The following is a 56931-nucleotide window of genomic DNA, read 5'->3' as shown; positions in this document are numbered from 1 at the left end:
AACCGGGCCGCTCGCCTTCTCGCTGGCGCTGATCGGCAGTGGCGCCGCTGCGGACCTGTACACGGTCCAGTACGTGCCGTTGTTCCATACGGATGCGACCAATGCCGACGACCGCATCGATCTGACGAACAAGGTGTTCGCGTCGGTCAGTGGAACCTCGGTGGTCAATTTCAGCCAGCTTGGCGACGCACCGTCCGGACATAACAACTGGTATATTCTCGACGCCGACGCAGCCAGCCCCCAGAAGATCCTCGTCACAGCTCACGACAATGGCGTGCAGGCGGAAGTCAACGTCAGCACCCAAGGCCTGGGTGTCGCATCGCAAGACGTGCGCTTCGGCCGCGAGCTCCAGATTGACCTGATCACCGGCGGCACCCAGAGCGCCGGCAAGGATTTCACCAACACGCCAACCGCGCCCGACTACGGCACCCACCTCGAGAACGTCTCCACCGCCGGCTTCTCGATCTCGCAGTCGACGCCGACCAGCACCGTCGCCGACATCGAGATCCACGCCTATAATAATGACGACAATGTTGAAGGCGCTGACTTCCCCACTGACGACAACGATGCCGAGATCAACATCACCGGCGTGACGTTCAAGCTGAACGGCGTGACAAAAACAGCCGCTGAGCTCGGCATCACGGTCAATCTGGCCGGCACCGGACTGATCCTCGAGGATGTCGGCGAGGGCGTGACGATCGACTTCACGACCGCAGGCGGAGTTGGCGGAACATTCGATCGCTTCACCATCAGGAATATCGACACCGAGAAAGACTTTTTCGATGTCAAAGAGGTGCATTATGGTGGTGAGGTGAGCAACGCCTACAACGAAGAGGTTGGCTCCTTCATCAACTTCGACGACGACGGGCCGACGATCACGGCAACCGGCACCCCGCCGGTACTGACGGTCGACGAGACCAACCTGACCACCGATGCCAGCGGAGACTTCGCGACCTTCTTCACCTCGAATGCAGGGGCCGACGGCGGCGCCATCACCTATGCGCTCGGCATCAGCCAGATCACCAATGTCAGCGGCCTCACCGACACCGCAACCGGCCAGTCCGTGCTGCTCTTCGTCGAAGGCGGCAGTGTCGTTGGCCGCGCCGGAGCCGGAGGCCCGGTCGTCTTCACCGTCAGCGTCACCGCTGCCGGCCTCGTCAGCCTCGACCAGGCGCGGGCCGTGGTCCATGCCGATGCCAGCGACCCCAACGACAGCATCACTCTGGCGGCCGCCGACCTCATCAGCCTGACCGCGACCATCACCGACGGCGACGGCGATCACGCCGCAGCCACCCACAATATCGGCCAGAGCCTCAACTTCGAGGATGACAAGCCGATAATCGGGGTAAAAGGCGGCCCGTTTCCACTGACGGTCGACGATACCGATCTGACGACCAACGTCAGCGCCGACTTCGGCGCCTACTTCGTCGCCTTCCCGGGGGCCGATGGCATTGGCAACGGAATCACCTATGCGCTCGGCATCAACCCGAACAACAATGTCAGCGGTCTTACCGATACCGAAACCGGCCAATCCGTCCTGCTCTTCCTGGAAGGCGGCAGCGTGGTCGGCCGCGCCGGAGCTGGCGGTCCGGTCGTCTTCACCGTCAGCGTCAGCGCTGCCGGCGTCATCACCCTCGACCAGGCAAGGGCGATCGTCCATGCCGATGCCAACAACCCGGACGACATCACCACCCTGGCGGCCTCCGACATCACCTTGACCGCAACTATCACCGATGGCGACGGCGATCAGGCAACCTCCACCCGCTATATCGGCCAGAGCCTCTACTTCCAGGATGACGGGCCGACGATCACGGTGCCGTTTGACGGTAACCCGGCTCTCGCAGGCATCCAGAACGAGACGCTGGGCAACGTGCTCAACGCCTTGGCCAGCGGCGCCTTCGGCTACAATATTGGGGCGGATGTCCACCCGGCGGCTTTCTACACCGGTGGCGGTTCTGACTTTGTCGACGAGGATGGCGGGACGACCGGTGTCCAGATCGGACTGACCGGCACGATCACCGGCGGCGGCGGCGGCAATCTCGTCACCTCGAATGTGACGCTGGCGTCGGAGAGCCTCACCTCGGCGACGTTCAACTTCACCTTCACCTATGACAAGGATCCGGCAGCCGGCGTCCAGGCGGGCACGGCGGGCGGCACCCTCGTCTTCGACAAGGCCGGCGACACTTATACGGTCAACCTGACCGACCCGCTCGAAGGCTTCAGCTTCGACGTGCTCCACACCAGCGAGCTCTTATCCAAGGAGCCCACCGGCAATACCGGCCACCCGCAGATCGTGCTGGAACGGTTGCAGGCGGATGACGCGAACACACCTGACGATGAAGACTTCTACGTGCAATTCACGGGCAACGCGATCAACAGAGGCAACCCGTTCAGCTTGACGAACAATGGGCAGGGGTCATCCGCCGACTCCACCTTCACCATCGGTGGTCACGAGATGGTCAGCAACAACAATCCAACGTGGGTGTCTGCGACACAGAGCACCAACGGTGTCGCCGGCGATACGATCCAGAAAGACGAACTGCTGACGCTGCGGTTCTTCAACAGCAATGTCGGCATTGCCAACGAGGCCACGACCCCGACGGCGACCGCCGGCACGATGGCCATCAAGTTCGACGGCATCGGCAACAGCGAGGACCTGATGCTGATCCTCAATCTGATCGACAAGAACGGCGCCGACAATATCGCCGGCACCGCGGACGACAACGCGACGATCACCCGGGCCATGTACGTGTCGAATGCCGACATCTACAAGGCAGGTCAGGTGCCGGCCCCATACAACGGCGAGTTCACGCTCGACAACAATGACGGCCTCGTGATCGTCGAGCAGAACGACTACAACGCCGCCGGCGAAGACTACGTACTGCAGGGGGCGCAGATCATGCAGTCCGGCAACGGAATCACCGGCAACAATACGGCGATCGACCTGGTGAAGGCGACCGGCGCCAATGGCGGCAGCAATGCGACCGGCGGTCTGGTAAACTTCGACGCCACCGATAATGACGTGCTGAAGATCACCGACATCGGTTTCACCTCGACCGTGACCGAGACGCCGAACGCCAACCTCGACTTCGCCTTCCAGGTGGAGGACGCCGATGGCGATCAGACAGCGATGCAGCACATCCTTGTTGACGTCGCCTGACACGTGACCAAACGGGGGCAGCCGAGGCTGCCCCCGGACTTCTTTGCACGCTGTGAAACCTCGTACACCCGAGACATAATGATGAAACCAAAGCAACAGCCCCCTGCCCTGCAGGTGGTGATGAAGGAGGCCAGACGCGCCATTCGGCCGATGATCTGGTTCAGCGGTGGCATCAACGTGCTGATGCTGACCGGGGCGTTTTACATGCTCCAAGTCTACCACCGCGTATTGTCCAGCCACAGCTTGGAGACGTTGGTGATGCTGTCGCTGATGGCGGCAGCGGCACTCGCGACGATGGCGGCTCTGGAGGTGGTGCGCGGGCGTCTTCTGGCAACCGTCGGATCGTGGATGAACGCGCGGTTGGCACCCGTTCTCCTGACCGCATCGGTCGAATATGCCGCCTCAGCGCCCGGCCAAGCCAACGCCCGTCCGTTGCGAGACCTTGATCAAGTCCGGAACTTCTTCACCAGCCCGAGCATCTTCCCGATCCTCGACGCGCCCTGGGCGCCGCTATTTTTCGGCGCCATATTTTTCATGCACCCTTGGCTGGGTTGGTTGGCGCTGTGCGGCGGGATCGTCCTGTTTGCGCTGGCGTTGCTCAATGAATACCTCACACGCAAGCCGTTGGCCGAGGCCGCAAGCGCACAGTCGCGGGCATACGTCCAGGCTGAGGCGGCGATCCGCAACGCCGAGGTCGTCCAGGCTATGGGCATGTTGAAGCCGTTGCTGGTGGGCTGGAAGGCGCAGCAAGACGAGGCAAATGAGGGACAAGTTCTTGCCGCCAACCGGGGCGGCGTGATCGCTGCCATCGCGCGTTGTCACCGGCTGGCCCTGCAAATGGCCATACTGGGCCTTGGGGCTTATCTCGTCCTTCGCAACGAAGCTTCCCCCGGGATCATGATCTCCGCCTCGATCCTGATGGGCCGCGCATTGTCCCCGGTCGAGCAAGCGATCGGCACATGGAAGGCGACAGTCGGAGCACGCGCCGCCTACCGGCGCCTCGCCGCAGTCGCCGGGCAGCATCCGGAGACCACACCGGTTCTGCCACTCCCACGACCGAAAGGCAGGTTTGAGGCCGAGAACCTTGTGCTTGCCCGACAGGGCGGCGAGCCTATCCTGAAAGGGATCAACTTCCACCTAGAGCCGGGTGAAGCAATGGCGCTGATTGGCCCGAGCGCGGCCGGCAAGACCAGCCTGGCGCGAATACTGGCCGGTGCCTGGCGTCCATCTGGAGGGCGCGCGTTGCTTGATGGCATGGACGTTGCCCAATGGGCGGCGGAAGATCGTGGCCATTATGTCGGTTACCTGCCGCAAGACATCGAGCTCTTCGCCGGTACCGTCTCCGAAAACATCTGCCGCTTCGCAAAGCTCAGCCCAGTGGTCTTCGACAAGGTGGTCAAGGCCGCACAGCTGGCGGGAGTTCACGAACTGATCAAAGGACTGCCGAAAGGTTACCTCACAGAGATCGGCGAATCCGGCGCGGTCCTATCAGGCGGACAGCGCCAACGCATCGGGTTGGCGCGAGCACTCTACGGCGACCCGGCCCTCATTATCCTGGACGAGCCCAATTCCAACCTCGACCGCGAGGGTGAGGAGGCATTGATCGCCGCGCTCAGCACGGTCAAGGCGACAGGCACGACTGTCATCCTGATCGCGCACCGACCGAACATCATGGAGACGGTTGACAAGATATTGATCCTCAACCGGGGCCAACAGGACCTCTTCGGTCCACGCGACTATGTCTTCAATGAGCTCGCCGCGCGCGCCCGCAAGGTTAGCCAGATGCCGACCATAGTGGCGAAATAAGCCAGGAAAAGAAAACAGACATGCAGGATATGAAGGTCGTTCCGCTACCCGTTTCGCCGCCCGCCGCACCGGTCCCCCTGCGTCTCACCGGCGTGACGTTCACCGGCTTCGCGATCATGTTCCTGTTCTTCGGCATGGCGGGGGGCTGGGCGACGCTTGCACCATTGGATAGCGCCGCCGTGGCACCGGGCGTGATCAAGGTTGCCGGCGACCGCAAGCTCATCCAGCACCTCGAGGGCGGCATCATCGCAGAGCTGCACGCCGCCAACGGTGATATCGTCAAGGCGGGCAAGGTCCTCATCCAGCTCGACAACACACCGGCAAAGGCGAGGCTTGACCTGATCCAGAACCGGATAGCAACGCGTGAGTCGCTTGCCGCTCGTCTCAGGGCTGAGCGTGACGGCAAGGCCGAGATCGAGTTTGATCCGGCATTGCTCGCAAACCGCGACAAAGCCGCAAAGGACGCGGTGGCCTCACAGCGTGACGTGTTCGCCGCGAAGCACGACAACCTGAAGGACGAGCGGGAAATTCTCAGCCAGCGCCGTCACCAGACCGAGGAAGAGATAACGGGACTGGAGGGGCTTATCGTCACCGAGGACAAGCAGATCGAAGCACTCGAGGGCGAAACCAAAGACCTTGAAAGCCTGATCAAGCGTGGGCTGGTCACGCGCGAGCGGAACCTGATGCTCAGGCGACAACAGCGGGAGATCGAGGGGGAGCGCGCCACCAACGTTGCGGCCATCGCTCGCGCCAAAAGCGCCATGGCCGAGATCGACATGCAGATCTTGAACCTCGGCACGGTGCGGCTCAACGAGGCTGTCGAAGAGTTGAGCAAGGTCGAGGCGGAGTTGTTCGACCTCAGACAGGAGGAGCGTTCCGCCAAGGACGTGCTTGCCCGTACCAATGTCGTCGCCCCCGTTGACGGCATCGTCATGGACCTGAAGGTCCACACGGCGGGTGGTGTCGTAAAACCCGGCGAGACACTGATGACCGTCGTGCCGCTCGGACAGCAACTCGTGGTCGAGGCCATGGTCAGGCCGGAGGACGTCGAGACGATCGCCCCTGGGCAGCTCGCGCGCGTCAGTTTCCCGGCCTTCGCCCGCTACAGCCTCCCGCCGCTCGACGGCGTCGTGGAGGTCGTATCGGCTGACCGGATGACGGAGGAGCGCAGCGGTGCACCTTATTTCGCCGCGACCGTGGTGATCGACAAGAGCGAACTCGCCAAGCTGGAGGGCCGCAAGCTGATGCCCGGCATGTCGAGCGAAACGATGATCCGGATGGGTGCTCGCACCGTGCTTTCATATCTGGCTGAGCCAATCACGCAGAACTTCCGCCGAGCACTGCGGGAAAAATAGCCGTAGGCAGCAAATGAGCTTCTCTATATCTGACCGGGCTTGCTGACATACAAATATCAACGCCCCACGACCGCTTCCCGGTCGACCGATCACGCCGCCTTGGCGGCGTGATATTCCTTGATCGCGACCATCTTGATCGCCGGATGGCGCTCGGACTCGTAACGCAGCGAAAAGCCGTCCTGGGCGAGGAAGACCGGATCGCCGTCGAGATCGCGGGCGATATCGCCGCGTTTGACGGTGAGGAATTTCTCGAGATCGGCCGGCTGCTCGGCCGAGATCCAGCGGCAGACCGAGAAACGCGACATTTCGAAGGAGACCGGCAGGCCGTATTCGGCCATCAGCCGCTCCTTCAGGACGTCGAGCTGCAGGGCGCCGACAACGCCGACGATGGCCGGCGAGCCGTCTTCCGGCGAAAACAGCTGGACGACGCCTTCTTCGGCCATCTGCTGCAGGGCTTCCTTGAGCTTCTTCGCCTTCATCGCGTCTTCCAGACGCACGCGGCGCAGGATTTCCGGCGAGAAGTTCGGCACGCCCTGGAAGACCAACGATTCACCTTCGGTCAGCGTATCGCCGATCCGGAGTGTCCCGTGGTTCGGAATGCCGACGACGTCGCCGGCATAGGCGGTGTCGGCGAGCTGGCGCTGCGAGGCGAAGAAGAATTGCGGCGCCGTCAGGCCGAGCTGTTTGCCGGTGCGGGCAAGCCTTGCCTTCATGCCGCGCTCGAGCTTGCCGGAGCAGATGCGGGCAAAGGCGATGCGGTCGCGGTGATTGGGGTCCATGTTCGCCTGGATCTTGAAGACGAAGGCGGTCATCTTGTCGTCGGTCGCATGCACGGTCCTGGTATCGGCGACCTGGTCACGCGGCGGCGGCGCAAAATCGCCGAGCGCGTTGATGAGATCGCGAACGCCGTAATTGCGCAGCGCCGAGCCGAAAAAGACAGGCGTCATATGGCCTTCCAGGAAGGCCTGACGGTCGAACGGACGGCAGGCCTCGATCGCCAACTCGGTCTCCTCGACGAAGACCTGGCGCTCGTTTTCCGGCAGCCTACCGGCCACGCTTTGCGGGCCATTGACCGGCGTTCCCTCGATTTCGGTATCCGAACCGCGCACCGTGTTGGCGGCGATATTGTACGAGCCGCAAAAGGTCTTCGAGCGGCCGATCGGCCAGGTGATCGGCGCCGTATCCAGCGCCAGCTTCTCTTCCACCTCGTCGAGGATCTCGAAGGGATCGCGGCTTTCGCGGTCCATCTTGTTGATGAAGGTGATGATCGGGATATCGCGCATGCGGCAGACTTCGAAGAGCTTCAGCGTGCGCGGCTCGATGCCTTTGGCGGCATCGATGACCATGACGGCGGCGTCGACGGCCGTCAGCGTGCGATAGGTGTCGTCGGCGAAATCCTCGTGACCCGGCGTGTCGAGGATGTTGAAGACATTATCGTTATATTCGAAGGTCATCACCGAGGTGACGACGGAGATGCCGCGTTCGCGCTCGATCTTCATCCAGTCGGAACGCGTCTGCATGCGATCCTTCTTCGCCTTGACTTCGCCGGCAAGCTGAATGGCGCCGCCGAACAGCAGCAGCTTTTCGGTGAGCGTCGTCTTACCCGCGTCCGGGTGGGCGATAATAGCGAATGTGCGGCGGCGGGAGACCGCCTCGGCGAGACTTTCGGCCATACTTGTGAATCCTGTGGAATTGCCGCGTATCTAGCGACTAAAGCCCGGCTTTGCAATTGACCTCGGGGCTGCGGGCGCAAAGTAATGGGCCATGACCATTCATCACGATACGCGCCCGACGCTGAACCTGATCCGCTTAGCCAATGGCGAAGGCCTCGACCTGCCCGCCTATGAAAGCAAGGGAGCGGCCGGTTTGGACCTGCGTGCTGCCGTCGACGAGACAGCACCGCTGACGCTTCTGCCCGGCAAGCGGGCGCTGGTGCCGACCGGCTTCATCTTCGAGATCCCCGAAGGTTTCGAGGGTCAGGTGCGGCCACGCTCCGGCCTGGCCTTTAAAAACGGCATCACCTGCCTGAATTCACCGGGCACCGTCGACAGCGACTATCGCGGCGAAGTGAAGGTGCTGCTGGTCAATCTCGGCGAGGAGCCCTTCGTCATCTCACGCGGCATGCGCATCGCCCAGATGGTGATCGCGCCGGTCACCCAGGCGCGGGTGGCCGAGATCACCGCGGCGAGCGAAACGGTGCGCGGCGCAGGCGGCTTCGGCTCCACCGGCGTCTGATGGCACAGCGCCTGGACAGCGCCGGCCTGACCTTCCGGCAGGATTATTTTGGTGACCCCGCCGGCTGGGCGGCCCTGGTCTGCCTGCTCAGCGATATTTTCGGCATCGATATCGGGCCGCTGCAGCAGCTTGGCGGACCGGACCCCACCAGCATGCCGTTCGGCTGGTTTGATGCCGAAGGCGAACTTGCGGCCAATATTTCAGCCTTTGCGTTGCCCTTCGTCCTCAATGGCAGGATCGCCCATGCCGCCGGGCTGCAATCCGGCGCGGTGCGGCCGCCATGGCGCGGCCGCGGCCTCTATCGCGACGTCACGGTGAAAGCGCTCGACTGGTGCGAGAAGCAGGGTTTTGAGGCCGTCATCCTCTACACAGACAAGCCGTCGCTCTACGAAGCCTACGGTTTCCGCGCGATACCGCTGCACCGATACGAGGGAGCGGCACCCGCCCCTTCGTCTTCCGCCGCACCGGCCCGGCTGCTTTTGCCGACAAACGCGGATGATCTTGCCCTGCTGCAATCGCTGCTGAAAGGACGAAGCCCTGTTTCGACGTCGCTGGCGGTCACAGTGAACACGGCGATGTTTCTGATCAACACCCAGCTCGATCCCGATGTCCGCATCAGCTTCCTCGAAGACAAACAGGCGGTGATCGCCTGGAAGATCGATGAGGCGGGCCGCTTCAGCCTTCTCGACGTCGTGGCGGCTGATATGCCGTCGCTTGCAGCGATCCTTAGCGGGCTTAAGATCGCGCCCGCCTCCGTCGAGGTGCTCTTCCGTCCCGACAAGCTCGGCTGGGAGGGTGTTCCGCAACCGTTGGAAAGCGGCACGAGGCTGATGCTGCGCGGGCTCGGCGATGTCACACCGGGTTTTCCGGCGATGCTGTCGCCGATGGCGGAATTCTAGATCCTTCTATTTCCGGCGCGAAAGCGGTGGCAGGCGGCGTTTGACGGGCGAGGCTTTGATCATCGCGGTGTTGGTCTCCGCCCTTTCGGCAACGCGGTCGAGAATGCCGTCGAGGTCCGCCATGGAGCGGATGACCAGGCGGGCGATGAAGCAATCCTCACCCGTCACCTTGTCGCATTCGATGATTTCGGGAATTTCCTGGATGATCCGCTCGACGATGTGCAGCTGTCCCGGCAGAGGACGCACGCGCACGATCGCCTGCAGGGGATAACCGACGGCGGCGGGATCGAGATCGATGGTGAAGGCCTTGATGACGCCGCGCTCCTCCAGCCGGCGCAGGCGCTCGGCGGCACTCGGCGAGGACAGGCCGACCTGCTGCGCCAGCTCTTTCAGCGAGATCCGCGCATTGCCGGCCAGCGCTTCCAGAATGGCCTGATCGATTTCATCGAGCGACTGCACATCATTAGCCACGGCGATCTCTTTTCCTTTTATGATTAGGTGATACCGACAGTTTTCCTTTTTATCCTTATATAAAATCGTCCGTCGCTGCAATATTGTTATGCCAACGAAACGGAGGCAATCATGGGCAGCGACATCAAAAGAGGCACGGCGGAAATGACGGCAGCGATGCTGATCTCGGGGACGATCGGCTGGTTCGTCGTTATGTCGGGCCAGCCGGTCAGCGGCGTGGTCTTCTGGCGCTGCCTGTTCGGCGCGCTCACCTTGCTTGTCATCTGCGGCGCTCTCGGGCTGCTGCGGCCGGGCATCATCACGCTGCGCGCCTTCGGCATCGCCATTTTCGGCGGCATCGCCATCGTCTTGAATTGGCTGCTGCTCTTTGCCTCCTACTCACATGCGACGATCTCGATCGCGACGACGGTCTATAACACCCAGCCTTTCATGCTGCTGGTGCTCGGCGCGCTCTTTCTCGGCGAGAAGATCACCGCGACCAAGCTGTTCTGGCTGGCGCTCGCCTTCGCGGGCATGGTGGCGATCGTCCAGGCAAAACCCGGTGCGGGCGGCGATGCGTTCGACGGCTACGGCCTCGGCATTCTGATGGCGCTCGGTGCTGCCTTCTTCTACGCGCTCGCAGCCCTTGCCGCGAAATGGCTGAAGGGCACGCCGCCGCATCTGATCGCGCTCATCCAGGTCGCAACCGGCATGCTGATGCTGGCGCCGATGACGGACTTTTCCCATCCGCCGGGGGATGTCAGGGGCTGGGCGATCCTGGTGACCGTCGGGGTCGTCCATACCGGGCTGATGTATGTGCTGCTCTACGGCGCGATCCAGCGGCTGCCGACGCATCTCACAGGCGCCCTGTCCTTCATCTATCCGATCGCGGCGATCCTCGTCGACCGGCTCGCCTTCGGCCATGCGCTGCAGCCGATGCAGATTTTAGGCGCGGCGATCATCCTGCTTGCCGCCGCCGGCATGAATCTCGGCTGGACGCCGCGATGGCTGCGGCCGCGCGCGCTCGAGAGCTGAGAACCGGACACATGTCCCGGGCATGGCAAGCATGCCTGGGCATGGCAAGCACGCCTGGGCATGGCAAGCACGCCCGGGAGATGCCGATATTACTTCTGGCCGCGCGTGGTTTCGTACAGGAACCAGGTGCGGCGCTCGGCCTCATCGATCCAGTTCTCGATCAGGCTGGCGCTCGCGACGTCATTATGCTCGTCGCAGAGGTCATGCACCTCGCGCAGCAGCGAAACGAGCTGAGCGTTATCCTCGCGCAGTTCCGACAACATGTCCTCGGGCGTGACGAAATCCGCATCATTGTCCGATATGCGCTGCTGGCGGGCGATCTGGCCGATGGAGCGCAGCGTCGTGCCGCCGATCTTACGGGCACGCTCGGCAATGTCGTCGGTCATGGCGAAGATCTGCTCTGCCTGTTCATCGAGCAGCAGATGATAGTCGCGAAAATGCGGCCCGGACATGTGCCAATGGAAATTCTTGGTCTTCAGATAGAGCGCGAAGACATCGGCAAGCAGCGCGGTCAGAGCTGCCGAAATATCGGTGATGGCATTGGTCGGCAGATCCGAAGGCGTCTTCAGAGGCGCAAGTCTGGTCTTCTCGGCCTGTGTGGGGGACATCCGTTTTTTCCTTGTAATAACCAAGCGGTATTGGGGACCTGATGGGGCGGCGATGACATTTTGATGAAGACGAGGTGACGATGGGTGCCCGTCTGAGATCTTCCCCGCAAGAGATACGGGAGGATCGCGGTTCTTCAAGGTCATGGCAGGCGGCGGCCAGACATTCTTTCCGGTAGGGCCAAGCATTCCTGCCGCCGATGCATCCATCAATGCCGGCGGATTGATGGTTGTAGGCACCGGATATAAAACAGCGGGGCAAAAGAAGGGAGCGCGCCATGAGCCTTGCCGCCTTGCTGACCTATGCCGGAGCGCTGTTCATCGCCGCGGCCATTCCGGGACCCGGGATTACTGCGATCGTCGCACGGGCGCTCGGCTCGAATTTTCGCGAAACCTTCTTCATGGGCCTCGGCCTGGTGCTCGGCGACACGACCTATCTGACAGCGGTCATTCTCGGCCTTGCCTTCGTGGCGCAGTCCTTCACCGAGGTGTTCATAACAATCAAGATCGCCGGCGTCCTCTATCTCGGCTACATCGCCTGGAAACTCTGGACGGCGGGATTGTTGCCGCAGGATATCGCGGCGCGGAAATCCGCCAATATCGGCCTATCCTTCCTCTCCGGCCTGCTGGTGACGCTCGGCAATCCGAAGACGATGCTCTTTTATGTCGCCCTGGTGCCGACGCTGATCGATATCGGCAATATCGGCCTGCGAGACTATGCGCTCCTGCTGACCACCACCTTCGTGGTGCTGATCGTCGTGCTCGTGCCCTATATGCTGCTTGCCTCGCGAGCCCGCACGATGCTGAAGCAGCCGCGGGCCTTGCAGGCGCTGAACCGGGTTGCATCAGGCATCCTCGCGGGCACGGCCGCCTTCATCGCCACGCGGGCCGCCTGGAATAAACATTCGGCAAGGACCGGTTTTCAAAGGTTATTTTCTCCGAGGACCGCCTCCCCGGGATGAACACGGGCTGGCCTAGACCGGCCTTTGACCCTATTCTCCTCCTCGATTTCAGAGACAGGATTTCAAAGGGAGGCACCCATGTCGCACAAGCCCGGCCGCGGCCGCATCTATTCCTCGATCACCGAGACCATCGGCGACACGCCGCTCGTGCGCTTCGACAAGCTGGCGCGGGAAAAAGGCGTCGTGGCGAACCTGATCGGCAAGCTCGAATTCTTCAACCCGATCGCCTCGGTCAAGGACCGCATCGGCGTCGCGATGATCGAAAGCCTCGAAGCCCAGGGCAAGATCACCCCCGGCAAGACGGTGCTGATCGAGCCGACCTCCGGCAATACCGGCATCGCGCTCGCCTTTGCCGCCGCCGCCAAGGGTTATCGACTGATCCTCACCATGCCGGAAACGATGTCGGTCGAGCGCCGCAAGATGCTGGCGCTGCTCGGCGCCGAGCTGGTGCTGACGGAGGGACCGAAGGGCATGAAGGGCGCCATCGCCAAGGCAGAGGAACTGGCGTCATCATTTGACGATGCCGTCATTCCGCAGCAGTTCGAAAACCCGGCCAATCCCGAAATCCACCGCAAGACGACGGCCGAGGAAATCTGGAACGACACCGACGGCACGGTCGACATCGTCGTCTCCGGCATCGGCACCGGCGGCACGATTACCGGCGTCGGCCAGGTACTGAAGAGCCGCAAGCCCGAGATCAAGATCATCGCCGTCGAACCGGCCGATTCGCCGATCCTCTCCGGCGGCAATCCCGGCCCGCACAAGATCCAGGGCATCGGCGCCGGCTTCGCGCCGAAGATCCTCGATACCGGCATCTACGACGAGGTCGTCACCGTGACCAATGACGAGGCCTTTGAACAGGCGCGCCTGGTCGCCAGGCTCGAAGGCGTGCCGGTCGGCATCTCCTCGGGTGCGGCACTGACCGCCGCGATCAAGGTCGGTGTCCGCCCCGAGAATGCCGGCAAGAACATCGTCATCATCATCCCGTCCTTTGCGGAGCGTTATCTTTCGACGGCGCTGTTTGAGGGGCTTGGGAGCTGAGACTGGGCTTTGACCGGGGGTTTCCGGTCACTCATATTCCTGGGTCATTGGGCGCTTCGGCACCCGCCTCAGACTGCTGATTTCGGTCGGGCCAAACCCGAAAAGGTGCCAGATGAAAGATCCTGTTCGTATCGGTGCTCTCGTAGCAGCGCCAATTCTGTTGGCGCTGTTCGTCTATTTCCTATTTATCGATTCGCCTGCTCGCTACACTGCTGTCGGTTTTATGATCGCCTTCGCCGTACTAGCCACTCGCTTGCGCGACTTGAAGAACCTGAATTTCGGCACGACCGGCATTAAAGCGGAACTGGAACAGAAACTGGCAGAAGCGCAGGCGACCGTCACACAGTTGCAACGGATAGCCGAGCTATTTGGGAAAATCAGTGTCGAGCAGATTTCGATGAGCAACCGAATGCTCGGTCTATCCTCGGAGAAAAAGCGCGAGTTCATATCCAACATCGACAAGGAACTGAGGGCCATTGGCATTCCTGACGAACGCGTGAAGGATGCAATTTCCTCGCAACGAGCCTTCGACACTTACGATTACTATTGGTGGGTTTCTAAGGCGGTTCCGGCAAATCCATCGCAGAGCGAACTTGAGGCGTTCACGAATTTCCGTCAGGAATTTCCACACGTGGATATCGGCTCGACCCCTTCGCCGTCAGAAGTCTCGGCATATCTGGCGCGTTGCGGCATTACGCAAGGTGAAGGCATCGAGCGGCTGAAAGACTGGAAACATTACGAGGAAACTGGCCAACATCGTCGCGTGAAACTGTGGGATGCACGACACGATCTGTGAGTGCTGAAATTCTCAGAATTTTATCAATTTGTTGCGCGCCACTTGAATTAGGTCGTGGTGACGATTTAACTATTTGAGCCATATTGCGATTGCGGCGAGCTTGACGAAACCCATGCAGTTGACGAGCAGCTTGTCGTATCGGGTTGCGACGCGTCGAAACTGTTTGAGCTTGCCGAAGAAGCGCTCAATGCGATTGCGCTCCTTGTAGAGGTCGGCGTCGTAGCAGCGCTGGACTTTTCGGTTACGCTTTGGCGGGATGACGAGCTGCGTTCGGCTTTGCGCAATCCTGTCGCACAGATGATCGGCATCATAGCCTTTGTCAGCAAGAGCCGCACCGGCCTCGAAACCGTCGATGAGGTCGTGGGCAAAGGCGATGTCGTTGCGATGTCCGGGAGAGCCGATCAATCGGATGGGAAGGCCGAGTGCTTCTGTCGCGGCATGGATTTTGGTGCTCAATCCACCGCGAGACCGACCCAGGCCCTGGGCATCCGCCCCCCTTTTTCCTTGCGCGCGCCGGCGGCATGCTGATGTGCCCGCACGATGGTACTGTCGATCATCAGCCATTCGAGGTCGGCTTCGCGTGCCAGAACCGACAACATCTCGTCGAGAACACCCATCTCGATCCAGCGGTAATAGCGCCGCTTCACCGAGCGATAGTCGCCAAGCCGCTCGGGCAGATCTCGCCAGCGACCGCCCGAACGCGCCATCCACAAAAGCGCCTCCAGAAATGTGCGATTATCCGTGCGTGGACCGCGCTTGCCTTTGGTCCCACCCGGCACAAAGCCCCTGATACGTTCCCATTGATCATCTCGAAGTGCGTCGCAATCCATCACCGACCTCCAAAAGTCAGTGTTGAATCTGATTTGCACCAGCCTGGGAATCCCTAACCGTTAAATCGTCACTACGCCCTAGGACAACTCGCATCGGGGCGAAGGGCTCCATCCAATCAGGGCTCACTCCCGTCCGCGCAAACGGCCGCCAAGGACATCGGCCCGCGCAAGGGTCTCGGCCGCGTGACGATGCAAGTCTTCGTCCGGGACCATCACACGATGATCGCAGCAACCGTCCAACGTGACGTTGATGGGATACCGAAGGGGTCGCATGCGATAAGTTTGCCACGGTCACGGTTGGGTTGGAGGTTTCTGCCTTCCGGTCGACCCGGTATGCTGGATGGGCATGGCTATGAGGGATCATTCTCCCAAAGTGAAGTTGAGACCGGCTGTAACCATGCGCGTCAGCCTAGCAGCGCGGTGATCATCCGTTGTGACCCGGAAGGATCCTCGAGCACGGGGGTTAGATCACTCACCTGGTCCAGGGCGCCGACGACTGGAAGTTCTTTGACCAAGGGGTCCCGTATCCCTTTGAGGGTTGCCTCGACCAAGTCGCCGGCATTGATCGTCGTGAAGGGGCGTTCGAAGTATGGACCAATGACCGGCTCGACCTTGCCGCCGATGCCGTCCGCCAGTTGGCGACGTGCCAGCACAAGATAGGCCGAAGCGAGTGCCTCTCCGCGCTCCTGCCATCCTTCGGCCAGCAAGACCCGCTGCAACAGCGGTGACAGGGTTTCAGCCAGCGTCAGTTTTCCGAACGCACTGCCAAACCACTTCGCGTACGGCGCATAGCGGCGGTCGAGCAGAAAAGCCATACGCATAATGTCACGCACGAGCCGGCTCGCAACCACGCGGGACCCCAGATCATCGCCGACCTGTCCTGCTCGGCCAACAAAGGCCTGCTCCTCGGCAATACGCCGCCACTGACAGGCGATTTTGTAAAGCCACACGTCGTCAGGGAAATAGGCCAGTGCCGTCCGGGCGCGTGTCAACCGTTTGTCGTCATCGTGGAAAACGGCGCCTGCCGTGAAGGCGAGCAGCCGCTGTTCGGCGAAGCCCAGCCACAGCAAGGGAGCAAGGTTGTCGGCGGACCGAACGGCCAGAAGCCGTTCCAGCGTGGCCTCAAGGGTGTGGAATTCGAGGCCATGCTCAATCGCGCCTGCCGCCTCCAGGCCATTTGCAGGAGGATGTGGGCGGCTCCGCCAGCCGATAGGTTCACCAAGGTAGCTGGTGGGCGCCGCCTGCGTGAACTCAACGACCAACCGTCGGGCATGGTCGTTGAATCCATCGGTGCACAAGAAGACGTGGACCCGAGGACCCCAGTTGTGATCCCTGGAAACCTCGTCGTCTAAACCAAGCAGCTCCGATCCAAATCCGATCAACGCCGCTGAACGTGGGAGTTCCGGTGCAACACTGGTCAACCAGGGCCTGACAATATCCGCGTAGAAGCGACGCGACAACTCAATCCCCTGCATGACCTCTCCTCCGTTCAGGCCGCACATGATCCTTTGCGGACACTGCGAAGTGCAGCATCAAGACCCGCAGGCTCAAGGGTTTTCGTCAATTCGTTTTCGCAGGATATCGGGCGTTTCGGCAACCCGTCAGCCTGTTGACAACCTTGGTTGAGCTGGGGGTTTTGTGATTCATTGGGACATGTTGAATAAACCTGCTCCCGAACAGACAACAATCGAGATGGTGATGCTTGCTTCATGGCGATCTCCTTGCGGTCAAGGCAATCGCAACAAGGGCTGTAAGCGACAATTATGTGATATCAGCGATTATACGCTGGCTTTCGTTCCGATAAACCAAACGATGCAGGAGGTCGCGATGCGCTCAGCGCCCCCCGCGATCGATCGAGTGCTGACAGCGCATATCGTTGTGAACGCTCGAAAAATCTGGCGATTCTGCCAGTGAGTTCACGGCGTGAACCCGTAGAACCGTAGAAGCGCAGACTCCACAAGTTTTGTTCCAGCAGCGAGCCCGACACCCCATGCGCCCGAGGCTGCTTTCCCGGCCATCTTCCCGATCCAAGCAGTTACTTTCGGGCCAAATTTTCCCGGCGCAACAATTTGCTTTTCTTCCCCTATTGCTCTTTCTATCTCGTCAAGATCACCAGGTTCTATTTTGGCTTCAGATAACGCGTTGCGGAGCTCAGCGACGGAGCCTGCCCCGTTCACAATTGAAATCGTGGACTTCTCGGCAACACCCACCAAGTTGGCTTGGCCGTTTATAGTCGTATTGAAAATCTGAGATAGGTTTTCTTTCATTCCCCGGTCCGTCGTTGTCATACCAGCCACGTCCCCAGCAGTTGGATAGGTTTTGGCCAGTTTCAGAGTGAAATCGAGTACGCGCGTTTTGACTATATCGGGGATGGCGAGTGCAGCCATAGCCGAGATCTCACCCCAAAACTGCAGGCATTGATAGTCTTCAAACACCTTGTCGTGAAGAAACATAGCCATATTGTCGTAATTAACACGCAAGGCACCACTTTCACTCATGCCGCGCCTATCATCGAGCGTGCTTATTGCTCCTCGAAACTGATAGATCTCAATATTCGGTCGCTTTGAAACTTTTCCCACAATATGCTGTGGGATCGGCGCATTTGTAATTTGCCGCCCAAACGAGGCAACGAAGTTGCCCTTGAAGTTCATCGACAATCGGCGGTAATCAGGCACCTCTTCACTCTCAGGATAGCCGTTTAGTTCGTGCCTGACCCAATCCTCTAGCAGAAGACTTTCGATGCGCGATGCCAACAAAAGGCATTTGCGGAGCAGCGATGAAGTAGTGCTCGCTTGATCGACGGCATCATTCTGAATTTCGTGCAGAAGTCCCATTGATTCCTCACAATGCCCAAATGGCAGAAAAAACTTAGCAGACAGAGGAACATATCGCCTGCTTACTGCAACCGCATTGTCCCCTTCTTCCTATGCCGCTGCCGTCAGTCTCTCACCAGCGATCCTGTATGAGATCGCTTCGGCGAGATGGATGCGGCCGACCGTCGGCTTGCCGTCGAGATCGGCAAGGGTGCGGGCGACCTTCAGCACGCGGTGGTAACCGCGGGCGGAGAATTTCATCTTTTCGGCGGCGTCGCGCAGCAACTGCAGGCCGCTGGCATCGGGCTCGGCCAGTTTCTCGATCATCGCGGTGGAGCAGCGGGCATTGGTGCCGATGCCCTTTGCGCCGGTGCTTTCGAAGCGCTCCTGCTGGATCTCCCGGGCGCGGGCGACGCGGCGGGCGACGTCGGCGCTGGTTTCGGCCGCCATCGGCCGGATGAGATCGGCGGCAGAGACGGCAGGGACGTCGATGCGGATATCAATGCGGTCCATCAGCGGGCCGGAGATGCGGGCCTGGTAATCGCTCATGCAGCGCGGGCCGCGGGCGCAGGTATGACCGGGCTCACCCGCCATGCCGCAGCGGCAAGGGTTCATCGCCGCGATCAGCTGGAATTTCGCCGGATAGGAGACGCGGTGATTGGCGCGCGCAATGACGCATTCGCCGCCTTCGAGCGGCTGGCGCAGCGCATCGAGCGCCTGCGGCGTGAATTCGGGAAACTCGTCGAGAAAGAGCACGCCGTGATGGGCAAGCGAGGCTTCGCCGGGACGGGCGCGCAGGCCGCCGCCGACGAGGGCCGCCATGGTGGCGGAATGATGCGGGGTGCGGAAGGGCCGGCGATCCGAAAGCTTGCCGCCGGAGAGTTGGCCGGCGATGGAATGGACCATCGACACCTCCAGCAGCTCGGCGGGCGAAAGCGGCGGCAGGATCGATGGCAGCCTGGCCGCCAGCATCGACTTGCCGGAGCCGGGAGGACCGACCATCAGCAGATTATGGCCGCCGGCGGCCGCCACTTCGAGCGCGCGCTTGGCGCTTTCCTGGCCCTTGATCTCGGCAAGGTCCGGCAGGTTTGCGGCATTGGCGCGGATCGACGCTTCCGGCCTGGACAGGACCTGAGTGCCGCGGAAATGATTGGCAAGGGCGATCAGGCTGCGGGGGGCGAGAATATCGACGTCGGCGCCTGCCCAGGCGGCTTCGGCACCGCTTTCGGCCGGGCAGATCAGCCCCTTGCCGAGCGCATTGGCGCCGATCGCGGCCGGCAGCGCGCCTGATATGGCGGCGATCGTTCCATCGAGGTTGAGTTCGCCGACAACGACAAAATCCGACAGTGCATCGGCGGGAATGGCGCCGAGGGCGGCCATCAGGGCAAGCGCGATCGGCAGATCGAAATGCGAGCCTTCCTTCGGCAGATCGGCCGGCGCCAGATTGACCGTCACGCGCTTGGCCGGCAGCGCCAGGCCGGAGGCGTGGAGGGCCGCCTGCACGCGCTCGCGGCTTTCGGCAACAGCCTTGTCAGGCAGGCCGACGATCTGCATGCCGACCTTTCCGGGCGCGACCATGACCTGGACCTCGACCGGCACACCTTCGATGCCCTGAAATGCAACCGTACTGACACGCGCGACCATCAACCCATCCCCTTGCCGCAAATTTTATAGCCCGCCCTGCGGCCTTTATTCGATACTTGTCGTGGTCCCCAGAACCGCTACGCACTTTTGGGCGACATGCATCAAGGCCAACGGTTGCAATTTGGCATGGACGCAGGAATAAAACAAGAACAATCAAAGAACGTAGTCAGGCACCCGCTGTGACCTTGGTTGTGTTCGGTCGCGGGACCAGAACGGTCAGCGGCGGCTGGCTCAGCCGCGCTTGCGCTCGATCGCATCCCAAAGCAGGCTCGCGATATCGGCGCCGCCGAATTTCTTGACCTCGCGGATGCCGGTGGGCGAGGTGACGTTGATCTCGGTCATGTAATCGCCGATCACATCGATGCCGACGAGCAGGAAGCCGCGTTCCCTCAGCGCCGGACCGATGCGGGCGCAGATTTCCTGTTCGCGCGGCGTCAGTTCGGTCGCCTCGGCGCGGCCACCGACATGCATGTTGGAGCGGCTGTCGTGTTCGGCCGGAACGCGGTTGATGGCGCCGGCGAATTCGCCGTCGACCAGGATGATGCGTTTGTCGCCCTTGCGCACGTCGGGCAGATATTGCTGAGCAATGAAGGGCTCGCGGAAAAGCTGGCCGAACATTTCCAGCAGCGAGGAGAGATTGCGGTCGTCGCGGGTCGAATGGAAGACGCCGGCGCCGCCATTGCCGTAAAGCGGCTTCAGGATGATATCGCCCATTTCATCGCGGAAGCGGCGGATCTCGGCGGCATCCTTGGTGATCAGCGTCTTCGGCATCAGGTCGGAGAATTCGGTGACGAAGATCTTCTCCGGCGAATTGCGCACCCAGGCCGGATCGTTGACGACGAGCGTCTTCGGGTGGATGCGCTCGAGCAGATGCGTCGAGGTGATATAGGCCATGTCGAAGGGCGGGTCCTGGCGCAGCAGCACGACATCCATGGTGGAGAGATCGACGCGCTCGGGCGCGCCAAGCTCGAAGTGATCGCCCTTGACGTCGCGCAGCACCATCGGCTCGACGCTGGCATAGAGCTTGCCGTCGCGAAAGCTCAGGCGCTCGGGGGTATAGTGGAAGAGCTTGTAGCCGCGCACTTGGGCTTCCAGGCTCATCGCGAAGGTGGAATCGCCTGCGATATTGATGCCGGCGACATGGTCCATCTGGACCGCTACATTGGTGATCTTGGCCATTTCCATCCCTCGCTGAATGCCGGACAGATGTAGGTCGGCCAGATATCAAACGCAACGGTCAATCAAGGGCTTCCGGTCGCAGTTTTCAGGCAGCGATGCCCTGGTTGCCGTTGTTGCGCAGCATGTTGCGGAGACGGTAAGCGATCGCCAAGGGCTTCGGGAAGGGCTTGCGCAGGAAGGCGACCTTGCGGACGTAATTGTCGACCCGCCAGCTTGCCCAGGTTCCTCCAGCGAAAAAGGCGACGTCGCCGGCGCAGAGCGTTCGTTCGGTGCCGTCCTCGGCCGTGATATGGACCTCGCCTTCGAGGATCATCACCGTCTCGTCCCAGCCGAAATACCAGCGGAATTCGCCCGCCGTGCAATCCCAGATCGCCGTCAGCGAGGCCTCGTCATGGCCGCGCGAATGTTCGGCGGTGCGGGCCTGCGGATTGCCGCTGACGATCCAGTCCGGATTGATCGGCGTGGATTTCAGCGGCAGCAGATCGCTCGAGTGCGCGACGAAGGACTTTCCGGCCGGCTTCGCCACCGCATAAGGCACCGAGCGCGCGGCCATGGCGACCGCACTTGCAAACATCAGCTTCCAGGCCATTAAACAACCCCCAATTGTTATCCCTACCGAGTCGATAGCAGAGAGTCGTAAGGACCTGGTTCAAGTGGGGAATAAAAGTTTAACGATCCGGAAATCCGATGGGGCGAAAGGAGGTCAGAAAGCATCAATAAAATGCCGCGGCAGCCGGCCGGGCATGATCGCGACGATATCATAGCGCTGGGAAAGGCGGGCCTGATCCCTCTGGCGGGCGAGCCAGAGATCGCTTGCCGCTCGTATGCGCTTCTGCGCGATGACAGAGACGGCATCGACCGCCGCGGCCTCGCCATGGCGGGCCTTGACCTCGACGAAGACGGCGAGATCGCCCTTGCGGGCGATGATATCGATCTCGCCGAGCCGGGTGCGGTGGCGCAGCGCCAGGATGCGGTAGCCCTTCAGCATCAGGAAGGCAGCCGCGGCATATTCCGACATGCGGCCCCGGCGCAGCGCCTTCCTTCTGATCGCGGTGAGATCACTATCGCCCATCGGCGTTCTTGATCTCCAGCAGCCGCTGATAGAGCACCTTGCGCGGCAGGCCGGTGAGGCGGGCGGCCTCGGTCGCGGCGCCGGCCGTCGGCATCGACTTCGACAGGTCGGCCAGCATGGCTTCGACATCGGCCTCATCGGTCTCGACCGGCTCCGGCGGGCCGATCACCAGGACGATCTCGCCCTTGACGTTTTCCACCTGCTGATAATGGGCGGCAAGGTCGGCAAGCGAGCCGCGACGGAACTCCTCATAGGTCTTGGTCAGCTCGCGGCAGACGGAGGCGGGCCGAGCGCCGCCCAGCACATCCGCGGCGGCCAGAAGCGTTGCGCCGATGCGATGCGGCGATTCAAAGAAGATCAGCGTTGCGGGTGCTGCGGCAAGTTCACCCAGACGGTCGCGACGGGCCTTGTCCTTGGCCGGCAGGAAACCGGCGAAAAGGAAGGCATCGTTCGGCAGGCCGGAGCCGACAAGGGCTGCGAGCGGCGCGGAGGCGCCGGGAATGGGAATGACGCGGTAACCTGCCGCTATCGCCTGCTGCGCCAGCCGATAGCCGGGATCGGAGACCAGCGGTGTGCCGGCATCGGAAACCAGCGCCACCGAGCGGCCGGCTTCGAGCGCCTGCAGCAGCCTTGGGCCGGCCTCATCGGCATTGTGCTCGTGATAGGCGAAGGGACGGTTCTGGATGCCATAGCGGTCGAGCAGCACGCGGGTGACGCGTGTATCCTCGCAGGCAAGCACGTCGGCGCCGGCCAGCGTTTCGAGCGCCCGCAGGGTGATATCGCCGAGATTGCCGATCGGGGTGGCGACGAGATAGAGCGCCGGCTCCAGCGGCCGCGCCGGCACCGTTGCATTGTGCAGGCGGAAGCTTCGCCGGCTGGCGGCGTCCGCTGTCGTTTCCTCATTCATGCCATTTGCTTTCGTCCCGCCGGCTCGTCGCCGGCATCGAAGCCTTTATGGGCGAGCCGCATCGCTTCGGCAAGGGTTCGGATTTCTGTGAGCATTGCTCTGGAAAACCGCAAATGCAGGGGTGCCGGCGTCCATGCCTCTTGCAAAGCAATGCTGAAGTCTGCCATTTTGCCCGTCCACTCCCCCGGCCTCAAGCCGGGACAGCATTCTTCGGGTGCTCGACGCGCCCGGACAGTCACGGTCGAAAGCGGTAGCATCCCATGCGTATTACTATTGAGCGGTCAAACCTGTTGAAATCGCTGAACCACGTCCACCGCGTGGTCGAACGTCGCAACACGATCCCGATCCTGTCCAACGTATTGCTCAAGGCCGACGGCCAGAAGCTCGACATGAAGGCGACCGACCTCGACCTCGAAATCACCGAGGCGACGCCTGCTAGCGTCGAGCAGCCCGGCGCCACCACCGTTCCCGCGCATCTTCTCTACGACATCGTGCGCAAGCTTTCCGACGGCTCGGAAGTGCTGCTTGCCACCAGCACCGATGGCGGCTCGATGACCGTGCAATCCGGCCGCTCGAAATTCTCGCTGCAGTGCCTGCCGGAATCGGACTTTCCGGATCTCACAGCCGGCACCTTCACGCATTCCTTCAAGCTGAAGGCGACCGATCTGAAGATGCTGATCGACCGCACCCAGTTTGCGATCTCGACGGAAGAGACGCGTTATTATTTGAACGGCATCTTCTTCCACACGATCGAGAGCAATGGCCAACTGAAACTCAGGGCGGTTGCGACCGACGGCCACCGGCTGGCGCGCGCCGACGTCGATGCGCCCTCCGGCTCCGAAGGCATGCCCGGCATCATCATTCCGCGCAAGACGGTCGGCGAGTTGCAGAAGCTGGTCGACAATCCCGAAACGATGGTGACCGTCGAGGTCTCCGACGCCAAGATCCGGCTGACGATCGGCTCGATCGTCATGACCTCGAAACTGATCGACGGCACCTTCCCGGATTATCAGCGCGTCATCCCGACGGGCAACGACAAGGAAATGCGCGTCGATTGCACGAGTTTCGCACAGGCTGTCGACCGCGTCTCGACCATCTCCTCCGAGCGCGGACGCGCCGTCAAGCTGGCGCTTTCCGAAGGGCAGCTGATGCTGACCGTCAACAACCCCGATTCCGGCAGCGCGACGGAAGAAGTCGCGGTCGGCTACGACACGGATGCGATGGAAATCGGCTTCAACGCCAAATACTTGCTCGACATAACCGCCCAGCTTTCCGGCGAGGAAGCGATCTTCCTGCTTGCAGATGCCGGCTCGCCGACGCTGATCCGCGACACGGCGGGCGACGATGCGCTTTACGTGCTGATGCCGATGCGCGTCTGAGCGGAACGAAGGCGCCTAGTTTCCGTTTTTCCTCCTGTCAAAATGGAGGATCCCATGAGCAAAAAGACGGGAGCGGTGCGCATCGGCATATCTGGCTGGACCTATGCGCCCTGGCGCGGCCAATTCTATCCGAAGGACCTGCCGCAGAAGCAGGAACTTTCCTATGCCGCCCGGCACTTCCGGTCGATCGAGATTAACGGCACCTTCTACGGATTGCAGCGGCCCGAAAGCTTCGGCCGCTGGCGCGACGAGACGCCGGAGGATTTCGTCTTCGCGGTCAAGGGACCGCGCTTCATCACCCATATGCTGCGGCTGCAGGATATCCAGACGGCGCTCGCCAATTTTCTCGCCTCCGGCGTTTTGCGGCTCGGTCCCAAGCTCGGACCGATCCTCTGGCAATTCCCGCCGAACATGGTCTTCGACCCATCGCTTTTTGAAAGCTTTTTGTCGCTGCTGCCGCACACCCGCGACGCGGCGATAGCGCTGGCGAAACGGCACGACTGGCATATCAAGGGACCGGCCTGGCTTACATGCGACGGGCATCAGCCGATCCGGCATGCGCTGGAGATCCGCCACGAGAGCTTCCGCTCACCCGCCTTCATCGAGATGCTCAGGCGGCACAAGGTCGCTCTCGTCTGCGCCGATACGGTGAAATGGCCGCTGCTGATGGATATCACCGCCGATTTCATCTACTGCCGCCTGCATGGCTCCGAAAAGCTCTATGTCAGCGGCTACGAGGACGAAGCGCTCGACATTTGGGCGCAACGTATCCGCGCCTGGGCAAGCGGTGGAGAGCCTGAGCATGCGACGCGGGTGCTTGCCCCTGTCCCGGCGCGCGCCAAGGGCCGCGACGTCTATCTCTATTTCGACAATACCGATGTGAAGCTGCGCGCGCCTGTTGATGCCGATCATTTGAGCCAAAGGCTTGCCGATCTCATGCCCGGTTCAGCGCCGAAAGCCGCATGAACTGTTGACGCCGATGTCCCTGTTGCGAAAATCCTTGTCCCTTAAGCGACAAGCGGCATATTAAGGCATTCGATCAACATGCGGATGGGTGGAGAATGAGCTTACGGGTCAAGGTGAAGGAACGGTTCGGGAAGAGGTTCGACGACGAGATCCGCTTCTTCAGGGGCATGATGCAGGGGCCGAAGACGGTGGGCTCGATCGTGCCGACGTCCTCGATCACCGCCAAGCGCATGGCAAGCGTCGTCGATATCCATTCCGGGCTGCCGGTGCTCGAACTCGGACCGGGCACGGGCGCCATCACCAAGGCCATTCTCGGCCGCGGCGTTCGTCCGGAAAATCTCGTTGCAATCGAATATTCGACGGATTTTCATAAACATCTGCAGCGGACCTATCCCGGCGTCCACTTCATCAACGGCGACGCTTTCGATCTTCAGACCACCCTTGGCAATTTCAGTGGTCTCACCTTCGATTCCGTCGTCTCGGGCATTCCGCTTCTGAATTTCCCGATGGCGAAGCGCATCTCGCTGCTCGAAAGCCTGCTCGATCGACTGCCGGCCGGCCGGCCGATGGTACAGATTTCCTATGGCGCGATCTCGCCGATCGCCGCCAATCCCGACCGCTACCATATCCAGCATTTCGACTTCGTCATGCGCAATATTCCGCCGGCGCAGCTCTGGATCTATAAGCGCGGCTGAGATGTTCGGGATCTACATCACCCATCCGCAGGTCAGGATCGACGCCAACGTGCCCGTGCCGAAATGGGGGCTTTCCGATGTCGGCGCAGCGCGCGCGCGCAAAGCAGCCGAGAGCGGCTGGGCGAGGCAATTGCGGCGCATCGTCTCCAGCGACGAGACGAAGGCGATCGAAACGGCCGAAATCCTGGCGGAAGCTTCCGGCGTGACCGTCGAGATCGTCCGTGCCATGCACGAAAACGACCGCTCGGCCACCGGCTTCCTGCCGCCGCCGCAATTCGAAGAAGCAGCAAACCGGTTCTTTGCCCATCCGGAACAGAGCTTCAAAGGCTGGGAGCGCGCCGTCGATGCGCAGGCCCGCATCGTCGAGGCCGTGAACGCCGTTCTTGCCACGCATGATGCGACGGCGCCGATCGCCTTTGTCGGCCATGGCGGCGTGGGCACGCTGCTCAAATGCCATCTGGTGGGCCGGCCGATCTCCCGCGACCGCGACCAGCCGGGCGGCGGCGGCAATCTCTATGCTTTCGGCCTTGCGGATCGCCGCTTATCATGCGACTGGACACCCATCGAAGACTGGCAGGGGTGACCTCAGATGGACGCACGCGAGCGGTTGATCGTCGGCCTGGATGTTCCAACGATCGGCGAGGCGGAAAGACTGGTTTCCACGCTCGGCGACGACATTCTCTTCTACAAGATCGGCTATCAGCTGGTCTTTGCCGGCGGCCTGGAATTCGCCCGCGATCTTGCCGCTAGCGGCAAGAAGATCTTTCTCGACATGAAGCTGCTGGACATCGACAACACCGTTGCCTCCGGCGTCGAGAACATCGCCAAGATGGGCATGTCGATGCTGACGTTGCATGCCTATCCGAAGGCGATGAAGGCGGCGGTCGAGGCCGCGACCGGCTCCGGCCTCTGCCTGCTCGGCGTCACCGTGTTGACCTCGATGGATGCCGATGACCTTGCCGAGGCCGGCTACAGCCAGGATCCGCACAGCCTGGTGCTGCGCCGCGCCGAACAGGCGCGCGCGGCCGGCATGGGCGGTATCGTCTGCTCGGCGGAGGAAGCGGCTGGGGTGCGCGAGATCGTCGGACCCGACATGGCGATCGTCACCCCCGGCATTCGCCCCGATGGCAGCGACAAGGGCGACCAGAAGCGGGTGATGACGCCTTTCGACGCACTGAAGGCGGGGGCGACGCATCTCGTCGTCGGCCGGCCTGTCGTCAAGGCGCCGGATCCCCGAGATGCCGCCCGCGCGATCCTCAGCGAAATGGTGAGCGCGCTCTGGCCGGCAAATCGCTAACCAGATTCAACGACAATAGGGAGAAGACTATGGCTAAAGGATACTGGATCGCCCGCGTCGACGTTCGCGATGCCGAGCGCTACAAGGATTACGTGACGGCGGCCAAGCCGGCCTTCGAAAAATATGGCGCGAATTTTCTGGCGCGCGGCGGTGCCTTCACCGAACTCGAGGGCAAGGCGCGCGTCCGCAACGTGGTGATCGAATTTCCCTCGATGCAGCATGCGGTCGACTGCTATAATTCGCCGGAATACCAGATCGCCGCGAAAATCCGCCAGGAAGTCGCGGATGCGGAAATGGTCGTCGTCGAGGGCGTCTAGAGCGCGGTCATATCCTAAAAAACTGACGGCGTGATGGGCCTTCCCGTCGCGCCGGGATTCGGCTAAGACGGAGCCAATCAAGCATTCCGCAAAGCCTTTCGAGGAGCCTGCCATGACCCTTGCCAACCTGCCGCCGCTCGTCACCGTGTTCGGAGGGTCCGGCTTCGTGGGCAGGCACGTGGTTCGGGCGCTGGCCAAGCGCGGCTATAACATCCGCGTCGCCGTGCGCCGTCCCGATCTCGCCTTCTTCCTGCAGCCGCTCGGCAATGTCGGCCAGATCTCCTTCGTGCAGGCGAACCTGCGCTATCGCAGCTCGATCGACCGCGCCGTCGACGGTGCGAGCCACGTCGTCAACTGCGTCGGCATTCTGCACGAGACCGGCCGCAACACCTTCGACGCCGTGCAGGAATTCGGCGGTCGTGCGATTGCCGAGGCGGCGCGCGGCGCAGGTGCGACGCTGACGCATATTTCGGCGATCGGCGCCGACGCGAAGTCCGATTCGGACTATGGCCGCACCAAGGGCCGCGCCGAAACGGCCATCCTCTCGGTCAAGCCCGATGCAGTGATCTTCCGTCCGTCGATCGTCTTCGGACCGGAGGACAGCTTCTTCAACAAGTTTGCCGAGATGGCGCGCATGTCGCCGATCCTGCCGCTCGTCGGCGGCGGCAAGACGAAATTCCAGCCTGTCTATGTCGAGGATGTCGCCGAGGCCGTCGCCCGCGCCGTCGACGGCAAGGTCGCCGGCGGCAAGGTCTATGAGCTTGGCGGGCCTGAGGTGCTGAGCTTCCGCGAATGTATCGAGACGATGCTGAAGGTAACGTGCCGCAAGAACCGGCTGGTATCCCTGCCCTTCGGCATCGCTTCGATGATCGGCAGCATCGCTTCGCTGGTCCCCTTCATAACGCCGCCGATCACGCCGGATCAGGTGCGCCTGCTGAAGCGCGACAACATCGTGTCCCGGGAAGCCGAGGCGGAAGGCCGCACGCTGAAGGGCCTCGGCATTGCGCCCACCATGGTGGCATCGGTGCTCGGCTCCTATCTCGTGCACTATCGTCCGCACGGCCAGTACACCGGCACCGGCAAGGCCGCCTAAGACTTTTCCAGACGATGAGGCTTTTCCAGCCGATGAAACTTGGCCGTCTGCGGATGCCGCGGGCGGCCTTTTGGCCTTGCCGTGTCCTGCAAAGCCCGGCGCAAGTTTGAAGTGTTCTGGTGCTCGGCATATTCAGCGGCGTTGCATAAAAGACGCATCGGAATTTTTGTGGAATTAACGCCAAATTTAGCAGGAACGTTTATTGCTATTTGTCATTCCACTGACTACCAAACCCGCGCGTCTTCCAACGGACTCAACGCCTGCGAAAAGCGTGCGGCAATCACTGTGAAAGGCATTTCTCGATGGGCAAGTCAATCGCGCTCCTGTTTGCGTGTGCGGCGCTGGTTATCCTTGCAGGCTCTTTCGTTGCGCCCGGTTCGGTCGCGGCAGTAAAGGGCGATTGCTCGCCGGCCTACGGCGTCGATCCTTGCTCGACGGCTTCGATCATCCATTGACGAAAGGCCGGCCCTGCGCCGGCATTCTGCTCCCAGCAAGCAGTCATCGGAACGCCTGAAATAGCGCGTTCACAATGAACGCTCAACCCTGCCTGCTTCAAGCGGCGGCGGGCTCTTATCCTCTCAATATCGCCTATCTGAAAGATTGGCGGCTTCTGCCGGCAACAGAGTGTCTGTTCGGAGTCCGACGGGGCATTTGCATTCGCGCCGGGAGTTGCGCGAATGCAATGCAGGACGATGTCTCAGGCAATCAAGCCGGTCGCGGCCATGCCGAGCAGCAAAACACCGAGAATGATGCGGTAGATTGCAAACAGCGTAAACCGGTTGCTCCTGATATAGGCCAGCAGCCATTTGACGGCGATGAAGGCGACGATCGTGGACACGACGAAGGCAATGCCGAGCGCCGTCCAGTCTTCACCTGCCGCTCCGCCATCCCTGAACGTCTTCAGCAATTCATAGCCGCTTGCGGCGTACATTGTGGGAATGCCGACGAGAAAGGCGAATTCGGTCGCCGCAGCGCGGTTGCCCGTGCCTGCCAGCATGGCAACGAAGATCGTGGCGCCGGAGCGCGAGGTTCCCGGGAAGACGCCGGCAACGATCTGGGCGATGCCGACCAGGATGGCGACAAGCCAGGTGATCTCTTTATGGGGCGGCCTGCGGGCGGCGGCCCACTCGGCAAAGATCATCCAGATACCGCCGATGATGAGCGCCCAGGCAATCGGTGTTGCGGTCTCCGGCAGTTCAAAGCCGAGCCTCTTGACGACAAGTCCGAGAATGGCGGTGATGAGAAAGGCAGCGATCAGCTTGGCGGCATAATCACGATTGATCGGGTCGCGCCAGCCGAGCACCAGATCCACCAGACGACGCCAGTAAATGATGGTGACGGCGAGGATGGCGCCTGCCTGAATGACGATGTTGAACATGTCCGACCGGTGGCCGAGCCATTGCTCCGCAATGATGAGATGGCCGGTGCTCGAGATCGGCAGAAACTCGGTGATCCCCTCTATGATACCGAGAATGATAGCACTTATATAATCCATACATTGTCTCCGGTTTAAAGTTCGGCCGGGCCTGAACGCTTGGGTCGATCAGGCCGCCGTTTCTAATCATTCGTTAGACCGTGTTTCGCCATTGTCAGATGGCGTAAAATCCGATTCGCTTGTATTGGCGGGGCCAAGCTCCTATAGCTTCAACCAATGAGTCATGACTAGGGCGCTATAATCGAGCTGCCACACAGTCCTGTAACAGCAATCACAAAGCCCGAGTATCGATGCCCACGCTTTATCATCATCCCATGTCATCCGCATCTCGCTTCGTCCGGCTGATCCTGGCGGAATACGGCTATCAGGCGGATCTGATCGAGGAGCAGACATGGGAGAAACGCCGGGATTTCCTGGCGCTCAATCCGGCCGGCACGCTGCCGGTTTATGTCGACGACAGCATGCGCGCGCTCTGCGGCGCGAGCGTTATTTCCGAATATCTGGACGAAACGCATGGCGTCTTGAAGCGCGACCGGCGGCTGCTCGCCGAAGACCCTTTCCAGCGAGCGGAAATCCGCCGGCTGACCGAATGGTTCATGCAGAAGATGGAAAACGACGTGACCAAACCGCTCGCGCGCGAGCGTGTCTATAAGTTGCAGATGACCGCCGATCAGGGCGGCGGAGCACCGGATTCGAAGGTTTTGCGCACGGCACGCGCGAATATCCGCCAGCATATGCGCTATCTCACCTGGCTTGCCGGCTCGCGTCAGTGGCTGGCGGGTGAGCGGATGAGCTATGCCGACCTTGCCGCCGCGGCCTCGATCTCGATCCTCGATTATCTCGGCGAGATCGAGTGGGCGGATTCGCCCGTCGTCAAGGACTGGTACCAGCGGCTGAAGTCGCGTCCCTCCTTCCGGCCGATGCTGACCGAGCGCGTACGCGGCCTGACACCGGTTTCACACTATGCCGATCTGGATTTCTGACGAGGGCTCTTCATGCCCGAACCTGACAATGATGACAAAGAGCGCCGCCGCCGCGACAATTTGACCGAGTTTGTCCGGGCGGAATCTGCCGCCAAGGGCTTCGATCTCTGCCGCATCACGCGCCCGGATGCGATCCCTGAAGCCAAGGAGCGTCTCGGCCAGTTCATCGATGCCGGGCGCCACGGGACGATGGGCTGGATGGCGGAGACGCGCGACCGGCGCGGCGATCCCCGCACGCTCTGGAGCGAGGTGCGCTCCGTCGTCGTCTTCGGCCTCAATTACGCCCCGGATGAAGATCCCCGCGCTATCCTCGACAAGCCGGACAAGGCAGCGATTTCGGTCTATGCCCGCAACCGCGATTATCACGACGTCATCAAGGGCCGGCTGAAGGAGATCGCCACGCGCTTCGCGGCGCGGGCGGGCGCCGATGTGAAGGTCTTCGTCGATACGGCGCCGGTGATGGAGAAACCGCTGGCGGAGGCAGCCGGGCTCGGCTGGCAGGGCAAACACACCAATCTCGTCAGCCGCGTTCATGGCTCCTGGCTGTTCCTCGGCACGATGTTCACCACCGCCGATCTTGCCGTCGACGCGTCGGAGACCGATCATTGCGGCTCCTGCCGAGCCTGCCTCGACATCTGTCCGACGGCTGCCTTTCCGGCGCCTTACCAGATCGATGCGCGGCGCTGCATCTCCTATCTGACCATCGAGCACAAGGGGCCGATCGATGCCGATTTGCGCGTGCTGATCGGCAACCGCATCTATGGCTGCGACGACTGTCTTGCCGCCTGTCCCTGGAACAAGTTCGCAAGCTCCGCCTCCGAGATGAAGCTCAAGGCGCGGGAAGATCTGAAGGAGCCGTCGATCGCCTTTCTGCTGACGCTCGACGATGCCGCCTTCCGCACCTTCTTCAGCGGCTCGCCGGTGAAGCGGATCGGCCGCGACCGTTTCGTCCGCAACGTGCTGATCGCCGCCGGCAATTCCGGCGACAAAGCGCTCATCGGGCCATGTCGCGGGCTTTCGGAGGATCCCTCGCCCGTGGTGCGCGGCATGGCGGTCTGGGCGCTCTCGCGGCTGATGGAGGCTGGCGAATTTGCGGCCTTTGCCGCACAAAGGGCGGACGAGAGCGATGACGACGTATTGAACGAATGGCGATTGGCGGGAGTGGGCTGATGCATGTGATGATCTTTGGCTGCGGTTATTCCGGCACGGCAATCGCCAAGGCCTTTGCCGGCGACGGCGTGCGGGTTTCCGGCACCACGCGCTCGCCTGACAAAGTGGAAGTCCTCCGCGAATACGGCATCGAAGCATTCCTTTTCGACGGACAGAGCATGGAAGAGGAACTGCGCCAGGCTTTGGAAGGCGTCACTCATCTGGTGCAGTCGATTGCCCCTGGAAAGGCCGACCCGTTGCTACGGCTGCTCGGTAAAGACGGCGCACGTCTGCTGCCGAAGCTCGAATGGATCGGCTACCTCTCCACCGTCGGCGTCTATGGCGATCACCAGGGCGCCTGGGTGGACGAGGAAACGCCGTGCCTGCCGGTTTCCGGGCGGTCGACCGAGCGGCTCGAGGCGGAAGAGGGCTGGTTGGCTATGGGCCGGGAGCGCAGCGTGCCGGCGGCGGTGCTTCGCCTTTCCGGCATCTATGGGCCGGGCCGCAACGCCTTCTGCAATCTGGACAAGGGCACGGCGCGACGGCTGATCAAGAAGGACCAGGTGTTCAACCGCATCCGCGTCGAGGATATTGGTGCGGCGACACGTTTCCTGTCGGAGCGCGGCCTCGGCGGCATCTATAATGTCACCGACGACCGGCCCGGCCCGCCGCAGGATGTGATCGTCGAGGCAGCCCGCCTGATGGGCGTCGAACCGCCGCCGGAACAGGCGTTCGAGACCGCGGAACTGACGCCGATGGCGCGCACTTTCTACGGCGAGAACAAGCGGGTTTCGAATGCGAAACTGAAGGCTGCCGGCTTCGAATTCTCCTTCCCGAACTATCCTATGTCGCTTGCGCAATTGTGGCAGGATGGCCGCTGGCGTGGGGAGTAGAACTCAGTCCTGTTTGCGACGGATACGCTCACCCAAAATGAGTAGGAAATTCCTACTTTCCCGCTTTGGCCGGACAATTTTCGCCGCATCTTATGGTTAACGGCCTTTGAATTTGCCCAAATGTGGCAGTAAATATGGCGAAATCGAAAAAATATTTTCGCGATTTTCGTGACGCGATGGCGTTAACCATCCCTTCGGAAAATTCGTTCGGATTTTAGCTGATTCTATTAGCTTTTTTCCACGTTTGGCGACGGCGCGCATTCCTGAAATCTCGTCATCACACTCACGAATGTTGCAGATTGTAATATTCCGTGAATTGCTGCGGCACTTTTTCGCCACTTTTTCACAGATTTAAGCCCCGCCACCCTGCAAGGGCGTGAGTTCAATAGTTGAGGGATACTCTGTTGTGAAGAAAATACGTCGTTCTATTATCGCCGCTGTAACTATTGCAGCCTGTTCTTCCATGCTTCCGGCGGAAGGTTTTGCTGGCAATGGCTGTGGCGGTGCTTCATGGTACGCACTTCGCTCCAAAACTGCTTCCGGGGAACGTATGAATCCAGCCATCTTGACTGCCGCACATCGTTCACTTGCTTTCGGCACCAAGGTGAAGGTCACCAACCGCAACAATGGCCGCACCGTCGTCGTTCGTATCAACGATCGTGGTCCGTTCATCCGTGGTCGTGTGATCGACCTGTCGCGCGCCGCCGCCCAGAATATCGGCATGGTGAGCTCCGGCACTGCGAAGGTCTGCTACCAGGTCGTCAGCTGAGGTCAGCACTGACTGCGCCGGAAGCGGCGCTTGCTCTTGCCGTCAATCGCGGTTACCACCCGGTTGAGACTTGTGAACAATCCGCTGCGTGACACTCGCGTTTGCGCTGATCGTTCCCACGCCACGGCAACAGGAGACATGTGAATGCGTCTGGGCGGCCGCCTCGAAGGGGCGATTTCTGTGCTCGCGGACATCGATGCCCGCAAGCGGCCCGTCGCCGACGCGCTGAAGGACTGGGGCCTCGCGCACCGCTTCGCCGGTTCCGGCGATCGTGCTGCGATCGGCAACATCGTCTATGACGCACTGCGCATGCGGCTTTCCCACGCCTGGCTGATGGATGACGACAGTGCTGCGGCCATTGCCCATGCCGTCATGTTCCGCCAATGGGGTTTCACGCCTGACAGTCTTGCCACTGAGCTGGCGGATGACAAGTTTGCGCCGGCGCCGCTTTCAGCCGACGCCGTCTCTGCCTTTCAAAGCCGCTCGCTCGACGATGCGCCGCCGCATATTCGCGGCGATATTCCCGAATGGGTGCAATCCTCCTTCGAACAGGCCTTCGGCGCCGGCTGGCTCGCCGAGGCACAGGCACTCGCCGCCCGCCCGACGCTCGATCTGCGCGCCAACCTGCTCAAAGCCTCCCGCGACAAGGTCGTCAGGGCGCTCGAAAGAGCCAACGCGCATGCAGCGAAGATCGCCCGCTACGGCATCCGGATTGCCGCCGGCGAAGGCGCCTCGCGTCTTCCCAACGTGACAGCCGAGCTTTCGTTCCAGAAAGGCTGGTTCGAAGTTCAGGACGAGGGATCGCAGATCGTCGCCGACCTGGTGCTCGCCCATGATGGCGAACAGGTTCTCGACTATTGCGCCGGCGGCGGCGGTAAGACGCTCGCCATGGCGGCGGCCATGCAGAACAAGGGACAGGTTCACGCCTATGACGCCGACCGCAAACGACTGGCGCCGATCATTGAGCGGCTGAAGCGGGCGGGCACACGCAATGTCCAGGTGCATGACGACGCCAGGGCGCTCTCCGCCCTTGCCGGACGCTGCGACAAGGTGCTGGTCGACGCGCCCTGCACCGGCACCGGCACGTGGCGCCGCCGCCCCGATACGAAGTGGCGGCTGACGGCGAAGAACCTCGACGAGCGCACCGCCCAGCAGCAGGACGCGCTGGCGCAGGCGAGCGGCTTCGTCAAATCAGGCGGCGATCTGATCTATGTCACCTGCTCGGTCCTGCCCCAGGAAAACGAGGAACAGGCGCGCCGCTTCACGGCTGACAATCCTGATTTTCAGATCGTCAGTGCCCTGCCCGCCTGGGAAGCCCTGTTCGGCAAGGATGCCCCGCGTCCGCATTCTTCCGACGGCCTGACGGTGACTTTGACACCCGCCTCCACCGATACCGACGGCTTCTTCTTCTGCCGTATGCAGCGCAAAGGCTGACGCGGTTTAGCGGAGGCCTACGCAGCTGCCGGTTTTCAAGCAAATGCCGTTCAAAAATGACCGGTTAGCCGTGCCTGTCTATTCTTAAAATCATTCCAAACTAGAGAATTTGACACCAGTTTGCTTTTGCGCGAAGAGACGGAGCCCGATTAGACGGAAAATCCCGTCACAGGAGAGGATCATGACGCTCAACCGCAAATTCCGCGCAGCCGTGCTGGCGATCGCCCCCGCCGCCCTGCTCGCCCTTCCCGTGCATGCCGAGACCGATGCTGCTAGCGTAGTGAAACACTATGCCGACGTGGCGCATGCGAAATACGAGGACTCGCTGACGACGGCCAAGGCGCTCGACGCCGCGATCGACGCCTTCCTGAAGGCGCCGACCGACGCGACGCTCAAGGCCGCCAGGGACGCCTGGATCAAGGCACGCGTCCCCTACCAGCAGACGGAAGTCTATCGCTTCGGCAATCCAGTCGTCGACGACTGGGAAGGCAGGGTCAACGCGTGGCCGCTCGATGAAGGCCTGATCGACTATGTCGATGCCTCCTACGGCACCGAGAGCGATGAAAATTCTCTCTACGTGGCAAATGTCATCGCCAACAAGACGATCAAGATCGACGGCAAGGATGTCGACGCCTCCAAGCTGACGCCAGAATTCCTCTCCGGCACGCTCGCCGAGGCAGGCGGCATCGAAGCCAATGTCGCGACCGGCTATCACGCCATCGAGTTCCTGCTCTGGGGTCAGGATCTGAACGGCACGGGTCCCGGCGCCGGCGATCGTCCCGCAACCGATTACGACCTCAAGAATTGCACGCACGGCAATTGCGACCGCCGCGCCGAATATCTGAAGTCCGCCTCCACCCTGCTGGTTTCCGACCTGCAGGAAATGACCGACAACTGGAAGCCGGATGGCGCTGCGACGAAGAATGTCGAAGCCGATCCGAAGGCAGGCCTTGTGGCGATCCTGACGGGCATGGGTTCGCTTTCCTACGGCGAGCTTGCCGGCGAGCGCATGAAGCTCGGCCTGCTGCTGCACGATCCGGAAGAAGAGCATGATTGCTTCTCGGACAATACCTACAACTCGCATCTCAACGACGCGATCGGCATTGCTGCCGCCTATACCGGCAATTATACCCGCGTCGACGGCACCAAGCTCAGCGGCCCGTCGCTGCACGATCTGGTGGCCGCCAAGGACAAGGCGCTCGATGCCGAAGTGGAAGGCAAGCTCAACAAGACGCTCGATGCGATGAATGCCATGGCAAAGCGCGGCGAGACGGTCGAAAAGTACGACCAGATGATCGGCGAAGGCAACAAGGACGGCAACGCCGTTGTCCAGGCCGCCATCGACGGGCTGATCGACCAGACGAAATCGGTGCAGCGCGTTATTGCCGCACTCGATCTCGGCACGGTTCAGCTTGAAGGTTCCGACAGCTTGGATAATCCTAACGCCGTCTTCCAATAAGCAAAAAGGCGGGCCGCTTCGAAAGCCGGAGCGGCCCGGACCCTGAAATGTCGCATGCCCCGGCCCGCCGATTTTTTGCCAGCGCAACGCTCTGCGCAACGCTTGCCGGTTTTTCCGTCAGCATCGCCGCCGGTTTCGATCTGCCGAGCAAACGCACCGACCTCTCCGAGGCCGATCTGAAACGCGTCGCCGATGTGACGCGGCCGACAGCGGATTTTTCCAAGGCCGAACAATACGAAGCCATGCAGGCGGGTGCGACAACCTCGATCGATCCCGTCACCGAAGACAGCTTCTCGCATATTTCGGCCAATATTCCCTTCGAGGAAGAGCAGAATTTCAAGCTCGGCAATGCGCTCTTCCGCAAGCTCTGGGTGTCCGCTCCTTCCTCGACGCAGGCTTCCGATGGTCTTGGGCCGCTGTTCAACGCCCGCTCCTGCATGAGCTGCCATGTCAATGACGGCCGCGGCAGACCGCCGGAGGGAGGTCCGAGCGCCACCTCGATGTTCCTGAGGCTTTCGCGCGCCGCCACGACGCCGGAGGAAGAAACGGCGGTCGCAAGTGCCGATGTCGTCAATTTTCCCGATCCAGTCTACGGCCATCAGCTGCAGGACCTCGCCGTTCCCGGGCTTGCCGCCGAAGGGAAGATGGCGATCAGCTACCGCGACGAGAGGGTGACGCTTGGCGACGGCGAGACCGTATCGCTGCGCCGGCCGAGTTATGCGGTGACGAACCTTGGCTATGGGCCGCTCGATCCCGCGACGACGATTTCGCCGCGTGTCGCCTCGGCGATGATCGGCCTCGGACTGATCGAGGCCATTCCCGAGGCCGATATCCTTGCCCATGCCGATCCTGACGATGCCGACGGCGACGGCATTTCGGGGAAGGCTGCGGTTGTGCGCGACCATCGCAGCGGCAAGATCGCGCTCGGCCGCTTCGGCTGGAAGGCGCAGAACGCCACGGTGCGCGACCAGAGTGCGGATGCCTTCGCCAACGATATCGGCATCTCGACGCCCGATCACCCGGATGCGCAGGGCGATTGCACCAAGGCGGAAGAGACATGCCTCGATATGCCGACCGGCGTGCAGAAACGGCTGGGCGCAGAAGAAGCGCCGGGTCCCATTCTCGACCTCGTCACCTTCTATTCCGGAAATCTTGCCGTTCCGGCACGGCGCAAGGCGAGTTTCCCTGAGACGCTGCAGGGCAAGCGGATTTTTTACGAAAGCGGCTGCATTTCCTGTCACGTGCCGAAATTCGTCACCCGGCGGGATACGCAAGAAAAAGCGCAGTCCTTCCAGCTGATCTGGCCCTATTCCGACTTTCTTCTGCACGACATGGGCGACGGGCTTGCCGACGGGCAGCAGGTCGGCCTTGCAAGCGGACGTGAATGGCGCACGCCGCCGCTATGGGGTATAGGACTGACCCGGACTGTCAGCGGACACAGCTTTTTCCTGCATGACGGCCGTGCGCGGAGCCTCACCGAAGCGATCCTCTGGCACGGCGGCGAAGCTGAAAAGGCCCGCAACGCTTTCTCCTCCCTGCCGAAAGACGACAGGGCGGCCCTGATTACATTCCTGGAGTCACTTTGATGCGCCTTTGGCACCCCCTGCTCTGCCTTACTCTGATCGGCCTCGCGACATCCGCGGCCGCCCAGACTGTTGCTCCCCCGGCAGGGCTGAACGAGGATGCCGTTCCCGCCGTCATGCAGCGCGCCGTCGACGAGGTGATCCGTCCCGGCTATCGCAACATGCAGCAATCGGCTGCCCGGTTGACGACGGCGATGAAGGATCTATGCGCTGACGGTACGCAGCAGACGCTCGACAAGGCGAAATCCGCCTTCGACGATACGATCCGCTACTGGTCGATCATCGAGATCGTCCAGACCGGACCTGTCATCCAGGACAATCTCTTCGAGCACATCCTGTTTTATCCCGACCGCAAGGGCGTCGGCCTCAAGCAGGTGCAGGCGCTGATCGCCAAGGCCGATTCAAAGGATGCGACTGTCGATGCGATCGCCGGCAAGAGTGTTGCGCTGCAAGGCCTGACGGCGCTGGAATACGTGCTCTACGGCAATGGCTCCAACGATCTCGTCGGGCAGAAAAACGGCTTCCGTTGCCTTTACGGCGAGGCGGTCGCCGGCAATATCCAGCGTGAGGCCGGCGAAGTCGTCGCCGCCTGGGAAAAGCCCGACGGCGTGCAGGCGAGCTGGAAACATCCAGGCCCGCAGAGCAACGATTTCATGGATAACAAGGAAGCGGTGACCGCGCTGCTCGGCATTCTCGTCCATGGCGCGGAGAATGTCCGCGACCAGCGGCTGGAGCAATTCTACAAGGGCAAGGACACCGCGCCGCGGCCGCGCATGGCGATCTACTGGCGTTCCAAGAACACCTGGAAATCGATGGCCGCCAATCTGGAAGGCCTGCGCACGCTCTGGCAGAAGGCCGGCATGGCCGAACTTCTGCCGCCGGACAAACAGCCGATCGCCGCCTCGATCGACGAGGATTTCAAATCACTGCTCGACAGCGTGCCGAAGCTCAACCCCGACATCGACGTCGCCACAAGCGATGCGGAGAAGGCCAAGCTCGATACGCTGCTTGCCGAAAGCCGCGACCTGATCACCCGGATCAGCGACGAATATGGCGCAGCCATCGGCCTTTCGGCCGGCTTTTCCTTTTCGGACGGAGACTGAGACGATGATGCAAAGTGCCGCGATCAACCGACGCAGCTTCGTCAAGGCGGCGGGGCTCGGCTTCCTTGCCACCTTGACGCCAAGATCGCTGATGGCGCTGGAGGGGACTGATGTGGTCTATGCCTCGGGCATTCGGGCAGCCGACGGCTCCTTTGCCATTGCGACCGTGACCGAGCGCGGCGAGATCGTCGATCAGGTGGCGCTTCCCGCCCGCGCCCACGGCATGGCCTTCAGCGCCAGTACCGGCAAGACTGTCGCCTTCGCGCGCCGGCCGGGCACTTATGCGATGATCTTCGATCCCTGGAACAAAAGCGAGCCGATCGTCATCAGCTCCAGGGAAGACCGGCATTTCTACGGCCACGGCGCCTTCTCTCCCGACGGCCGTCTGCTCTACGCCAGCGAGAACGACTTCGACGGCAATCGCGGCATGATCGGCCTCTACGACGCCACCGACCGCTTCACCCGCATCGGCGAATTCGAAACCTACGGCATCGGCCCGCACGACATGACCGTTTCCGAAGACGGACGCCTGCTGATCGTCGCCAATGGCGGCATCGAGACGCATCCGGATTTCGGGCGCACCAAGCTCAATCTCGGAGAGATGCAGCCGTCGCTGGCGTTGATCGATGCGGCAACCGGTGCTCTGGTCGAAAAACATGTGCTGCCGGCGGAATGGGCAGAACTCTCCACTCGCCACGTCGATCTCGACGGCGCCGGCCGCATCTGGTTCGCCTGCCAGTATGAAGGCCACCGCAAGGATTTGCCGCCGCTTGTCGGCCATTTCGCTAAGGGGGAGGATCTTACTTTCATCGACCTGCCGGAGGAAACGACGCGCAGGCTCGCCAATTACGTCGGGGCGATCGCCGTCAATCGCAGCGAAGGTCTCGTCGGCATAACCTCGCCGAAGGGCGGCGCCTCGGTGACCATCGACGCTAGGACGGGCAAGATGCTGGCCGAGACTTCCGTACCGGATGCGGCGGGCATCGCGCCGGCTAGAAGCGGCTTTGCCGTCTCCTCCTATGACGGCGATTTCCTGTCGACCCGCAGCGACGTCGCCTGGGATCAGCACATCGTGCGGATCTAGATCAGGGAAGGCAGGGCTTAACCGGAACGCGCATAGGCTTTCTGCTCGGCGCTGACGCTTGATGCCGCGGCTCTTGCCACCTCGTGCAGCCATTCGTTTCCCCGCGCCGCCAAATCCTTCAGGATCGCTGCAACCGCCGCTGCATCGTCGGAATGGCAATTGGCGATCTCGAATCCCATCAATTCCAGCATCGTCGGCGAAAGCAGGATCTCGGGGTGCCGGTCGATTTCGATCTTGCAGCTGTTCGGCGAGAGCCGGCGCACGAGGGTGCGGCCGGAGACCCGGTAATGCGGATCGGCAGAGCGCGCCCGCCCATTGGCGATCTCGCTTGCATGGATCGCCACGTCCCGCGGGTTGTGGCGAAGCGACCAGGCGGACGGCACCAGCGCCTTTGCCTCGCGCAGCACCGGCCCACCCTGCCATTCGGCATAGGCGACGAAACGCGGCCGGCCGAGGCTGCCGGTGCCGCCGCTGCGCGGCTTCGCCGCGAAGGGTCCTGCCCCCAACGGCAGCGCGTCTGCGAGCGCCTCGACATAGGCTGCCGGTGGCGGCTTCTTGCCGGGCTGCAGCATTTCGTATTTCTCCCAGAATTCCCGGCGCTCGGAATTCGGCAGCAGCAGCGCCTTGCGCAGCCATTTGTGGTCGCGCTCGAGGATGACGGGCAGCGGATTTTCAAGGCCCCGGCGATAGCCGCTCAAGATCAGTTCGCCGATCATGCGAACCGACGGACCGTCGCCGCCGCGGGCCAGCACGGCGCTTGCCGCAAGGCGAACGAGATCCAGCGCATAGGGCATCACCGCCGCGTCGTCGAAATCATTGACGCCCCAGACGAGCCGGCCCTCGACATCGCGCCAGGTGCCGAAATTCTCCAGATGCGTGTCACCGATCGCCAGTACCTGAGGCGCGCCCGTCAGTTCCGGGCAGATATCGAGGATGATCTCGCACCAGCGCCAATAGGTGGCGCGCAGGAAGACGAAATCGTCGCTCCGCATCTTCTCGTGCTTCTCCCGGAGATCGTCCTTGACGAGATCGTCGCCGAGTTCACCGGCCAGCCAGGTCTCGAAATTCCGCACCGATTGCGATATCGTCGTCATGCCGCCGGCGCTCCATCATTTCGCGACCCGGTGCGGAGAATACGCGCACCGCGCGAAGCTGCAATCGTCTTCGCATCGGAACGCCACAATCCAGCGGTACTGGCGAGCGGTGCCGGCCAGCTGTGCCGGCTTGCACGGCGACGGAAAGGTGAAGGGTTGCCGCGGCGACACGGTCCCGGGTTTCCATCGGCGCCCGGACCGATTTCAGCAATGTCCAGCTTGTCGAATGCGGCGCGCCATGCCACTTTCGCGGCTGCAAGAGGGGCAGACATGAGCGAGACTGACAGGGGCGATTTCCGCGCGCGAATCCGCCGCAATTTTGCGCGGCAGGCGGCGATGGAGACGATCGGCGCGGAGCTGACGCGCGTCGAGCACGGCGTCGTCGAGATCGAGCTTCCCTTCGACGTCAAACTGACACAACAGCACGGCATCCTGCATGCGGGCATCATTTCCGCAGCGCTCGATTCGGCCTGCGGCTTTGCCGCCTACAGCGTCATCGACCCGGAAGCCTCGATCCTGACGATCGAGTTCAAGGTCAACCTCATGTCGCCCGGGCGCGGCGATCGTTTCCTGTTTCGCGGGGAAATCACCAAACCCGGCTCCACCATCATCGTCGCCGACGGACGAGGCTACGCGATCAGCGACGGGCCGGCGAAACTCATCGCCTCCATGACCGGAACGATGATGGTGATCCGCGGTAGAGAGGGCATTACGGGATGAAGTTCGAACTGAAATCGGTCGCGGGGAAATCCATTCTTTTCGTCATGGCGGCGGAGGCCGAATACGGTCCCTTCCTGCGTTCGCGCATCGAACCGCTGATGACCGGTGTCGGCCCGGTCGAAGCAGCCATCGCGCTGAGCAAGACATTGGCGCGGCTGGATGCCGTCGACGACCTGCCCGATCTCGTCGTCTCCCTCGGCTCGGCCGGCTCCGCGAAACTGGAGCAGACCGAAATCTATCAGGTGACCTCGGTTTCCTACCGCGACATGGACGCCTCGCCGCTCGGCTTCGAAAAGGGCAAGACACCCTTTCTCGACCTGCCGGCAACGCTCGAGCTGCCGCTGCGCATTCCCGGCATTGCCGAAGCAAGCCTTTCCACCGGCGGCAACATCATCTCGGGCGCCGCCTATACCAATATCGACGCCGACATGGTCGACATGGAGACCTATGCGGTGCTGCGCGCCTGCCAGGGCTACAAGCTGCCGCTGATCGGCCTGCGCGGCATTTCCGACGGCGCCGTCGAGCTGCAGCATATTTCGGGCTGGACCGAATATCTGCACATCGTCGACCGCAAGCTCTCCTATGGCGTCGACAGCCTGTTCACGGCGCTGGAGGACGGGGTTTTCTGGTTCTGAGCCCCTGAATGGATCGTGTCCCGGCAGGTGGCCATCGATGGCTGAACGCGTCATCGTGGCGCTGCAGTCCAGTAGGAAGGCTTGAGATCGGTGCGATGTTACCCGGGGCGTTCGCCAGCCACGCCTCTCCGAAACAAGCCGTTTCTGACCGGCGCTTGCTCAGGAACGTCTTTGCACTGTGAACCTCTTCAGGGCCGCGAGCGTTTCCGGGCTGACATGATGCTCCATCGGCGCCGGTCGTGACCCCACCTGCGCGTCGAATTACGATTGACAATCAATATGATGCGTTTCACCAGACCGGTGTCAACCTTCGCTTCTGATTCACAGTGGCTATTCAAATGGATCTTGCCTCATCGGCTGTCAGCGCATTCTGTCGCGTGCCGGAAACGATAATCTCCAGCACTTCATGTTCGTCGGTATTCCTGATGTAGCGATCGCCGACATATTCGCCGCGCTTGAGGATCATGACGCGATCGCCCACGGCAAAAATATCGATAAGGCGGTGTGAGATGATGATCTGGGCGACGCCCTGCTTCTTCAGTTCCAGCATGGTTTCGAGCAGCCGTTCCGTCGCCATCACGGAAAGGTTGGCGGTCGGCTCGTCGAGGATCACGACGCGCGGCTCGAACGAGATTGCGCGGGCGATCGCGACGGATTGCTGGCGGCCGCCCGACAAGCTTTCGACCTTCTGATAGACGGAGTTCACGTCGACCTTGAGCCGTTTCAGCACGCTGTCGGCTTCCGCATACATCTTCCGCCTGTTAACGAAAGGGCCTTTGAGCGGCCAGCGGCCAAGGAAGATATTCTGGCCGACATCCATGTTGCCGCAGAGCGCGAAATCCTGGTAGATCATCTCGATGCCGACGTCGCGGCTCTCGTGCGGGCTCTTGAACCGCACCGGTTGCCCGGCAACGAGGATATCACCCGCATCGCGCTGATAAGCACCGGTCAGGATCTTCATGAGCGTCGATTTGCCGGCCGAGTTGTCGCCGACCAGGCCGAGAATCTCGCCGGGATAAAGCGTCAGATCGACCTTGCGAAGCGCCTGCACGGCCCCGAAGGCTTTTTCGATGCCCCGCATTTCCACGATCGGCGCGGATGGTGTCGCGTCAGCCATGACTGCTGTCCCCTGTTGGCGCACCTCTTCTCAGCCGGGTGCGCAGGCGCCCGAAAATATTGGCCTGGCGCACCCATATATCGATCAGCACCGCGACGATGAGGATGACGCCGATAAAGACGTTGATCCAGTGCTGCGGCATGCTGAACCCCTGAACGTTGAGTTGAAGCAGCGCCCGCACGAGCGTGATGACGGCGGCGCCCGCAAGCGAGCCGACCATCGTGCCGTAACCGCCGAAGATCGATCCGCCGCCGATGATGACAGAAGCGATCGCATCGAGCTCGCGAAACTGGCCGGCAACCGGGTTGAAGCTGCGAAAATAGGCGACGTTGATGATCCCGGCCATGGTGGCGCAGAGCGCCGACAGCATGAGCGCGATGATGCGCACGCGGTTGGTGTTGATGCCGGCATAAGCGGCGGCGCGCACGTTGCCGCCGGCCGCGCAGACCTTCAGCCCGAACGGCGTATAGGCAAGCACGATACCGGCGATCACGGCAACGAAAAACATCCAGATCGTCTGGACGCTGACGACCTCGGCCACCGAGCGAATGATCCCCGGCGGCAATGCAAGGCCGAAATGCAGGAGAACGTCATTCACCTTGCGTCCGAACAGGTTATAGCCCTCGGGCCAGCCGGTCAGCTGCTGTCCCGCGACGAACCAGGCGGCGAGCCCGCGGGCAATGTAGAACATGCCGAGCGTGGCGATGAAGGCAGGCAGTTTGAAGCCGACGACGACCATGGCGTTGACGGCCCCGGCGGTCATCCCCGCAAACAGGCCCATCGTCACGGCGGTGAGCGGATCGGCGCCGAGCACCTTCAGGAAATAGGCCGCCGTGCTGCCGGCAAGGGCAAGCACCGCGCCGACGGAGAGATCGATATCGCCGGCTGCGATGACATAGGTGAGCCCGACGGTGATGAGGGCCAATTCCGTGTAATTGAGCAGGATGGCAAAGGTGTTGGGCAGGTTCCACCAGTAGTCCGGCCTGAGCACGAGGCCCGTCAGCCACAACACGACGGTCAGGATGATGGCCAGCGCGTCGCGGCGGGCGAGAAACTTGCCGAGCCCGGTGGCAGACAGCGCCATGTCGGCCGCCATCGCCCCCTTGGTCTGCACACCTTCTATCGCCACGCCGCCGATCTCATAGGCCGGCGGGGGTGACCGGCCGCGCAGCCATGCCCATAGCCGGGCCGCAACCTGGCGCCGAATGAGGAAGGGCTCGATCAGCACGGCGATGACGAGAAGCAGACCCAGGAAAACCAGAACGGCGCCTGCCGGCAACGTGAACTTGGCACCGACCGAGACGTTTTCACCGTCGATCACGACGATGCGCGTGATCGGCCATCCCTCGCGCAGCACCTTATCGATCAGCACGACGACCGCGGCACCCAGGCAAGACCCGATCACGCGCCCGCGCCCGCCAAGGATCGATGCTCCGCCGATGACGACCGATGCGATGACGGTGAGTTCCCAGCTGACACCATAGAGGGGGGTGACGCCCTTGTCCTGCGCGGCCGACAGGAGAGCTGCAAGGGTCGCGCAAAGCGAGGAGAGCAGATAGGCGCGAATGCGCACCCAGCGCGTGCGAATGCCGGCATAGGCCGCCGCCTGCTCGTTTCCGCCGGTGGCGAAAGTCTCATAGCCCCAGCGGGTCTTGGCAAGCACATAGGCCCCAACCATGGCGATGAGGAAGAAGATCGCGATCTGGTTGTTGAAGCCGAGGATATTCGTCTCGCCCAGGTGGAAGAACAGCGGATGGTCTTTCGCCTTGTCGGAGTAATAGATTGCCTGGCCATGCGTCAACGCCAGCACGAAACCGCGGCCGATGAAGAGGATCGTCAGCGTCGCGATGAAGGCCGGCACTTTCAGGACGGTGACGAGCACGCCGTTGATCAGGCCGATCGCCGTGCCCAGCAGCACGCAGAGGACCGCCGACTGGATCACGCCGAAATCGAGAAAGCTCGGGGCAAAAAGCCTTGCGAAGACCACCGCGATCAGGCCGTAGGTCGAACCGACCGAAAGATCGAGATCCCTGTTGACGATGACGAAAGTCATCCCGACCGCGATGATGCCCACACGGGACGTATCGCGCAGAAGCGCGTGAAGGGCCTCCGTCGATCCGAAAAAGGCCGGATTGACGATTGCCCCGCCGAAATAGAGCAGCGCAAGGAACATGAGGAGCCCCGCCTCCCAGCCGCCGACGAGCTGGGGCGGCGCACGGCCGAGCGATGTCGTCGTGGCGGGCTCCATCAGTTTCTACCGAAAATAAATTTCTACCGAATGAGTTTCTACCGACCGATGCTTGCCTTCGCGTGGCGGGATGGCTCGCACCCTCCCGCCTTGATTTCAGACGTTTCGAACGGCAGTCAGTTCTCGAAGCGCTTACCGACGTTGGCGACCGTTTCCTTCGTCACAAGCTGGGCACGCGTGTCGAGATTGGCAGCCGCGATACCGCGATCGATCTGCAGATAAAGCTGCATGACGGGCCAGAAGCCCTGCAGGAAGGGCTGCTGGCCGAGCGAGCCGGTCAGGTTCCCCGCTGCGATGCCTTCCTGCTGCGCCGGGCCGAGATCGAAACCATAAGCGCACAACTTGCCTGTCCGCCCCATCTGGGCAACCGCCTTGACGAGCGGCGGCGTAAAGACGTTGTTGGCTGTGAAGGCGCCGACCACGTCTCCACGGGACTCGAAGAGCGAAACAAGTGCGTTGACAGGGTCGTTCGGGTTCGTGTCGATGCCGACGTTCTCCGGACCGGCGTCAACCTTGAAGGCATCGAGCTTGCCGGCGTCCTTCAACGTCTTGACGATGGCATTGAAGGCGGCGGTGACTCGGTTGTTCACCTCGATGTTGCCCATCGCGGTGGAGGACGGCAGCACGATCGAGCCGCTGGTCGCGCCACTGGCCAGCACGCAAGTCGCGAGCGCCTCGCCGCCGATTGCCGCGGCCGACGCGTCCTGGCCGGTATGGCTGATCGCGCTCCGGTGCAGTATGGTGCCGTCGAACGAGTTGGTCGTCGCGATCGGGATGCCGGCCGCCTCGGCAGCCTTGACGATGTCGTTATAGGCACCGACCTGCGGCGTCGTCATGATGATGCCGTCGATCGTCGGGTCCTGAACGATCTGGTTCAGGATCTCGATCTCGCGGGCGGGGTCGTCCACCGGCGATTCCGAACCGAGCAGCAATATCTTGGCACCGATCATATTGCCGGCGACGGTCGCGCCGACATAGACAGGGTCAAAGAAGCCATTGCCTGCCGTGTGCGTCACGATCGCGAAGGTCAAATGACCGTCAGCCGAATGGAAATCCTTCGTGCCGGGGGCCTCTTTTGCCGCTTCCTCGAAGTTATAGCCGCCAACCGCTTTCTCGACGCCGCCCGACTGCGCAAATGCATGCGAGACACCGAGCGACAGTATCGCGGCCGATGCCGCGTAGAACAATACCCGCCTCATGATTGGTCCTCCCTTGAAACCAAGGGAGGAAAGCCGTTCCGGCGCAATGTATCGAGAGTGGGCCGAAGGCTTATCCTCCCATTTGCTAATATTCCGCGCAATTCTGGTTCAAGTAAACCGCAAACCCATCCTACTTGTGAATTTTTTGCTTTTGGAAGCGTCCGATAACCGTTTTTGAATGGCAGGTGACAGGTTGGTGGGGTCGGGACAATTGGAACAATAAAAACCCGATGCCTTCGATTTCCCGGATTGCCAGGCGAAGCGCTTTTCATTAAAGCCTCGCCATGACCCAGACAGCACATCCCGACTCCGTTCTCATCGTCGATTTCGGCAGCCAGGTGACCCAGCTCATCGCACGACGCGTGCGCGAGGCCGGCGTCTATTGCGAGATCGTCCCCTTCCAATCGGCCGAAGAAGGCTTCCACCGCCTGCAGCCGAAGGCCGTGATCCTGTCCGGCAGCCCGGCTTCCACGGTGGACGAGGGATCGCCGCGAGCGCCTCAGATCATCTTCGACAGCGGCCTGCCGGTGTTCGGCATCTGCTACGGCCAGCAGACGATGTGCATGCAGCTCGGCGGCAAGGTCGAGAGCGGCCATCATCGCGAATTCGGCCGCGCTTTCCTCGATGTCGACAGGGACTGCCAGCTGTTCGAGGGCCTCTGGTCCTCCGGCTCGCGCCATCAGGTCTGGATGAGCCATGGCGACCGCGTCACCGCGCTGCCGGATGGTTTCGAGGTGGTCGCCACCTCCTCCAACGCGCCCTATGCCTTCATCGCTGACGAGAAGCGCAAATATTACGGCGTGCAGTTCCACCCGGAAGTCGTGCATACGCCTGACGGCGCCAAGCTGATCGGCAATTTCATTCACAACATTGCCGGCATCAAGGGCGACTGGTCGATGTCGGCCTATCGCCAGAAGGCGGTCGAGCAGATCCGTGCGCAGGTGGGCGACAAACGCGTCATCTGCGCGCTTTCGGGCGGCGTCGACAGCTCCGTCGCAGCCCTCCTGATCCACGAAGCCGTCGGCGACCAGCTGACCTGCATCCTCGTCGACCACGGGTTGATGCGCAAGGACGAGGCGGCCGGCGTCGTCGCCATGTTCCGCGAGCACTACAATCTGCATCTGCTGCACGTCGATGCCGCCGATCGTTTCATCGGCGAACTCGAGGGCGTCAGCGACCCGGAAACCAAGCGCAAGATCATCGGCAGGCTGTTCATCGAGACCTTCGAGGAAGAGGCAAAGAAGCTCGGCGGCGCCGACTTCCTCGGCCAGGGCACGCTCTATCCCGACGTGATCGAAAGCGTTTCCTTCACCGGCGGCCCGTCGGTGACGATCAAATCGCACCATAATGTCGGCGGTCTGCCGGAGCGCATGAAGATGCAGCTCGTGGAACCCTTGCGCGAGCTCTTCAAGGACGAAGTGCGCGCGCTTGGCCGCGAGCTCGGCCTGCCCGACAGCTTCATCGGCCGCCACCCCTTCCCCGGCCCGGGCCTTGCCATCCGCTGCCCCGGCGGCATCACCCGCGAAAAGCTGGAGATCCTGCGCGAGGCCGATGCGATCTATCTCGATGAAATCCGCAAGGCCGGCCTCTACGACGCCATCTGGCAGGCCTTCGCCGTGCTGCTGCCCGTCCAGACCGTCGGCGTCATGGGCGACGGGCGCACCTATGAATTCGTCTGCGCACTACGCGCCGTCACCTCCGTAGACGGCATGACGGCCGATTTCTACCACTACGACATGGAATTCCTCGGCCGCGCCGCCACCCGCATCATCAACGAGGTGCGCGGCATCAACCGCGTGGTCTACGATGTTACGTCGAAACCGCCCGGTACGATCGAGTGGGAATAATCGGACATCATTGACGCGTGGGTGGCGGGACGTAAACACACACCCGGGCTCTTGCCGCCGGCTATGCCTCTGATGGAGCTTGATCCCGCCCTTTGACTGGCCGCGTTTTACGCTTTGAAACGTCCGGCTGCTGAGCGCGTCGGCGCGGCGCGCCAGCAGCCAGGCCTCAACTTCAGCTAAGTCCCAGACGATGCATCTAGGCGATAGTGCAAAACGGCGCGGAAATTCACCACGCTGCTCCATTTCGTAGATGGTGCTGTCAGCGAGTGGGATCATCTCGCGCAGCTGATGGCGCCGTATAGTCCGGCGTAGTGCATCGTCGGCATTTGCCTTGGCCATGCTTTGCCTCCTGCTGCTCGGGGGGCCCGAGATAGAAAGCAATAGGTCGAGGAAGATGGAAGGTCCCACAGCGCTGCGTGCGGGAATATCGCATCATAGCGTGCAAATCGGACGGGCGGTCTCAAGGGGCAGGCGTCGTCTAGGACATCCAACCACGGCACGCCCGAGAGAAGATCGCCATACCGATCGGTAAAGATCTTGAAGATTAGCCTTGCCTAATCTTTACTGACCGGTAATTGAGCGGATGCGGTCCACATAGCCAAGCTGCTTTCAACCAACGCCTCAAGCTCACGTTGGTTTGCGCCGGCCCCTCCCTGCATGAGGATGCCGTGCATCAGGGATTGGAGGACGTCGCCAAGGCAGAAGCGCAGGTTGCAACAGATTTTCGATATGGTTGTCAGAGCAGCGCATGAAGCATCGATAGGAACGAGCGAACGCGACGATACCGCACGGCCGCGGCGTCGCCGTTCAGCCCATCGACCAAAATTCCGCCCGAACGTCCTCATTATTTTTACGGTCCGATGTAACAATCAGAGACCCGAGTGCGAAATATCTGCTGTGACTCGGTCTTCCTACCTCCTTCCCGATCACCGGGGGGCCGGAACCTTTTTGGGCCGTGCGCAAATTCACCGCAACTTGAAGGAACAACTTATGGGCACCAATCTCGCTGCGCTCGCCCACAGGACAGGTCGAGCGTCCTTACTCCCCTATGCAAAAAGGAGCGCATTTCCCTTCCGGCAACGTCCAAAAAAAATTCCCAGACGTGACCCCGTCTGCTGCGCTCGCACGCTATTGCAATATGCCTTGCGCAAACTGCTCACCACCCACCAGGACTCTGGCAGACTTCTCATTATAAACACCGGTGATACCCTTCATGCGCACATGCCCGCTCGCTGCTCTGCTCCTCATCGCCGTCATGCCTCTTACTGTTTCTTCCGCAATGCTCTGCGGAGCGCAGACTGCTTGTACGGTCAAGGACGGAAGCTATCGGATCGAGTTGCCGCAAGATGGCGACATTCGCGGCGTCTTTGTCTATTTCCATGGTTTCAAAAGTTCCGCCAGGTTGCAGATGCAGCAACGCTCCCTGGTCGAGATGACGCTCGCGCATCATCTGGCCTATGTAGCCGTCGATGGCATCGACGGGAGTTGGTCTTTTGCCCACGGTCCCAACCAGGGTCGCGATGAAAAGGCGTTCATCACGAATGTTTTTGATGACCTGCGGCAACGCTACGGTTTTACCCCGGACCGGACGGTGATCGGTGGTTTTTCCATCGGCGCATCGATGGCTTGGTACACCGCCTGCCAGCAGGGGGAGAAAACCGCGGCGATGGTGACTTTCTCCGGCGTGTTCTGGAATCCTCTTCCAAAACCGAAGGACTGCGTTGCCGATCTTCCTCCAATGGTACATTTTCATGGGACCGCGGATCATACTTTTCCGCTCGCCGGTAGGGCGATTGGCACCGAATTCCATCAGGGCGATGCTCTCAAGAGCTTGGCCATTCTGCGTGAGCGCGCCAAATGCGACATGAAGGCTGCTAAGAAAGTCACGCTGGATAGCATCGAGTGCGACGATGGACCGGACTGCATTCGGGGCGACAGTATCATGTGCATCCACAACGGTGTCCACGAGGCCCGGTCCGATATGCTCGACGCTGGCCTGACAGCGATGGGTTTTCCCAAGTGAGCCGGGCTGCAAAAAAAGAAGATCCTTTGTAACAACCGCCTGCATTCCCACGAATTAGCAGGCAGCAAGGTCGCAAAACCTGGTCCGGCGCGATGCTGACGGATCGTTCGAGGATTACAAAGGAACACCCTCATGCTGCAGTCAATCACATGTCCAAATATCGGCCATGCTATCGTTCATCACTTCGGAGAGGGCGCGGCCGTCTGGGGGCAGACGATTACTCCGAGCATTGCTCATCTGGTTCAGGCGCAGCGGGAGTTGGCGATCGATTATTCGCGGATACGCCCCGGGATTGTGTTCGAGACCGTCTCGAGTGTTGCGATGCTTCCCCATGTCATCGATGGATCCACGTTTCGCGCGCACGTCGAAAGCACGGCGTTTCGCCGCACCGTTGTTCGACGCGAAGCGGCGGTGGAAGCCTTCATCCGCTGCGATGCAGGCGCCGAATGCACTCTCAAGCTTTGGGGACGCGTCGCAGCGCAGCGGTCAGATCACTTGCTAGCTACCGACGATAAAGATGCCGCCACCGTACCTGTGATTTTCACCGTGGCCTTCTGGGAGATCTCGCGCGCACCTGACGCCCGAATGGAGCAGATGATCAGGGAAGCTTCCGAGAAAGATCGCAAAATCCGGGAACTGGAAGGGAAGGCGGCGCTCTCAATGTGTTCGCAATGAACCTGATGTTCAGACAGATGCGTACGCAGTTGTAGAATTGATTGTTCCATATGAGGGAGTTTACCATGCAGAATTCAGACAGGCCGACGATAAAGAATGAGGCGGAATCAACCTGGATCCCCCGGGCAGAGCAGCCCGCACCGCGCTGGCGTCAAATCGGACTGTGGAGCGTCAAGCTTCTCCTTGCTGCGACCTTCATCGCCGCCGGCAGCGCCAACCTCTACGGCCTGCCGATGTTGGTTCAGAACTTCGAGCAGATCGGGCTCGGGCAGTGGTTTCGGTATTTCACCGGAACACTCGAGTTGATCGGCGCGGCCGCGCTACTCGTCCCGGCTGTAGCCTCGCTCGGTGCGCTTCTGCTCGCCGCGATCATGGTCGGCGCCACCTTGACCCATCTCTTCGTGCTGCCGGGTTCGCCCGTCCCCGCGATCGTGCTCTTCGCGCTGAGCGTGATGGTAGCCTGGGCGCATCGCGACCAGAACGCGGCGCTGGCCAGCAAGATCCTCGTCGACCGCGACTGAGGACACGAAGGCCGTCAACGCTCTCCCCTTCACGTTCCCAGGCTCATGTCATGTCACGGCTTGGACGGGCAGATGCTCGCCTTGGAGGATGAAGGTTTTGACGCGACTTTCTCGCTGATTGGCGCCAGCATCTTTCCTGACTGGCGGCGAGGGCTTGCGGAACAAGTTCGCGTGACCCGGACGGGCGGCAAAGCATGCGTCGCGACGTGGCGCAAGCTGCCTGGCGGTGGCCCCTTCCTTGTTATGGCGGAAGCGCTTCGTGCCGTTTATCCGAATATGGCGCCGCCGGCGCCGCCCGAAGGGTTCACAACGCTTGCGGACCCGGACCGACTGGGCGCGGAGCTCAAGGGAGCAGGCCTCTCTGCGCTCGAGATCGAAGAGATCGAGGTCGTCTGGGAAGGGCCTGCTGGCCCAGCCCTATCTTGACGACGTTCGGGAATTGCACTGCTACATGGGTGCTTATGCCACGCTCGATGACAATGAACGTCGCCGGGTGGATGGCGCGATCTTAACGGTGGTCGACCGGATTGCAACGGACAACCGGGTTGTGCTGTGCTCGACCGCGGTTCTGGCCGTGGGAACGGGACAGTGATCACTCATTCGAATTTGTCGCAAAGGTTGCGCAGACTGTTTCAAACCCTGGCGCGTAAGGCCTGCGCTTCGTTCTGCAATCGGTTTATCCCTCTCCACACAAAGGTGTGAACAACCTGAATGTAACTTCTACGCATCCCATGACGAAGAAGGCAGGTCGCTTTCGTTCAACAGAAGGATAAGACCATGACGATCTCATTACGCCCCATTCTGCCGCTTGCAGCGGCTCTCACACTTTCCTTCGCCTCTGTCGGCTATTCCGCGGAGATTTTTACGACGAATGGTGTGGCCATCAACGGCTATGATCCCGTCGCCTATTTCACCGACCACAAGCCTGTGAAAGGGTCGGACAAATACGCGGCAACTTACCAAGGGGCGACGTTCCACTTTGCATCCGCCGCACATCGCGATGCATTCACCGCCAACCCCCGGCATTTTGCTCCGCAGTATGGCGGCTATTGCGCCTTTGGAACGGCGCAGGGCCACAAGGCGTCAACCGAACCCCAAGCCTTTACCGTGGTCAATAAGAAGCTCTACTTCAATTACAATGACAGCGTCCTGAAGACGTGGAGGCAGGACGTCAGCGGGTATATCAAAAAGGCCAACGCAAACTGGGGTAAGGTCAGAGTACAACCTGATCCGTAAGTGCCGATGCCGACATGAATCACCTATTCGACCCATTGCGGATAGGTACCTTTTCAAGCTGACGAGGGCGACGCCTGCCGCCCCGAGCACAGACGGCGCCGGAAAACGCCTCATTGCCGCCAGGCTCAGTGCGATCGCAGTGCGTCAGAAACGAGATTGCAATCAAACGCTCGCCCTCAATTTTGTCGGCACGTCGCCCTTGTCATCGGCAAGACGACCCATTCCGGCGTCCTTGGCAAAAACCATTTGCGCGACGCGATCAAGCGACAGTTTAAGTCCGGCGAGCAGCTTCGAGCATCGTGAGTTCGCGAAGGATGGCGTCCTTATCCTGATCGACATGCGGCGGCGCCCGATCGAAACGAACCGGGGTTGCGGACATTTTGAGCGGGTTGCCGAGCAGGTGGACGGTTTGTCCGTCCACTGTTTCCATGGGCATGATCATTTCACGCGCCAAGGTATGCGGATTGGTCATGACCTGATCGATCGTGGCGACCCGGCCCGCAGGGATTTCGGCATGGACAAGGCGCTGCTCCCAGTTTTCGGCGGTGTCGGCTCGTAGAGCCTCTGTCACAAGCCGGTCCAGTGCATCGACATTGACAACGCGATCACGGTTGCGGCGAAACCGCTTGTCGCCCGCCAGATCGGGACAGCCGATCGCCGTACAGAGGCGGGCGAACTGCTGATCGTTTCCGACTGCGATAGCGATTTCACCAGCAGCCGTTGCGAAGGTCTGGTAGGGGGCGATGTTGGGATGCCGGTTGCCGATCCGCCCTGGCACCTTTCCCGAAACCAGATGGTTCGTCGCGGCATTGATAAGCCAGGCAACTTGGCTGTCATAAAGCGCCAGATCGATATACTGGCCTTCGCCCGTGCGGTCGCGATGGCGGAGAGCGGCGAGGATGCCGACGGTCGCATACATGCCGCACATCACGTCGGCGATGCCAAGGCCGACCTTGAGGGGCCGGCCACCGGCCGTATCGCTTTCGCCGGTGATGCTCATGATGCCGCCCATCGCTTGGACGAGAAAATCATAGCCGGTTCTCTCGGCATAGGGTCCGATCTGGCCGAAACCGGATATCGCACACCAGACGATATCCGGCTTGATCTTGCGAATATCCTCATAGCCGAGTCCGCGGCGGTCAAGATCGCCCGGCTTGTAGTTTTCGATCACCACGTCCGAGACAGCCGCCAGCCTCTCGACAAGCGCAACCCCTTCATCGCTGGCGAGATCGATGGCTATCGATCGCTTGTTGCGGTTGGCCGACAGGAAATACGCGCTGAGATCACTGTCGCCACCGTCGGCATCCGGCACGAAGGGCGGCCCCCAACTGCGGGTGTCATCGCCAATATCAGGCCGCTCGACCTTGATGACATCGGCACCGAGATCGGCGAGCAGCTGCGTGCAGGTTGGTCCAGCGAGAATCCGCGACAGGTCGAGAATGCGCAGACCTTCGAGGCTGGCGGGTTTTTGATGGTCGGACATTCGGGATTCTCACGATTTCCAGGGGGAACTCTTGAACCAGCGTACGAGATAGGCGGTTCCTACAAGCACGCCGAAGCCAATCAGGTTTCCAATTGCCTCTGCAGAAGTGGTGCGACCGGCATGATCGAGCGCGATACCGATCGGCTGGGCAATCACGATACCGGTGATGAAGACGGCGAGCGATTGCTGGCCAACCACCGTCAGAACGCGCACGGCAGGGCCGCGCAGCCGGGAGCCTTTCTTACCGACGAGATGTACGGCGATGTAGCAGAGCGCCATGAAATGAACGAAGCGCAGCAGGCCGAAATCGGTCTTGTCGGTGAGGGGGAAAAGCGTGGTAGCGGCCATTTGGAAGGCTGGATGCGCATCGTGGAACCGTACCCAGGCAAAAGGCACAGTCAGAATCACGACGGCAATCGCGAGCGCCATCAACCTGCGATCGAAGCCGGGAGCTGGAAGGCTGCCGCGCATCAGGAAGAAACCAGTGAAAAACAGCAACTGCCATCCTAAGGGGTTAAAGAACCACGGACGATCCGACCAGGGCTCGGCGGGCAGCCCCGTGAAGCCGAACTGCGTCGCCAGCCACAACGCTGTCATGAGCGCAAACGGCAGGAATCGCTGAATTTTCGACGCGAAGACCATCATCGGCATCAGCGCCAGGATGACGATGTACATCGGCAGGATATCGAAATAATTCGGCACGTAAGTCAGCGTCAGCAAACCGACGAGGAGGTTGCCGGGGTCCTCCACGAAGGGCACGAGGTTCAGGCTGTCGACATAGGTGACGCCGTCATAACGGGTTCCGGCAACAACCATGATGGCGGCGACGACGATAAAGACAGCAATATGGGCCCAGAAGATCTGCCAGATCCGCTGTGCAACGCGGGCGATGAGGACAAGTGCGCCGCTGCGGTCGAAGGTCGAGCCGAAGGCGATGGCCGAGGCCATTCCCGACTGGAAGACGAACATTTCCGTGGCGTCGGAAAAACCGAAGCGCGCCGGAATCCACAGCGCCCATCCGTTGTTTGGGATATGGGCCAAAAGAATAATCAGCATGCCGACACCACGGAAAAAGTCGAGCCGCGGATCACGGGGGCGCTTGACCTTCTGAGGGGCTGAACCTGTCGCTTGGTTGGCCTCAGAAGGCGCCGTCGTAGGCGCTTGCATCGAATTTGCAGGCGATGAGGGTGAAGCCTTCGCGCTCGCGGGCTGCCTCAAGCTCGTTACGGAAGTCATCACAATTCTCCACATTGAAACCATAACCGCCGAAACCTCGCGCGACGGCGGCAAAGTCAGTTTCGCCGAGCGTGACGCCGGCCGGTTTCAGACCGGCGGATGCCTGCTTCAGAGCAATCAACGCCAGGCTGCGATCCTGAAAAAGCACGATGGTGATAGGCAGATTAAGATCGCGTAGCGTAGCCAGTTCGCCGATTCCCATCTCAAGACCGCCGTCGCCCATCACGGCGAAAACCGGACGTGATGGATCGGCGACCTTGGCGCCGATCGCAAGCGGCAAGGCCGCGTTCATGGTGCAAAAGCCCGCCGATTGCAGCAATGACATGGCCCGTGGCGCAACCCATTTCTGCGACAGGAGAATGCGATGCGCTCCGCTGTCGACGGTGACGATTGCTTCCTGACCGGCGACGGCATTGAGGGCCTCGATTATTGCGTGCGGTCCCCAACTGCCATTGCTTGCGAATAAACG

55 protein-coding genes and 2 pseudogenes (2 of these 57 running past the window's edge) are annotated in these 56931 nt (G+C 61.4%); 35 read left to right on the top strand and 22 right to left on the bottom strand.

Going from position 1 to position 56931, the window contains the following annotated elements:
* From RWK44_RS16090 to RWK44_RS16080, 3 genes are all read left to right on the top strand, one after another.
* Positions 1–3160: the 3' portion of a DUF5801 repeats-in-toxin domain-containing protein gene (locus RWK44_RS16090; protein ID WP_316029093.1), read on the top strand. 386 nt of this gene lie to the left of the window's left edge; the window shows 3160 of its 3546 coding nt (coding positions 387–3546); its start codon lies off the left edge, out of view; its stop codon occupies positions 3158–3160.
* 81 nt (positions 3161–3241) lie between these two features.
* Complete coding sequence (locus RWK44_RS16085; protein ID WP_131663100.1) at positions 3242–4966, top strand: type I secretion system permease/ATPase; 1725 nt, start codon at positions 3242–3244, stop codon at positions 4964–4966.
* Positions 4967–4986: 20 nt separating this feature from the next.
* Positions 4987–6321 carry an HlyD family type I secretion periplasmic adaptor subunit gene (locus RWK44_RS16080; RefSeq protein ID WP_131639919.1) on the top strand — a complete coding sequence of 445 codons (1335 nt, stop codon included), beginning with the start codon at positions 4987–4989 and terminating at the stop codon, positions 6319–6321.
* 89 nt (positions 6322–6410) lie between these two features.
* Here RWK44_RS16080 and RWK44_RS16075 read toward each other — a convergent pair whose 3' ends face one another.
* A complete protein-coding gene (locus RWK44_RS16075) occupies positions 6411–7994 on the bottom strand; it encodes a peptide chain release factor 3 (protein ID WP_011650148.1) in 1584 nt (527 codons plus the stop codon).
* A 91-nt stretch (positions 7995–8085) separates the two neighbouring features.
* Here RWK44_RS16075 and dut point away from each other — a divergent pair, with 91 nt between their 5' ends.
* Entirely contained in the window at positions 8086–8556 is a 471-nt protein-coding gene (gene dut, locus RWK44_RS16070; RefSeq protein WP_131662926.1) for a dUTP diphosphatase, read from the top strand.
* On the top strand, positions 8556–9455 hold the full coding sequence (locus tag RWK44_RS16065) for a GNAT family N-acetyltransferase (protein WP_131639921.1): 900 nt from the start codon (positions 8556–8558) through the stop codon (positions 9453–9455). Before dut ends, RWK44_RS16065 begins: the two co-directional genes overlap by 1 nt.
* Positions 9456–9461: 6 nt before the next feature.
* Here the strand turns inward: RWK44_RS16065 and RWK44_RS16060 are convergent, their stop codons facing one another.
* On the bottom strand, positions 9462–9926 hold the full coding sequence (locus RWK44_RS16060) for an Lrp/AsnC family transcriptional regulator (protein WP_020052584.1): 465 nt from the start codon (positions 9924–9926) through the stop codon (positions 9462–9464).
* A gap of 111 nt (positions 9927–10037) precedes the next feature.
* On the opposite strand from RWK44_RS16060, the gene RWK44_RS16055 reads away from it, so the two are divergent.
* Positions 10038–10940 (top strand): DMT family transporter, encoded by a 903-nt coding sequence (locus RWK44_RS16055; RefSeq protein WP_131639923.1) that lies wholly within the window; start codon positions 10038–10040, stop codon positions 10938–10940.
* A gap of 89 nt (positions 10941–11029) precedes the next feature.
* Here RWK44_RS16055 and RWK44_RS16050 read toward each other — a convergent pair whose 3' ends face one another.
* Positions 11030–11548, bottom strand: a complete 519-nt coding sequence (locus tag RWK44_RS16050; RefSeq protein WP_131639924.1) for a Dps family protein — start codon at positions 11546–11548, stop codon at positions 11030–11032.
* Positions 11549–11823: 275 nt separating this feature from the next.
* Between RWK44_RS16050 and RWK44_RS16045 the strand changes: the two are divergent.
* From RWK44_RS16045 to RWK44_RS16035, 3 genes and pseudogenes are all read left to right on the top strand, one after another.
* Positions 11824–12438, top strand: a pseudogene (locus RWK44_RS16045) (LysE family translocator); the annotation flags it as partial.
* A gap of 147 nt (positions 12439–12585) precedes the next feature.
* Positions 12586–13548, top strand: coding sequence for a cysteine synthase A (gene cysK / locus RWK44_RS16040; RefSeq protein ID WP_316029092.1), 963 nt, complete (start codon positions 12586–12588; stop codon positions 13546–13548).
* A gap of 112 nt (positions 13549–13660) precedes the next feature.
* A complete protein-coding gene (locus tag RWK44_RS16035; RefSeq protein ID WP_316029091.1) occupies positions 13661–14344 on the top strand; it encodes a hypothetical protein in 684 nt (227 codons plus the stop codon).
* Between the two features lie 69 nt (positions 14345–14413).
* On the opposite strand, the gene RWK44_RS16030 is transcribed toward RWK44_RS16035, so the two are convergent.
* The 10 genes from RWK44_RS16030 to RWK44_RS15985 form a co-directional block, all read right to left on the bottom strand.
* Positions 14414–15174 (bottom strand): IS5 family transposase gene (locus tag RWK44_RS16030; protein ID WP_316029090.1). Its coding sequence is split into 2 segments (ribosomal slippage): positions 14414–14835 and positions 14835–15174, totalling 762 coding nucleotides; the frame shifts between segments, so codons are not numbered across the junction.
* Positions 15175–15578: 404 nt separating this feature from the next.
* Positions 15579–16649: a DUF4037 domain-containing protein gene (locus tag RWK44_RS16025; protein ID WP_316029089.1), complete on the bottom strand. Its 1071-nt coding sequence runs from the start codon at positions 16647–16649 to the stop codon at positions 15579–15581.
* A 14-nt stretch (positions 16650–16663) separates the two neighbouring features.
* Positions 16664–16885 (bottom strand): hypothetical protein, encoded by a 222-nt coding sequence (locus RWK44_RS16020; RefSeq protein ID WP_316029088.1) that lies wholly within the window; start codon positions 16883–16885, stop codon positions 16664–16666.
* A gap of 205 nt (positions 16886–17090) precedes the next feature.
* On the bottom strand, positions 17091–18008 hold the full coding sequence (locus RWK44_RS16015) for an AbiTii domain-containing protein (protein WP_316029087.1): 918 nt from the start codon (positions 18006–18008) through the stop codon (positions 17091–17093).
* Positions 18009–18098: 90 nt separating this feature from the next.
* Complete coding sequence (locus tag RWK44_RS16010; protein WP_316029086.1) at positions 18099–19631, bottom strand: YifB family Mg chelatase-like AAA ATPase; 1533 nt, start codon at positions 19629–19631, stop codon at positions 18099–18101.
* Positions 19632–19862: 231 nt separating this feature from the next.
* The gene (gshB, locus tag RWK44_RS16005) at positions 19863–20810 is read right to left on the bottom strand and encodes a glutathione synthase (RefSeq protein WP_072639913.1); all 948 of its coding nucleotides are present in this window, start codon (positions 20808–20810) and stop codon (positions 19863–19865) included.
* 85 nt (positions 20811–20895) lie between these two features.
* Positions 20896–21399, bottom strand: a complete 504-nt coding sequence (locus RWK44_RS16000; RefSeq protein WP_132610889.1) for a cupin domain-containing protein — start codon at positions 21397–21399, stop codon at positions 20896–20898.
* Between the two features lie 114 nt (positions 21400–21513).
* Positions 21514–21882, bottom strand: a complete 369-nt coding sequence (locus tag RWK44_RS15995) for a YraN family protein (protein WP_316029085.1) — start codon at positions 21880–21882, stop codon at positions 21514–21516.
* Positions 21872–22789 (bottom strand): 16S rRNA (cytidine(1402)-2'-O)-methyltransferase, encoded by a 918-nt coding sequence (gene rsmI, locus RWK44_RS15990; protein ID WP_221986046.1) that lies wholly within the window; start codon positions 22787–22789, stop codon positions 21872–21874. The genes RWK44_RS15995 and rsmI overlap by 11 nt, the downstream gene beginning before the upstream one ends.
* Entirely contained in the window at positions 22786–22956 is a 171-nt protein-coding gene (locus tag RWK44_RS15985; protein ID WP_165504064.1) for a hypothetical protein, read from the bottom strand. The genes rsmI and RWK44_RS15985 overlap by 4 nt, the downstream gene beginning before the upstream one ends.
* Before the next feature lie 93 nt (positions 22957–23049).
* Here RWK44_RS15985 and dnaN point away from each other — a divergent pair, with 93 nt between their 5' ends.
* From dnaN to RWK44_RS15945, 8 genes are all read left to right on the top strand, one after another.
* Positions 23050–24168: a DNA polymerase III subunit beta gene (dnaN, locus tag RWK44_RS15980; protein WP_163882322.1), complete on the top strand. Its 1119-nt coding sequence runs from the start codon at positions 23050–23052 to the stop codon at positions 24166–24168.
* Positions 24169–24222: 54 nt separating this feature from the next.
* Complete coding sequence (locus tag RWK44_RS15975) at positions 24223–25134, top strand: DUF72 domain-containing protein (protein WP_316029084.1); 912 nt, start codon at positions 24223–24225, stop codon at positions 25132–25134.
* A 95-nt stretch (positions 25135–25229) separates the two neighbouring features.
* Positions 25230–25829, top strand: a complete 600-nt coding sequence (gene pmtA, locus RWK44_RS15970) for a phospholipid N-methyltransferase PmtA (RefSeq protein ID WP_163882319.1) — start codon at positions 25230–25232, stop codon at positions 25827–25829.
* A gap of 1 nt (position 25830) precedes the next feature.
* Entirely contained in the window at positions 25831–26412 is a 582-nt protein-coding gene (locus RWK44_RS15965; RefSeq protein ID WP_316029083.1) for a histidine phosphatase family protein, read from the top strand.
* A 6-nt stretch (positions 26413–26418) separates the two neighbouring features.
* Positions 26419–27126, top strand: a complete 708-nt coding sequence (gene pyrF, locus RWK44_RS15960) for an orotidine-5'-phosphate decarboxylase (protein ID WP_316029082.1) — start codon at positions 26419–26421, stop codon at positions 27124–27126.
* Positions 27127–27155: 29 nt separating this feature from the next.
* On the top strand, positions 27156–27443 hold the full coding sequence (locus RWK44_RS15955; protein WP_017990037.1) for a DUF1330 domain-containing protein: 288 nt from the start codon (positions 27156–27158) through the stop codon (positions 27441–27443).
* Between the two features lie 112 nt (positions 27444–27555).
* Positions 27556–28536, top strand: coding sequence for a complex I NDUFA9 subunit family protein (locus RWK44_RS15950; protein WP_168283976.1), 981 nt, complete (start codon positions 27556–27558; stop codon positions 28534–28536).
* A gap of 302 nt (positions 28537–28838) precedes the next feature.
* On the top strand, positions 28839–28991 hold the full coding sequence (locus tag RWK44_RS15945) for a hypothetical protein (protein ID WP_003544729.1): 153 nt from the start codon (positions 28839–28841) through the stop codon (positions 28989–28991).
* A gap of 242 nt (positions 28992–29233) precedes the next feature.
* On the opposite strand, the gene RWK44_RS15940 is transcribed toward RWK44_RS15945, so the two are convergent.
* Positions 29234–30031, bottom strand: a complete 798-nt coding sequence (locus RWK44_RS15940; RefSeq protein ID WP_168283977.1) for an undecaprenyl-diphosphate phosphatase — start codon at positions 30029–30031, stop codon at positions 29234–29236.
* Between the two features lie 230 nt (positions 30032–30261).
* Here RWK44_RS15940 and RWK44_RS15935 point away from each other — a divergent pair, with 230 nt between their 5' ends.
* The 9 genes from RWK44_RS15935 (at position 30262) to RWK44_RS15895 (ending at position 40428) form a co-directional block, all read left to right on the top strand.
* Complete coding sequence (locus RWK44_RS15935; RefSeq protein WP_003544722.1) at positions 30262–30954, top strand: glutathione S-transferase family protein; 693 nt, start codon at positions 30262–30264, stop codon at positions 30952–30954.
* A gap of 12 nt (positions 30955–30966) precedes the next feature.
* On the top strand, positions 30967–32124 hold the full coding sequence (gene queG / locus RWK44_RS15930) for a tRNA epoxyqueuosine(34) reductase QueG (RefSeq protein WP_221944650.1): 1158 nt from the start codon (positions 30967–30969) through the stop codon (positions 32122–32124).
* The gene (locus RWK44_RS15925) at positions 32124–32996 is read left to right on the top strand and encodes an SDR family oxidoreductase (RefSeq protein WP_221998497.1); all 873 of its coding nucleotides are present in this window, start codon (positions 32124–32126) and stop codon (positions 32994–32996) included. The genes queG and RWK44_RS15925 overlap by 1 nt, the downstream gene beginning before the upstream one ends.
* Before the next feature lie 406 nt (positions 32997–33402).
* Positions 33403–33765 carry a septal ring lytic transglycosylase RlpA family protein gene (locus RWK44_RS15920; RefSeq protein ID WP_018069989.1) on the top strand — a complete coding sequence of 121 codons (363 nt, stop codon included), beginning with the start codon at positions 33403–33405 and terminating at the stop codon, positions 33763–33765.
* 144 nt (positions 33766–33909) lie between these two features.
* The gene (locus RWK44_RS15915; protein WP_168283979.1) at positions 33910–35199 is read left to right on the top strand and encodes an RsmB/NOP family class I SAM-dependent RNA methyltransferase; all 1290 of its coding nucleotides are present in this window, start codon (positions 33910–33912) and stop codon (positions 35197–35199) included.
* Between the two features lie 181 nt (positions 35200–35380).
* The gene (locus RWK44_RS15910) at positions 35381–36658 is read left to right on the top strand and encodes an imelysin family protein (RefSeq protein WP_316029081.1); all 1278 of its coding nucleotides are present in this window, start codon (positions 35381–35383) and stop codon (positions 36656–36658) included.
* A gap of 47 nt (positions 36659–36705) precedes the next feature.
* On the top strand, positions 36706–38244 hold the full coding sequence (locus tag RWK44_RS15905; protein ID WP_168257125.1) for a di-heme oxidoreductase family protein: 1539 nt from the start codon (positions 36706–36708) through the stop codon (positions 38242–38244).
* A complete protein-coding gene (locus tag RWK44_RS15900; RefSeq protein ID WP_222037391.1) occupies positions 38244–39344 on the top strand; it encodes an imelysin family protein in 1101 nt (366 codons plus the stop codon). The genes RWK44_RS15905 and RWK44_RS15900 overlap by 1 nt, the downstream gene beginning before the upstream one ends.
* 4 nt (positions 39345–39348) lie before the next feature.
* A complete protein-coding gene (locus RWK44_RS15895; RefSeq protein ID WP_077977308.1) occupies positions 39349–40428 on the top strand; it encodes a DUF1513 domain-containing protein in 1080 nt (359 codons plus the stop codon).
* 17 nt (positions 40429–40445) lie between these two features.
* Here the strand turns inward: RWK44_RS15895 and RWK44_RS15890 are convergent, their stop codons facing one another.
* The gene (locus RWK44_RS15890) at positions 40446–41522 is read right to left on the bottom strand and encodes a DUF2252 family protein (RefSeq protein WP_077977307.1); all 1077 of its coding nucleotides are present in this window, start codon (positions 41520–41522) and stop codon (positions 40446–40448) included.
* 270 nt (positions 41523–41792) lie between these two features.
* Between RWK44_RS15890 and RWK44_RS15885 the strand changes: the two genes are divergently transcribed.
* Complete coding sequence (locus RWK44_RS15885) at positions 41793–42242, top strand: PaaI family thioesterase (protein WP_003544704.1); 450 nt, start codon at positions 41793–41795, stop codon at positions 42240–42242.
* Positions 42239–42877 (top strand): 5'-methylthioadenosine/S-adenosylhomocysteine nucleosidase, encoded by a 639-nt coding sequence (locus RWK44_RS15880; protein ID WP_018485266.1) that lies wholly within the window; start codon positions 42239–42241, stop codon positions 42875–42877. The genes RWK44_RS15885 and RWK44_RS15880 overlap by 4 nt, the downstream gene beginning before the upstream one ends.
* 334 nt (positions 42878–43211) lie before the next feature.
* On the opposite strand, the gene RWK44_RS15875 is transcribed toward RWK44_RS15880, so the two are convergent.
* From RWK44_RS15875 to RWK44_RS15865, 3 genes are all read right to left on the bottom strand, one after another.
* Positions 43212–43994, bottom strand: coding sequence for an ATP-binding cassette domain-containing protein (locus RWK44_RS15875; RefSeq protein ID WP_316029080.1), 783 nt, complete (start codon positions 43992–43994; stop codon positions 43212–43214).
* A complete protein-coding gene (locus RWK44_RS15870; protein WP_316029079.1) occupies positions 43987–46242 on the bottom strand; it encodes an ABC transporter permease in 2256 nt (751 codons plus the stop codon). Before RWK44_RS15870 ends, RWK44_RS15875 begins: the two co-directional genes overlap by 8 nt.
* 116 nt (positions 46243–46358) lie before the next feature.
* Positions 46359–47441 carry a substrate-binding domain-containing protein gene (locus tag RWK44_RS15865; RefSeq protein ID WP_026265552.1) on the bottom strand — a complete coding sequence of 361 codons (1083 nt, stop codon included), beginning with the start codon at positions 47439–47441 and terminating at the stop codon, positions 46359–46361.
* A 284-nt stretch (positions 47442–47725) separates the two neighbouring features.
* On the opposite strand from RWK44_RS15865, the gene guaA reads away from it, so the two are divergent.
* On the top strand, positions 47726–49288 hold the full coding sequence (gene guaA, locus RWK44_RS15860) for a glutamine-hydrolyzing GMP synthase (protein WP_020052549.1): 1563 nt from the start codon (positions 47726–47728) through the stop codon (positions 49286–49288).
* A gap of 61 nt (positions 49289–49349) precedes the next feature.
* Here the strand turns inward: guaA and RWK44_RS15855 are convergent.
* Positions 49350–49627 (bottom strand): annotated as a pseudogene (locus RWK44_RS15855) (helix-turn-helix transcriptional regulator).
* 874 nt (positions 49628–50501) lie between these two features.
* Between RWK44_RS15855 and RWK44_RS15850 the strand changes: the two are divergent.
* The 6 genes from RWK44_RS15850 to RWK44_RS15825 all read left to right on the top strand — a co-directional run bounded on the left by RWK44_RS15850 (position 50502) and on the right by RWK44_RS15825 (position 53743).
* A complete protein-coding gene (locus RWK44_RS15850; protein WP_316029078.1) occupies positions 50502–51311 on the top strand; it encodes an alpha/beta hydrolase family esterase in 810 nt (269 codons plus the stop codon).
* A 132-nt stretch (positions 51312–51443) separates the two neighbouring features.
* The gene (locus tag RWK44_RS15845) at positions 51444–51986 is read left to right on the top strand and encodes a hypothetical protein (RefSeq protein WP_316029077.1); all 543 of its coding nucleotides are present in this window, start codon (positions 51444–51446) and stop codon (positions 51984–51986) included.
* A gap of 65 nt (positions 51987–52051) precedes the next feature.
* Positions 52052–52507 carry a DoxX family protein gene (locus tag RWK44_RS15840; RefSeq protein ID WP_168306324.1) on the top strand — a complete coding sequence of 152 codons (456 nt, stop codon included), beginning with the start codon at positions 52052–52054 and terminating at the stop codon, positions 52505–52507.
* A gap of 72 nt (positions 52508–52579) precedes the next feature.
* The gene (locus RWK44_RS15835) at positions 52580–52933 is read left to right on the top strand and encodes a hypothetical protein (RefSeq protein WP_316029076.1); all 354 of its coding nucleotides are present in this window, start codon (positions 52580–52582) and stop codon (positions 52931–52933) included.
* A 25-nt stretch (positions 52934–52958) separates the two neighbouring features.
* Positions 52959–53099 carry a hypothetical protein gene (locus RWK44_RS15830; protein WP_316029075.1) on the top strand — a complete coding sequence of 47 codons (141 nt, stop codon included), beginning with the start codon at positions 52959–52961 and terminating at the stop codon, positions 53097–53099.
* Positions 53100–53284: 185 nt separating this feature from the next.
* A complete protein-coding gene (locus tag RWK44_RS15825) occupies positions 53285–53743 on the top strand; it encodes a YHS domain-containing (seleno)protein (RefSeq protein WP_316029074.1) in 459 nt (152 codons plus the stop codon).
* Between the two features lie 271 nt (positions 53744–54014).
* On the opposite strand, the gene RWK44_RS15820 is transcribed toward RWK44_RS15825, so the two are convergent.
* The 3 genes in view from RWK44_RS15820 to RWK44_RS15810 are tightly spaced (at most 9 nt apart) and all read right to left on the bottom strand, a layout consistent with a single transcriptional unit that may run on beyond the window.
* Complete coding sequence (locus RWK44_RS15820) at positions 54015–55226, bottom strand: CaiB/BaiF CoA transferase family protein (protein WP_316029073.1); 1212 nt, start codon at positions 55224–55226, stop codon at positions 54015–54017.
* Between the two features lie 9 nt (positions 55227–55235).
* Entirely contained in the window at positions 55236–56393 is a 1158-nt protein-coding gene (locus tag RWK44_RS15815; RefSeq protein ID WP_316029072.1) for an OpgC family protein, read from the bottom strand.
* Positions 56365–56931, bottom strand: partial view of a thiamine pyrophosphate-binding protein gene (locus tag RWK44_RS15810; protein WP_316029071.1) — the 3' portion only. 1065 nt of this gene lie beyond the right edge of the window; 567 of the gene's 1632 nt are visible here — the last part of the coding sequence; the start codon falls outside the window, past its right edge; it ends in the stop codon at positions 56365–56367. The genes RWK44_RS15815 and RWK44_RS15810 overlap by 29 nt, the downstream gene beginning before the upstream one ends.

The organism is Rhizobium sp. 25PS6, from assembly GCF_032464655.1.
GTDB classification, from domain to species: Bacteria; Pseudomonadota; Alphaproteobacteria; order Rhizobiales; family Rhizobiaceae; genus Rhizobium; species Rhizobium laguerreae.
This window is presented reverse-complemented; position numbering and strand designations above follow the sequence as displayed.

Coding starts and splice junctions, on each gene's coding strand:
- RWK44_RS16015 (WP_316029087.1), bottom strand. CDS start 18,008: ATGGGACTTCTGCACGAAATTCAGAATGATGCCGTCGATCAAGCGAGC.
- RWK44_RS15935 (WP_003544722.1), top strand. CDS start 30,262: ATGCCCACGCTTTATCATCATCCCATGTCATCCGCATCTCGCTTCGTC.
- RWK44_RS15845 (WP_316029077.1), top strand. CDS start 51,444: ATGCTGCAGTCAATCACATGTCCAAATATCGGCCATGCTATCGTTCAT.
- RWK44_RS15850 (WP_316029078.1), top strand. CDS start 50,502: ATGCGCACATGCCCGCTCGCTGCTCTGCTCCTCATCGCCGTCATGCCT.
- pmtA (WP_163882319.1), top strand. CDS start 25,230: ATGAGCTTACGGGTCAAGGTGAAGGAACGGTTCGGGAAGAGGTTCGAC.
- RWK44_RS15895 (WP_077977308.1), top strand. CDS start 39,349: ATGATGCAAAGTGCCGCGATCAACCGACGCAGCTTCGTCAAGGCGGCG.
- RWK44_RS15995 (WP_316029085.1), bottom strand. CDS start 21,882: ATGGGCGATAGTGATCTCACCGCGATCAGAAGGAAGGCGCTGCGCCGG.
- RWK44_RS15985 (WP_165504064.1), bottom strand. CDS start 22,956: ATGGCAGACTTCAGCATTGCTTTGCAAGAGGCATGGACGCCGGCACCC.
- RWK44_RS16055 (WP_131639923.1), top strand. CDS start 10,038: ATGGGCAGCGACATCAAAAGAGGCACGGCGGAAATGACGGCAGCGATG.
- RWK44_RS15945 (WP_003544729.1), top strand. CDS start 28,839: ATGGGCAAGTCAATCGCGCTCCTGTTTGCGTGTGCGGCGCTGGTTATC.
- RWK44_RS15840 (WP_168306324.1), top strand. CDS start 52,052: ATGCAGAATTCAGACAGGCCGACGATAAAGAATGAGGCGGAATCAACC.
- RWK44_RS16010 (WP_316029086.1), bottom strand. CDS start 19,631: ATGGTCGCGCGTGTCAGTACGGTTGCATTTCAGGGCATCGAAGGTGTG.
- RWK44_RS16050 (WP_131639924.1), bottom strand. CDS start 11,548: ATGTCCCCCACACAGGCCGAGAAGACCAGACTTGCGCCTCTGAAGACG.
- RWK44_RS15965 (WP_316029083.1), top strand. CDS start 25,831: ATGTTCGGGATCTACATCACCCATCCGCAGGTCAGGATCGACGCCAAC.
- RWK44_RS15870 (WP_316029079.1), bottom strand. CDS start 46,242: ATGGAGCCCGCCACGACGACATCGCTCGGCCGTGCGCCGCCCCAGCTC.
- RWK44_RS15865 (WP_026265552.1), bottom strand. CDS start 47,441: ATGAGGCGGGTATTGTTCTACGCGGCATCGGCCGCGATACTGTCGCTC.
- guaA (WP_020052549.1), top strand. CDS start 47,726: ATGACCCAGACAGCACATCCCGACTCCGTTCTCATCGTCGATTTCGGC.
- RWK44_RS15880 (WP_018485266.1), top strand. CDS start 42,239: ATGAAGTTCGAACTGAAATCGGTCGCGGGGAAATCCATTCTTTTCGTC.
- RWK44_RS15830 (WP_316029075.1), top strand. CDS start 52,959: ATGGGTGCTTATGCCACGCTCGATGACAATGAACGTCGCCGGGTGGAT.
- RWK44_RS15815 (WP_316029072.1), bottom strand. CDS start 56,393: ATGCAAGCGCCTACGACGGCGCCTTCTGAGGCCAACCAAGCGACAGGT.
- RWK44_RS15885 (WP_003544704.1), top strand. CDS start 41,793: ATGAGCGAGACTGACAGGGGCGATTTCCGCGCGCGAATCCGCCGCAAT.
- RWK44_RS15975 (WP_316029084.1), top strand. CDS start 24,223: ATGAGCAAAAAGACGGGAGCGGTGCGCATCGGCATATCTGGCTGGACC.
- RWK44_RS15890 (WP_077977307.1), bottom strand. CDS start 41,522: ATGACGACGATATCGCAATCGGTGCGGAATTTCGAGACCTGGCTGGCC.
- pyrF (WP_316029082.1), top strand. CDS start 26,419: ATGGACGCACGCGAGCGGTTGATCGTCGGCCTGGATGTTCCAACGATC.
- RWK44_RS16000 (WP_132610889.1), bottom strand. CDS start 21,399: ATGGCCTGGAAGCTGATGTTTGCAAGTGCGGTCGCCATGGCCGCGCGC.
- RWK44_RS15900 (WP_222037391.1), top strand. CDS start 38,244: ATGCGCCTTTGGCACCCCCTGCTCTGCCTTACTCTGATCGGCCTCGCG.
- RWK44_RS16080 (WP_131639919.1), top strand. CDS start 4,987: ATGCAGGATATGAAGGTCGTTCCGCTACCCGTTTCGCCGCCCGCCGCA.
- gshB (WP_072639913.1), bottom strand. CDS start 20,810: ATGGCCAAGATCACCAATGTAGCGGTCCAGATGGACCATGTCGCCGGC.
- rsmI (WP_221986046.1), bottom strand. CDS start 22,789: ATGAATGAGGAAACGACAGCGGACGCCGCCAGCCGGCGAAGCTTCCGC.
- cysK (WP_316029092.1), top strand. CDS start 12,586: ATGTCGCACAAGCCCGGCCGCGGCCGCATCTATTCCTCGATCACCGAG.
- RWK44_RS16065 (WP_131639921.1), top strand. CDS start 8,556: ATGGCACAGCGCCTGGACAGCGCCGGCCTGACCTTCCGGCAGGATTAT.
- RWK44_RS15950 (WP_168283976.1), top strand. CDS start 27,556: ATGACCCTTGCCAACCTGCCGCCGCTCGTCACCGTGTTCGGAGGGTCC.
- RWK44_RS16025 (WP_316029089.1), bottom strand. CDS start 16,649: ATGCAGGGGATTGAGTTGTCGCGTCGCTTCTACGCGGATATTGTCAGG.
- RWK44_RS15915 (WP_168283979.1), top strand. CDS start 33,910: ATGCGTCTGGGCGGCCGCCTCGAAGGGGCGATTTCTGTGCTCGCGGAC.
- RWK44_RS15825 (WP_316029074.1), top strand. CDS start 53,285: ATGACGATCTCATTACGCCCCATTCTGCCGCTTGCAGCGGCTCTCACA.
- RWK44_RS15835 (WP_316029076.1), top strand. CDS start 52,580: ATGCTCGCCTTGGAGGATGAAGGTTTTGACGCGACTTTCTCGCTGATT.
- dnaN (WP_163882322.1), top strand. CDS start 23,050: ATGCGTATTACTATTGAGCGGTCAAACCTGTTGAAATCGCTGAACCAC.
- RWK44_RS15910 (WP_316029081.1), top strand. CDS start 35,381: ATGACGCTCAACCGCAAATTCCGCGCAGCCGTGCTGGCGATCGCCCCC.
- RWK44_RS16035 (WP_316029091.1), top strand. CDS start 13,661: ATGAAAGATCCTGTTCGTATCGGTGCTCTCGTAGCAGCGCCAATTCTG.
- queG (WP_221944650.1), top strand. CDS start 30,967: ATGCCCGAACCTGACAATGATGACAAAGAGCGCCGCCGCCGCGACAAT.
- dut (WP_131662926.1), top strand. CDS start 8,086: ATGACCATTCATCACGATACGCGCCCGACGCTGAACCTGATCCGCTTA.
- RWK44_RS16085 (WP_131663100.1), top strand. CDS start 3,242: ATGAAACCAAAGCAACAGCCCCCTGCCCTGCAGGTGGTGATGAAGGAG.
- RWK44_RS15820 (WP_316029073.1), bottom strand. CDS start 55,226: ATGTCCGACCATCAAAAACCCGCCAGCCTCGAAGGTCTGCGCATTCTC.
- RWK44_RS15940 (WP_168283977.1), bottom strand. CDS start 30,031: ATGGATTATATAAGTGCTATCATTCTCGGTATCATAGAGGGGATCACC.
- RWK44_RS16020 (WP_316029088.1), bottom strand. CDS start 16,885: ATGAAGCAAGCATCACCATCTCGATTGTTGTCTGTTCGGGAGCAGGTT.
- RWK44_RS15955 (WP_017990037.1), top strand. CDS start 27,156: ATGGCTAAAGGATACTGGATCGCCCGCGTCGACGTTCGCGATGCCGAG.
- RWK44_RS16075 (WP_011650148.1), bottom strand. CDS start 7,994: ATGGCCGAAAGTCTCGCCGAGGCGGTCTCCCGCCGCCGCACATTCGCT.
- RWK44_RS15905 (WP_168257125.1), top strand. CDS start 36,706: ATGTCGCATGCCCCGGCCCGCCGATTTTTTGCCAGCGCAACGCTCTGC.
- RWK44_RS15925 (WP_221998497.1), top strand. CDS start 32,124: ATGCATGTGATGATCTTTGGCTGCGGTTATTCCGGCACGGCAATCGCC.
- RWK44_RS15875 (WP_316029080.1), bottom strand. CDS start 43,994: ATGGCTGACGCGACACCATCCGCGCCGATCGTGGAAATGCGGGGCATC.